The 56,215-nt window shown below is 71.4% G+C and carries 51 protein-coding genes, 1 tRNA gene, 3 pseudogenes and 1 riboswitch (1 of these 56 cut by a window edge); of the genes and pseudogenes, 16 read left to right on the plus strand and 39 right to left on the minus strand.

What is annotated here, in order from left to right; all coding sequences use genetic code 11:
* Positions 1-33: 33 nt before the first annotated feature.
* From AB0P24_RS24975 to AB0P24_RS24990, 4 genes are all read left to right on the plus strand, one after another.
* Positions 34-168, plus strand: a complete 135-nt coding sequence (locus tag AB0P24_RS24975; RefSeq protein ID WP_365797740.1) for an SDR family oxidoreductase — start codon at positions 34-36, stop codon at positions 166-168.
* A gap of 203 nt (positions 169-371) precedes the next feature.
* Positions 372-1,394 (plus strand): methyltransferase, encoded by a 1,023-nt coding sequence (locus tag AB0P24_RS24980; RefSeq protein WP_365797538.1) that lies wholly within the window; start codon positions 372-374, stop codon positions 1,392-1,394.
* A gap of 311 nt (positions 1,395-1,705) precedes the next feature.
* Positions 1,706-2,929, plus strand: coding sequence for a hypothetical protein (locus AB0P24_RS24985; RefSeq protein WP_365797540.1), 1,224 nt, complete (start codon positions 1,706-1,708; stop codon positions 2,927-2,929).
* Entirely contained in the window at positions 2,926-3,444 is a 519-nt protein-coding gene (locus AB0P24_RS24990) for a hypothetical protein (protein WP_365797542.1), read from the plus strand. The genes AB0P24_RS24985 and AB0P24_RS24990 overlap by 4 nt, the downstream gene beginning before the upstream one ends.
* A 12-nt stretch (positions 3,445-3,456) precedes the next feature.
* Here the strand turns inward: AB0P24_RS24990 and AB0P24_RS24995 are convergent, their stop codons facing one another.
* Positions 3,457-5,580 (minus strand): tetratricopeptide repeat protein, encoded by a 2,124-nt coding sequence (locus tag AB0P24_RS24995; protein WP_365797544.1) that lies wholly within the window; start codon positions 5,578-5,580, stop codon positions 3,457-3,459.
* 223 nt (positions 5,581-5,803) lie between these two features.
* Here AB0P24_RS24995 and AB0P24_RS25000 point away from each other — a divergent pair, with 223 nt between their 5' ends.
* Entirely contained in the window at positions 5,804-8,971 is a 3,168-nt protein-coding gene (locus tag AB0P24_RS25000; RefSeq protein ID WP_365797546.1) for a tetratricopeptide repeat protein, read from the plus strand.
* 98 nt (positions 8,972-9,069) lie between these two features.
* Positions 9,070-9,210: a hypothetical protein gene (locus tag AB0P24_RS25005; RefSeq protein WP_365797548.1), complete on the plus strand. Its 141-nt coding sequence runs from the start codon at positions 9,070-9,072 to the stop codon at positions 9,208-9,210.
* A 101-nt stretch (positions 9,211-9,311) separates the two neighbouring features.
* Here the strand turns inward: AB0P24_RS25005 and AB0P24_RS25010 are convergent, their stop codons facing one another.
* Positions 9,312-9,866 carry a helix-turn-helix domain-containing protein gene (locus AB0P24_RS25010; RefSeq protein WP_365797550.1) on the minus strand — a complete coding sequence of 185 codons (555 nt, stop codon included), beginning with the start codon at positions 9,864-9,866 and terminating at the stop codon, positions 9,312-9,314.
* Positions 9,863-10,303, minus strand: coding sequence for a nuclear transport factor 2 family protein (locus AB0P24_RS25015; RefSeq protein ID WP_365797552.1), 441 nt, complete (start codon positions 10,301-10,303; stop codon positions 9,863-9,865). Before AB0P24_RS25015 ends, AB0P24_RS25010 begins: the two co-directional genes overlap by 4 nt.
* Positions 10,304-11,364: 1,061 nt before the next feature.
* Here AB0P24_RS25015 and AB0P24_RS25020 point away from each other — a divergent pair.
* The 4 genes and pseudogenes from AB0P24_RS25020 to AB0P24_RS25035 form a co-directional block, all read left to right on the plus strand.
* Positions 11,365-13,347 carry an alpha-L-fucosidase gene (locus AB0P24_RS25020; protein ID WP_365797554.1) on the plus strand — a complete coding sequence of 661 codons (1,983 nt, stop codon included), beginning with the start codon at positions 11,365-11,367 and terminating at the stop codon, positions 13,345-13,347.
* Positions 13,348-13,398: 51 nt separating this feature from the next.
* Positions 13,399-14,490 carry an arabinofuranosidase catalytic domain-containing protein gene (locus AB0P24_RS25025; RefSeq protein WP_365797556.1) on the plus strand — a complete coding sequence of 364 codons (1,092 nt, stop codon included), beginning with the start codon at positions 13,399-13,401 and terminating at the stop codon, positions 14,488-14,490.
* Positions 14,491-14,581: 91 nt separating this feature from the next.
* A pseudogene (locus AB0P24_RS25030) lies at positions 14,582-15,427 on the plus strand (hypothetical protein); the annotation flags it as partial.
* A 60-nt stretch (positions 15,428-15,487) separates the two neighbouring features.
* Positions 15,488-16,552 (plus strand): annotated as a pseudogene (locus AB0P24_RS25035) (arabinofuranosidase catalytic domain-containing protein); the annotation flags it as partial.
* A gap of 139 nt (positions 16,553-16,691) precedes the next feature.
* On the opposite strand, the gene AB0P24_RS25040 reads toward AB0P24_RS25035, so the two are convergent.
* The 11 genes from AB0P24_RS25040 to AB0P24_RS25090 all read right to left on the minus strand — a co-directional run bounded on the left by AB0P24_RS25040 (position 16,692) and on the right by AB0P24_RS25090 (position 24,520).
* A complete protein-coding gene (locus AB0P24_RS25040; RefSeq protein WP_365797558.1) occupies positions 16,692-16,853 on the minus strand; it encodes a hypothetical protein in 162 nt (53 codons plus the stop codon).
* A gap of 301 nt (positions 16,854-17,154) precedes the next feature.
* Positions 17,155-17,228, minus strand: a tRNA-Pro gene (locus AB0P24_RS25045).
* A gap of 116 nt (positions 17,229-17,344) precedes the next feature.
* Entirely contained in the window at positions 17,345-17,704 is a 360-nt protein-coding gene (locus tag AB0P24_RS25050; protein WP_365797560.1) for an MmcQ/YjbR family DNA-binding protein, read from the minus strand.
* A 30-nt stretch (positions 17,705-17,734) separates the two neighbouring features.
* Entirely contained in the window at positions 17,735-18,271 is a 537-nt protein-coding gene (locus tag AB0P24_RS25055) for a GNAT family N-acetyltransferase (RefSeq protein WP_365797562.1), read from the minus strand.
* Entirely contained in the window at positions 18,268-18,849 is a 582-nt protein-coding gene (locus AB0P24_RS25060; protein ID WP_365797564.1) for a helix-turn-helix domain-containing protein, read from the minus strand. The genes AB0P24_RS25055 and AB0P24_RS25060 overlap by 4 nt, the downstream gene beginning before the upstream one ends.
* Positions 18,850-18,898: 49 nt before the next feature.
* Positions 18,899-19,801 carry a LysR family transcriptional regulator gene (locus AB0P24_RS25065; protein WP_365797566.1) on the minus strand — a complete coding sequence of 301 codons (903 nt, stop codon included), beginning with the start codon at positions 19,799-19,801 and terminating at the stop codon, positions 18,899-18,901.
* Positions 19,802-19,903: 102 nt separating this feature from the next.
* Positions 19,904-21,097, minus strand: a complete 1,194-nt coding sequence (locus AB0P24_RS25070) for a glycine C-acetyltransferase (protein ID WP_365797742.1) — start codon at positions 21,095-21,097, stop codon at positions 19,904-19,906.
* 19 nt (positions 21,098-21,116) lie between these two features.
* On the minus strand, positions 21,117-22,145 hold the full coding sequence (gene tdh, locus AB0P24_RS25075) for an L-threonine 3-dehydrogenase (protein WP_362754743.1): 1,029 nt from the start codon (positions 22,143-22,145) through the stop codon (positions 21,117-21,119).
* A gap of 178 nt (positions 22,146-22,323) precedes the next feature.
* On the minus strand, positions 22,324-22,695 hold the full coding sequence (locus AB0P24_RS25080) for a nuclear transport factor 2 family protein (protein WP_365797568.1): 372 nt from the start codon (positions 22,693-22,695) through the stop codon (positions 22,324-22,326).
* 52 nt (positions 22,696-22,747) lie between these two features.
* Positions 22,748-23,461: an SDR family oxidoreductase gene (locus tag AB0P24_RS25085; protein WP_365797570.1), complete on the minus strand. Its 714-nt coding sequence runs from the start codon at positions 23,459-23,461 to the stop codon at positions 22,748-22,750.
* 129 nt (positions 23,462-23,590) lie between these two features.
* Positions 23,591-24,520, minus strand: coding sequence for a LysR family transcriptional regulator (locus tag AB0P24_RS25090; RefSeq protein ID WP_365797572.1), 930 nt, complete (start codon positions 24,518-24,520; stop codon positions 23,591-23,593).
* A 107-nt stretch (positions 24,521-24,627) separates the two neighbouring features.
* Here AB0P24_RS25090 and AB0P24_RS25095 point away from each other — a divergent pair, with 107 nt between their 5' ends.
* On the plus strand, positions 24,628-24,930 hold the full coding sequence (locus tag AB0P24_RS25095; protein WP_365797574.1) for a muconolactone Delta-isomerase family protein: 303 nt from the start codon (positions 24,628-24,630) through the stop codon (positions 24,928-24,930).
* Entirely contained in the window at positions 24,927-26,135 is a 1,209-nt protein-coding gene (locus AB0P24_RS25100; RefSeq protein ID WP_365797576.1) for a YbfB/YjiJ family MFS transporter, read from the plus strand. The genes AB0P24_RS25095 and AB0P24_RS25100 overlap by 4 nt, the downstream gene beginning before the upstream one ends.
* A gap of 232 nt (positions 26,136-26,367) precedes the next feature.
* Here AB0P24_RS25100 and AB0P24_RS25105 read toward each other — a convergent pair whose 3' ends face one another.
* The 7 genes and pseudogenes from AB0P24_RS25105 to AB0P24_RS25135 all read right to left on the minus strand — a co-directional run bounded on the left by AB0P24_RS25105 (position 26,368) and on the right by AB0P24_RS25135 (position 33,687).
* The gene (locus AB0P24_RS25105) at positions 26,368-26,979 is read right to left on the minus strand and encodes a TetR/AcrR family transcriptional regulator (RefSeq protein WP_365797578.1); all 612 of its coding nucleotides are present in this window, start codon (positions 26,977-26,979) and stop codon (positions 26,368-26,370) included.
* Positions 26,980-27,036: 57 nt separating this feature from the next.
* A complete protein-coding gene (locus AB0P24_RS25110; protein WP_365797580.1) occupies positions 27,037-27,618 on the minus strand; it encodes a GAF domain-containing protein in 582 nt (193 codons plus the stop codon).
* A 61-nt stretch (positions 27,619-27,679) separates the two neighbouring features.
* Positions 27,680-28,279 (minus strand): ATP/GTP-binding protein, encoded by a 600-nt coding sequence (locus AB0P24_RS25115; RefSeq protein ID WP_365797582.1) that lies wholly within the window; start codon positions 28,277-28,279, stop codon positions 27,680-27,682.
* Positions 28,257-28,628 carry a DUF742 domain-containing protein gene (locus AB0P24_RS25120; RefSeq protein ID WP_365797584.1) on the minus strand — a complete coding sequence of 124 codons (372 nt, stop codon included), beginning with the start codon at positions 28,626-28,628 and terminating at the stop codon, positions 28,257-28,259. The genes AB0P24_RS25115 and AB0P24_RS25120 overlap by 23 nt, the downstream gene beginning before the upstream one ends.
* Before the next feature lie 2 nt (positions 28,629-28,630).
* Entirely contained in the window at positions 28,631-29,065 is a 435-nt protein-coding gene (locus tag AB0P24_RS25125; RefSeq protein ID WP_089107225.1) for a roadblock/LC7 domain-containing protein, read from the minus strand.
* Positions 29,066-29,793: 728 nt separating this feature from the next.
* Positions 29,794-31,599: pseudogene (locus tag AB0P24_RS25130) on the minus strand (ATP-binding protein); the annotation flags it as partial.
* 894 nt (positions 31,600-32,493) lie between these two features.
* A complete protein-coding gene (locus AB0P24_RS25135) occupies positions 32,494-33,687 on the minus strand; it encodes an MBL fold metallo-hydrolase (protein ID WP_365797587.1) in 1,194 nt (397 codons plus the stop codon).
* A 138-nt stretch (positions 33,688-33,825) separates the two neighbouring features.
* On the opposite strand from AB0P24_RS25135, the gene AB0P24_RS25140 reads away from it, so the two are divergent.
* Positions 33,826-35,004, plus strand: coding sequence for a Glu/Leu/Phe/Val dehydrogenase dimerization domain-containing protein (locus AB0P24_RS25140; protein ID WP_365797589.1), 1,179 nt, complete (start codon positions 33,826-33,828; stop codon positions 35,002-35,004).
* A 4-nt stretch (positions 35,005-35,008) separates the two neighbouring features.
* Here the strand turns inward: AB0P24_RS25140 and AB0P24_RS25145 are convergent, their stop codons facing one another.
* Complete coding sequence (locus AB0P24_RS25145) at positions 35,009-35,200, minus strand: hypothetical protein (protein WP_365797591.1); 192 nt, start codon at positions 35,198-35,200, stop codon at positions 35,009-35,011.
* Positions 35,201-35,387: 187 nt separating this feature from the next.
* Positions 35,388-35,990 carry an XRE family transcriptional regulator gene (locus tag AB0P24_RS25150; protein ID WP_365797593.1) on the minus strand — a complete coding sequence of 201 codons (603 nt, stop codon included), beginning with the start codon at positions 35,988-35,990 and terminating at the stop codon, positions 35,388-35,390.
* Here AB0P24_RS25150 and AB0P24_RS25155 point away from each other — a divergent pair.
* Together AB0P24_RS25155 and AB0P24_RS25160 are read left to right on the plus strand one after the other, a co-directional pair.
* Complete coding sequence (locus AB0P24_RS25155; protein WP_365797595.1) at positions 35,989-36,522, plus strand: N-acetyltransferase family protein; 534 nt, start codon at positions 35,989-35,991, stop codon at positions 36,520-36,522. The genes AB0P24_RS25150 and AB0P24_RS25155 overlap by 2 nt on opposite strands.
* Before the next feature lie 42 nt (positions 36,523-36,564).
* A complete protein-coding gene (locus AB0P24_RS25160) occupies positions 36,565-37,167 on the plus strand; it encodes a TetR family transcriptional regulator C-terminal domain-containing protein (protein ID WP_365797597.1) in 603 nt (200 codons plus the stop codon).
* Between the two features lie 35 nt (positions 37,168-37,202).
* Here AB0P24_RS25160 and AB0P24_RS25165 read toward each other — a convergent pair whose 3' ends face one another.
* The 3 genes from AB0P24_RS25165 to AB0P24_RS25175 all read right to left on the minus strand — a co-directional run bounded on the left by AB0P24_RS25165 (position 37,203) and on the right by AB0P24_RS25175 (position 41,766).
* Positions 37,203-37,988, minus strand: coding sequence for an SGNH/GDSL hydrolase family protein (locus AB0P24_RS25165; protein ID WP_365797744.1), 786 nt, complete (start codon positions 37,986-37,988; stop codon positions 37,203-37,205).
* 249 nt (positions 37,989-38,237) lie between these two features.
* Positions 38,238-39,221, minus strand: coding sequence for a LysM peptidoglycan-binding domain-containing M23 family metallopeptidase (locus AB0P24_RS25170; RefSeq protein ID WP_365797599.1), 984 nt, complete (start codon positions 39,219-39,221; stop codon positions 38,238-38,240).
* 4 nt (positions 39,222-39,225) lie between these two features.
* A riboswitch (cyclic di-AMP (ydaO/yuaA leader) is annotated at positions 39,226-39,386 on the minus strand.
* A gap of 307 nt (positions 39,387-39,693) precedes the next feature.
* On the minus strand, positions 39,694-41,766 hold the full coding sequence (locus AB0P24_RS25175; RefSeq protein ID WP_365797601.1) for an alpha-galactosidase: 2,073 nt from the start codon (positions 41,764-41,766) through the stop codon (positions 39,694-39,696).
* A 197-nt stretch (positions 41,767-41,963) separates the two neighbouring features.
* On the opposite strand from AB0P24_RS25175, the gene AB0P24_RS25180 reads away from it, so the two are divergent.
* On the plus strand, positions 41,964-42,761 hold the full coding sequence (locus AB0P24_RS25180; RefSeq protein ID WP_365797603.1) for a tyrosine-protein phosphatase: 798 nt from the start codon (positions 41,964-41,966) through the stop codon (positions 42,759-42,761).
* 3 nt (positions 42,762-42,764) lie between these two features.
* Here the strand turns inward: AB0P24_RS25180 and AB0P24_RS25185 are convergent, their stop codons facing one another.
* The 13 genes from AB0P24_RS25185 to hpnC all read right to left on the minus strand — a co-directional run.
* Positions 42,765-42,887: a DUF6126 family protein gene (locus tag AB0P24_RS25185; protein ID WP_181806055.1), complete on the minus strand. Its 123-nt coding sequence runs from the start codon at positions 42,885-42,887 to the stop codon at positions 42,765-42,767.
* Positions 42,884-43,510, minus strand: coding sequence for an XRE family transcriptional regulator (locus AB0P24_RS25190; protein WP_365797606.1), 627 nt, complete (start codon positions 43,508-43,510; stop codon positions 42,884-42,886). Before AB0P24_RS25190 ends, AB0P24_RS25185 begins: the two co-directional genes overlap by 4 nt.
* A 71-nt stretch (positions 43,511-43,581) precedes the next feature.
* Complete coding sequence (locus tag AB0P24_RS25195) at positions 43,582-44,967, minus strand: aspartate aminotransferase family protein (RefSeq protein ID WP_365797608.1); 1,386 nt, start codon at positions 44,965-44,967, stop codon at positions 43,582-43,584.
* A complete protein-coding gene (gene dxs / locus AB0P24_RS25200; protein WP_365797610.1) occupies positions 44,964-46,985 on the minus strand; it encodes a 1-deoxy-D-xylulose-5-phosphate synthase in 2,022 nt (673 codons plus the stop codon). The genes AB0P24_RS25195 and dxs overlap by 4 nt, the downstream gene beginning before the upstream one ends.
* Positions 46,986-47,012: 27 nt before the next feature.
* A complete protein-coding gene (gene ispG, locus AB0P24_RS25205) occupies positions 47,013-48,170 on the minus strand; it encodes a flavodoxin-dependent (E)-4-hydroxy-3-methylbut-2-enyl-diphosphate synthase (protein ID WP_365797612.1) in 1,158 nt (385 codons plus the stop codon).
* 4 nt (positions 48,171-48,174) lie between these two features.
* Positions 48,175-49,197 carry an adenosyl-hopene transferase HpnH gene (hpnH, locus tag AB0P24_RS25210; protein WP_181803030.1) on the minus strand — a complete coding sequence of 341 codons (1,023 nt, stop codon included), beginning with the start codon at positions 49,195-49,197 and terminating at the stop codon, positions 48,175-48,177.
* 5 nt (positions 49,198-49,202) lie between these two features.
* Entirely contained in the window at positions 49,203-49,844 is a 642-nt protein-coding gene (locus AB0P24_RS25215) for a 1-hydroxy-2-methyl-2-butenyl 4-diphosphate reductase (protein ID WP_365797614.1), read from the minus strand.
* Complete coding sequence (gene shc / locus AB0P24_RS25220; protein ID WP_365797616.1) at positions 49,844-51,835, minus strand: squalene--hopene cyclase; 1,992 nt, start codon at positions 51,833-51,835, stop codon at positions 49,844-49,846. Before shc ends, AB0P24_RS25215 begins: the two co-directional genes overlap by 1 nt.
* 117 nt (positions 51,836-51,952) lie before the next feature.
* Complete coding sequence (locus tag AB0P24_RS25225; protein WP_365797618.1) at positions 51,953-53,083, minus strand: polyprenyl synthetase family protein; 1,131 nt, start codon at positions 53,081-53,083, stop codon at positions 51,953-51,955.
* Positions 53,080-54,501 (minus strand): hydroxysqualene dehydroxylase HpnE, encoded by a 1,422-nt coding sequence (gene hpnE, locus AB0P24_RS25230; RefSeq protein WP_365797620.1) that lies wholly within the window; start codon positions 54,499-54,501, stop codon positions 53,080-53,082. The genes AB0P24_RS25225 and hpnE overlap by 4 nt, the downstream gene beginning before the upstream one ends.
* The gene (locus AB0P24_RS25235) at positions 54,498-54,638 is read right to left on the minus strand and encodes a DUF6380 family protein (protein ID WP_365797622.1); all 141 of its coding nucleotides are present in this window, start codon (positions 54,636-54,638) and stop codon (positions 54,498-54,500) included. Before AB0P24_RS25235 ends, hpnE begins: the two co-directional genes overlap by 4 nt.
* Positions 54,638-55,591, minus strand: coding sequence for a presqualene diphosphate synthase HpnD (hpnD, locus tag AB0P24_RS25240; RefSeq protein WP_365797624.1), 954 nt, complete (start codon positions 55,589-55,591; stop codon positions 54,638-54,640). Before hpnD ends, AB0P24_RS25235 begins: the two co-directional genes overlap by 1 nt.
* Positions 55,588-56,215, minus strand: partial view of a squalene synthase HpnC gene (gene hpnC, locus AB0P24_RS25245; protein ID WP_365797626.1) — the 3' portion only. It continues 275 nt past the right edge of the window; the window shows 628 of its 903 coding nt (coding positions 276-903); its start codon lies beyond the right edge, outside the window; the stop codon is at positions 55,588-55,590. Before hpnC ends, hpnD begins: the two co-directional genes overlap by 4 nt.

Consider the following 56,215-nt stretch of genomic DNA (forward strand, 5'->3'; position numbering starts at 1 on the left):
CAGGAGGCGCTGGACGTCGTCGTACCGCAGAGCATGGGCATCACGTCCGGACGGATCACCGAGGCGCACGAAATCGCCGACCTCACCCTCTTCCTGGCCTCGCCGGTGGCGAGCAACATCACCGGAGCCGAGATCGTCATCGACGGCGGGCAGACCAAAACGATCTAATGCCCGCACACGACGCGGAGCGGACCGCAGCACCGGTCACGCCGGGACACCACCGGACTGTGCACGAAAAGGCAACTCGGCCGGTCAGAAGGCTTTTCCCTGCCACCATTCGGTCTCGCGTCACGCCACGTCACCCTTCCACGCCCGGTCGGCGGCCAAAACATGTTTAGCATTCAACTTCCAACACCCGAGTGGAGACACACATGTCGGTCAACGACCCGATCACCCCTGAGCCGCTTCTTCAGCTCGGCCTGGGCTTCATGGCTTCCAAGACGCTGCTGAGCGCGGTGGAGCTGGGAATCTTCACCGTGCTGGCCGACGGCGGCCGCGACCGCGAGTCCCTCGCCTCCGAGGTGGGCCTGCACCCGAGATCCTCCGCGGACTTCCTCGACGCCCTGGTGTCACTCGACGTACTGACCCGCGACGAGAACGGCACCTACCGCAACACCCCCGCCGCGGACCTGTTCCTGGACCGGGCCAAGCCGTCGTACGTGGGCGGCATCCTCGAAATGGCCAACACCCGTCTCTTCGGCTTCTGGAACAACCTCACCGACGCGCTGCGGACCGGCACCCTGCAGAACGAGGTCGCGCACAGCGGCGCCCCGTTCTTCGCCACGCTCAGCCAGGACCCGGTCGCCTGGCGCACCTTCCTCAACGGCATGAACGGCGTCAGTACGCCCCTCGCCGCCGCTCTCGCCGCCGACTTCGACTGGACCGGCCGCCGCCACGTCATCGACCTGGGCGGAGCACTCGGCGCCGTGCCCGCCGCCATCCTGCGCTCCCACCCTCACATCACCGGAGGCGTCTTCGAACTTCCCCCCGTCGGCCCGGTGTTCGACGAGTTCGCCGCCGCCCACGGCCTGACCGACCGCCTCACCTTCCACGGCGGGGACTTCTTCTCCGACCCGCTGCCCCCGGCCGACGTCTACGTCATGGGGCAGATCCTCCACGACTGGAACCTGGAACAGCGCCAGTTCCTGCTCAAGAAGGCCTACGACGCGCTGCCCGAGGGCGGCACGCTCATCGTCTACGACGCGATGATCGACGACGAGCGCCGCCACAACACCTACGGCCTGATGCTGTCGCTCAACATGCTCATCGACACCGAGGGCGGATCCGAGTACACGGTCGCGGACGCCACCGAGTGGCTCCAGGCCGCCGGCTTCGCCAAGGTGGAGGCCCGTCACCTCATCGGCGGCTACACCGTCGTCCACGCCACCAAGTGAGCGTGTGGTCCGCCGTCCCCGCACCGGGCAGCGCGCTGCCGAGGGCCGAAACGGCCGCCGGGCCCCGGCCGCGGCAGCGCAACCGGGACACGTGCGCCGACCCCTCATGACCCACCCGTGATGGGGCGCGTCCCCCGCGCGTCCGGCCACCGCGTCCGGCCACCGCGTCCGGCTCCGGCTTCCGCCGCGGCGGGAGCCGGAAGGCCGTTGCAAGGTTTCCGCAAGGTCCTGGCAGGTCTTCCGTCCACCGGCAGGGGCAGAGGTCCGGCAGACGAGGGCCGAACCGGCCCGCACGGACAACGGGGGACATCATGTCGGCGTTGCGGAAGAGTACGAACGCGTCGGTCGAGGAGCGGGAATGGCTGACGCTCGTGGAACGCAAGACGGTGCTGGTCGTCGTGCACACCCTCACCTACGGAAAGCGGCTGGTGGACGTTCTGGCGCTGCTGGAGGCCGACTTCAGGGTGCAGGTGGTGTTCACGGCACCGCCGCACGTCTTCGGCGACGAGGTTCCGCGCTTCCTCCAGGGACTGGGCGGCGCGGTGCTGCCCTGGGACGAGGCGGTGCACATGACGTTCGACCTGGCCCTCGCGGCCGGGCCACGAGGCGTGGAGAGGATCTCCGCCCCGCTGATCACGCTGCCCCACGGGGCCGGTTATCTCAAGCGTCTGGTCTCGGGACCGCATCCGGGTGTGGCCGGACTGCGCAGGCAGGACCTCGTACCCGGCGGCCGCCTGCCCGCCGCCGTCGCGGTGCCCCATCGGGCCGAACTGGCCGACCTGGAACGGCACTGCCCGGAGGTGCTCCCGCTCACCCATGTGGTCGGCGATCCCGCGCACGACCGGATGGCGGCCAGCCTGCCGCTGCGCGCCGACTACCGCCGGGCCCTGGGCCTCGCGGACGGCGAACAACTGGTGGTCGTCGTCTCGACCTGGGGTGCGCGCTCGTCCTTCGGCCGGCTCGAGGCGCTGCTGCCCCGGCTCGTCACCGAGCTGCCCGCCGGGCGGTTCCGGTCCGTTCTCCTCGTACACCCCAACGTGTGGTCGGGGCACGGTTCCTGGCAGATCCGGGCCTGGCTGGCGCGCTGTGCGGCGCTGGGCATCGCGCTCGTACCGCCGGAGGCGGACTGGCGTGCCGTCCTGATCGCCGCGGACTGGATCATCGGCGACCACGGTTCCGTGACGCTGTACGGCACGCTCACCGACGCGCCGATCCTGCTGGCCAGTTCACCGGAGCGGGAGATCAACCCCGCCTCGCCCGCCGCCGCCCTCGCCGTGACCGCGCCCGCGCTCTCGCCGACCCACCCGCTCGTCGCCCAGCTCCAGTACACCGCCGCCGAGTACAGCCGGGAGGAGTACGCGGCGATCGCCTCGCGCATCACCTCGGAACCGGGCCGCTTCAACCGCAACATGCGGCGGCTCATGTACCGCCTGCTGGGCCTGGGCCAGCCCGCCCATGAACCGGAGACGGTCCCCCTGCCGGAGCCACCGCCGCTGCACACGTGGACGCGGGGGCGCAGCGAGGTTCCGGCATGATGCGCTTCGTCTCCGTCCGGCTGGGGGCGGCGCTGCCGGGTCCGCGGGCTCTGCAACGGGACGCCGGGCCGGCCCTGTTGCTCCGTGTGCGGGCGGCCGGGAGGGACTACCGCGTGCTGGCCCGGGCCGGTCTCACCGAGTCTGGCGACCCCCTGGGCGCCGACGGAACGACGGTCGCCGCCGACGAGCACTTCGCCGCGGACGCCGGCCCGCGCCTCCAGGGCCGGTGGTGGGCCTGTGCCGACGTACTGCACGACCGGCACCCGCGCCCGTTCGCCGACACGGTGCGCCGGCTGAACGACATCACGGCCGCCCATCCGGGATGCCGCCTGGCTGCGGCTCCCCTGGCCGAGGGCGGCTGGGCGGCCGCCGACGGGACGAGCCGTACCGTCGTGCGGCTGGCCCGCCGGGTGCCCCCGGGCGAGCCTCTGCTGGCGTCCTGTCTGCACGCCTGGCTGGTGGCGGGACACACGCTCCGGGACATCGAGGACATCCGCCTGGTGCACGGCACGTGAGGACGGCTGTGGCTACGTCCGCCGGAGTCGGCGGGCGTCCGCCGGGCTGGTGGTCTCGTACAGGGCGAGGGCGCGGGCGTGGAACTCCTCGGCCGAGGCGTCCTCACCCCGTTCGCGTGCGGTGTCGCCGAGCATCTCCAGGGTGCGGGCCTGCCAGTGGACCGCGCCGGAGGCAGTGAACACCGCGAGCGCCTCCTCCAGCTGCGCGGTGCCCGTGGCCTGGTCGCCGGTCCGGGCCCGGGCCCGGCCGAGGAAGGCGAGGGCCCGGGCCGCGTCGTGCGGGTCGGCCACGGCCAGCAGCCCTTCCCTGGCCCGGGCGAAGCAGGTGACGGCCCGCTCGGGGTCGCGCTCGGCGAGTGCAACCTCGCCCAGCACGATCCGGGCGAGGGCCACCCCTCGCGGGTAGCCGCACCCCTCCCAGGTCGTCACCGCGCGGTTCAGGTGCGCCACGGCCTCGGCGAGGCGCCCCGCCTCGTAGTGGCAGCCGCCGAGGCCGAGCAGCGCCTGCCCCTCGTCGCGCGCGTCCCCGGCCTCGCGCGCCGCGGACAGGGATGCCGAGTACCACTCGGCGGCCTCGTCGCTCCGGCCGGCGGCGCTCAGACCGATGGCCCCGGAGTTGAGCATCTGCCGTTCGGCCTCGCGGTGCCCGTGAGCGCGGGCGGCTTCCAGGCCGATGCGGTGGGCCTCGATCCACAGGTCGTAGTGGCGCAGCCGGAGGAACAACGGCCACATGGCGTCCACGAGTTGCCAGGCCGTGGCGTGCCAGCCGCGGTCGACGGACAGGCGCAGCACCGCCATGAGGTGCGTGCGCCGGTCGTGCAGCCAGCCGAGGGCGCCGCGGTCGTCGGTGAAGGGGGCCGGCAGCGAGGAGGGCTCCGCGTAGGTCCGGGGCAGGGTGAGCTGGAGGGGCGTGATGCGGCTCTGGGCCGCGGTCGCGGTCTGCAGATACCAGTCGGCGACCCGTCGCAGGGTGCGTTCGCGGTCCGCTTCGCTGTCCGTCGCGGTCGCGCGGTCCCGGGCGTGGATCCGGACGAGATCGTGGAAACGGAACGCGTCCGGGCCGATGTCCTCCAGCACATTGGCCTCGACGAGTTCGTCCAGTCGCTGTTCCGCCCACTCGAGGGACGCCGCACAGGCCGCGGCGGCCGTCCGGGAGTCGAAGTCGGGCAGGGGCAGCAGGCCGAGGGCCCGGTACATCCGGGCGGCCTCCGGGCCCAGCACCGCGTACGACGCGTCCAGGGCCTTGCGCACGGTCGCCTCCCCTTCGACTTCCAGTACGGCCAGCCGGCCGGCGTCCGGTGCGAGTGCGTCCGCCAGCGCGGCGACGGGCTGTCTCGGCCGGGCGGCGAACCGGGCGGAGGCGAGGCACACCGCGAGGGGCAGGCCCGCGCAGAGGTTCACGACCTGGCGGACCGCGGCCAGGTCGTCCGGGACCCGGTCCGCACCGGCACCGCGGATGAACAGCTCCACCCCGGCGGCGGGACCGAGCGCCTGCAACTGGTGGAACTCCGCTCCGTCCAGGCGCAGTCCCGTGAGCCGGCGTCGGCTGGTCACGACGACGAGGCTGCGGGGGCCGCCCGGCAACAACGGCCGGATCTGTGCCGCGGTGAAGGCGTTGTCCAGCATGACCGCGATCCGCAGGTCCGCGGTGACGGACCGCCACAGGGACGCCTGCTCCGCCAGGTCGGCGGGCACCGCCCATGAGCCGAGCGCCCGCAGGAACCGGCCGAGGATCTCACCCGGACCGGCTGGTCCGTCCGCCGCGTGTCCGCGCAGGTCGGCGTACAACTGCCCGCCCGGGAAAGCGGATTCGTGCCCGCGCAGCCATCGGGAGACCAGGGTGGTCTTGCCGATGCCAGCCGGGCCGTTCACCACGATCAGCGGCTGCCTGGCCCCGGCGTCCGTGTGCCGTGCGAGCAGCCCGTCCAGGGCGGCCAGTTCGTCGTGCCGATCGGTGAAGTGCGCGGGTACGGGGAGAAGCTGACGGGGTGTCGGCGGTGGCGGTGGCGAGGCGGTCTGGAGGTGGATACCTCCGTGGACGTCGCGGGCCTGGACCGTGGGTCCGTAGAACCGTGCCGGGCCGCCGATGACATTGCTGCTCTCACTCCCGCGGCCGTCGCTGCGCGCCGCACTCATACCGCCCGTCCCCCTTCGACCGGTTGCCCGCCGCATCGATCGAGGCGGTCCTACCCACGCCGCGCCGCGCTCGATGCGGATCACGAACGTCGGCTACGCCGCGGAGAAGCGATTCGGCCAGTCCGCCGGCATCGCCGTCCCGTTCAGCCCGGAACCGCACCTGGAAACACTCTCCGCTCCCTGTCATGCTCGTCGGTCCATGGCATGTCCATTCCCCACTGCCATGTTCATCGAACGGCCGGACCAGCGGGAGGCGCTGGTGGAGTTCCAGGTACTGGGCCCGGTGGGTCTCCGGGTGGACGGTCGGCGGGTGGAGCTGGGCTCGGACAAGGAGCGGGCCCTCATGGCCGCGCTCGCCTTGGACGTGGGCCGGCCGGTCGCGCTGGACGTGCTCATGGACCGGCTCTGGGACGGCGAGCCGCCGCCGCGCGCCCGCGAGAACGCGCACAGCTATGTCTCGCGGCTCCGAAGACGATTACGGCTGGCCGGCCCGTCGTCCGCGGGCGCACCCCGCATCGTCAGCCGAGCGCACACGTACACCTTGGAGGCCGCCCGCGAATCCGTCGACTGGCGCCGCTTCCAGGATCTCGTGGCGCGGGCCGGTGCCGTCGCGGCGGGCGGTGACGACGAGCGGGCGGCCGCCCTCCTCGACCGCGCCGAACACCTGTGGCGGGGCGAGGCGTTGGCAGGGCTGCCCGGCCTGTGGGCCGAGACCGTGCGCCGGACACTGGCGGAACGGCGGCTCAGCGCCACCGTCTCCAGGGTCGGCGCCTGCCTTCGGCTGGGCCGGTTCGCGGAGGTGAGCGCCGAGCTGTCCGCCCTCGTCGACCGGCATCCGGGCGACGAGACGCTGGCGGGTCAGCTGATACTGGCGTACTACGGCAGCGACCGGTACACCGAGGCGTTACGAGTGCACCAGGAGACCCGTCAGCTGCTGATGACGCAGTACGGCTCCCGCCCCGGCGCCGAGTTGAACCGCCTCCATCGCGGGATTCTCGATCGCGTACCGGCCGCCGATCTGGTCCGGGGCCGCCCGGCCGCACCCCGCCCGTCCGCGGCCCCGCCGCCTCCACGTCCGCACCAGCCGAGGAACCTGCCGCATCAGCCGCCCCTGGTCGGGCGTCGCGCGGAACTACAGGCGCTGAGCACAGCGGTCGACGCCGCGGCCGAGGACGGGTCGGTGATCAGCCTGGAGTGCGTCAGCACCGTCAGCGGGATGGCCGGTATCGGCAAGACCGCCGTGGCCGTGCACGGCGCGCGCCGGCTCGCCGAGCGGTACCCCGCCGCCCAGCTGTACGTGGACCTTCGCGGCCACTCCCCCGCCGGCGAACCGCTCAGTGCCGGGGCGGCCCTGGCCACGCTGCTGCGGCTGCTCGGCACGCCCGCGGAGACCATTCCCGTCGAGCTGGAGGCCCGTACCGCGCTGTGGCAGACCATGCTGGCCGAGCGCCGGGCCGTGATCGTCCTCGACGACGCGGTGAGCGCCGACCAGATCCGCCCGCTGCTGCCGAGCGGTTCGCCCTCGCTGACGATCATCACGAGCCGACGCCACCTGACCGGCCTGCCGCACGCCCGGCACATCCCGCTCGACGTGCTGCCGACCGACGACGCCATCGCCCTGTTCCGCGCGTTCGCCGGCGGGGAACGCACCCTGGACATCCAGGAGATGACCCGAATCGTCCGGATGTGCGGTCATCTTCCGCTGGCGATCGAGCTGGTGGCGAGTCGCTTCCGCGCGCATCCGGCCTGGACACTCACCACACTCGCCGACCGCCTGACCCGCACCGAGGGCCGGCTGGACGAGCTCAGGGACGCCGAGCGGGAGATGGTCCGCGCCTTCGACCTCACGTACCAGACGCTGACGGAAGAACAGCGCGCGGCGTTCCGCCGCCTCAGCATGCTTCCCGGCCCGGACCTCACGGCGGACTCGGCCGCCGCCTCGCTCGACCTGCCCCCCGCCGCCGCGGAACGCATGCTGGAGTCGCTGCTGGCCTGCCACCTGCTCCGCGAGCCGACCCCGGACCGGTACCAGTTCCACGACCTCCTGCGCGAGTACGGCCACCACAGGTCCCTCACCGACGACACCGACCAGGACCGCGCCGCCGTCCTCCGCCGCCTCGTGGACTTCCGCGTCGCCGCCGCCGAGCACGCCGACCGTCTCGCGTACCCTCGCCGCACCAGGCCCGCTCCGCCGGCGGACCACGGCCACGCCCGCCTCCCGCACTGGCCCGACGCCCCGGCCGCTCGGTCCTGGCTTGCCACCGAGCGCGCCAACCTGCTGGCCACGGAGCTCCAGGCCCGCAGCCGGGGACACCACGACGCCGCCGCCCGACTCGCCTACGCCATGGCCGGCTTCCTCGACGAGGAGTGCCACTGGCACGACGCCCGGACCGTGCTCCAGCACGCCGCCGACCACTGGACCCGGACCGGCGAACAGGCCGCGCTGTGCCGCACCCTGCTCCACCTCAGCGCCGTCGACGCCCACACCGCCCGCTACCGGGAAGCGGCCGAGAGCGGCGACCGGGCCCTGCGGATCGCCCGCGCGACCGGAGACACGGAGGCGGAGGCCGAAGTGCTGCGCACGCTCGGCACCCTGAACTGGCACCTGGGCGACCACCGGGCCGCGCTCGTCCTCTTCCAGAAGTCGTTCGCCATCACCACGCGGTCCGGAGATTCCCTGGACCGCGCGCGCCTGCACAACAACATGGCGGTCACCCTGCTGTTCCTCGGGGAACACGACCGTGCGCTCGAACACTTCGAGAAATCACTCAGCGGGTTCACGGAGGCGGGTGACCACGCGGCACTCGGAAAGACCCTCAACAACATCGGTGACTTATACATGCGTCGCGGAGATCTGGATTCCGCCCGTCATGCGTTCGAGGAATCGCTCACCTTCCTGGAGCGCTCCGGCAACCGCTACGACCGTGCCACAGTGCGCGGCAGCCTGGCCGACGTCCTCACGGAATCGGGCGACACCACTGCGGCTCTTCCCCTTTACCAGGAAACCCTGACGGAGTTCCGTGAGCTCGGTGACCGAAAGAGCCAAGCCGACACATTGATCGGTCTGGGAGAGGCACACCGAAAAGCAGGCGACACCGAGAAGGCCGTACGGCAGCTTCTGGACGCCCTTGACATCGCCCGCATGATCGGCGCGGCCCACCAGGAGATACAGGCACTGCACCGCATCGGACAGACCTATTTCGACGCCGGCCGGTTCGACGCGGCGAGGGAACATCTGGAGGCCGCGGTTTCGCTGGCCGAGCACACCCATGACGTTGACGAGAAAACGAAGGCGGAAAGTGTCTTGACGCAGGTGCGACTGGCGGCGGGGACGCCCGCCGAGGCCCAGACGCCGATGCAACGAACGTTCGACATACCCGGCAGTAATTAAATCCACAACCACTGGACTCGTTCAATTAGCCATATAAGCTGAAGATCACTACGCTCCCCTCCGTACTGTCAACCGCTCAAGTAGGGGAACACGTCCAGGTGACCAAGATCTGCCGACTGACGATCGTCGGAGCCAGTTTCGTCGCCCTCGGCATAGTTGGCGTGAACACACCAGTCGCGTCGGCGACCGAACTCGCTTCGACCGCAACGGTCACCGCGAACCGCTGCATCATGATGTGACCCTCCGAGGGTCAGTCGGCGCGCCCGGGTGGCGGCACAAGCCGCCACCCACCCCTCGAACCCAGAACTGGACGGTTCGCCACAGGCCCGACGCCGACGTCTCACTCGTCGGGCACCGCCGGGTCGGCGAGTTCAAGGATCCAGGCGGCCCAGGTCGCGTCGGCGCGCCGCTCGGGCAGACCGAGCACGGTGGACACCGTCATGATCAGTCCCGTCGCGAGGAACGTGCGCACCTGCAGCATGTCAGCGCCCGTCAACTGGACGACCGACCGCTGGAGGCCGAGGTGGCGCCCGCGCACCGCCTCCCGGACCGTCTCGTCGGCTGCCGCGGCGTAGCCCTGCAGTATGACGAGCCCGACGGTGTGCTCGCTCTGCAGAAGCCGCCGGTAGGCGGCGCCGAGTGCGATCAGCGTCGGTTCCGCGTCGGCGAACACGACCTCGACCCGGTCGAAGGCGCCATGCACGACCTCGAGGAACAGCGCGCGCTTGGAGCCGAACATCTGCACGATGCGTGGATGTGAGATGCCCACACGTGCGGCGATCGCCTCCAGACGCGTTCCCGCCAGGCCGTTCGCAGCGAACTCGGCATCGGCCGCCCGCAGGACCTCTGCCCGCCGCTCGGCCGCGGGCTTGCGGACGCGGGCGGGGTCGCTCACGCCTCGACCGCGCGACGGCCGATCTGGCCGAGCACGAACTTGTTGTCGTACAGGCACCGATAGGCGTGGATCAGGCCGTCCTCGCCCAGTTCCAGACGATCGTCCCCGTGGAACTCGACGCGCGTGTCGGTGCCGGCAAGCGTGCCGTTGAAACGCCACGCGACCAGTACGGCGCGTCGCGTCACCTCCGCGTACAGCCCCATCCGCGTGAAGGTGTAGTCGGGAAAGGTGCTCGCCATGCGCGCGACGAAAGCGCGGATGGCGTCCGGACCGTGCACGGTTTCACCCAGTGCCGGTTCGTCGTAGACGAGGTCGTCCGCACACAGCGCGGCCACCGCGTCACCGTCGTGCCCGTTCCATGCCTTCTCCCATCGCTCGCACAACGCCTCGACGGCGTCGGCGTCATGGGCGGCCACATCGGCAATGATCGTAGTCATGGTTCTAACTTACAAGTTAGTAAGAAGATGCGCCACGACGCGGCCCGCCTACGACGAGCTTCGCCCGCGAGTCCTTGAGCCGACAGCTCGCCTCCAGGTCCGTCAGCGCCGGGTTGACCGAGGTGAGCGCCGCTCCCACGCGCCAGGCGAGGAACATCGCGACCACGAGTTCGGCCCGGGCGGGGAATGCGCTGCGGCAGCAGGCTGCGCTGCAGGGTCAGCGCGGTAGCACGCTCACGGGTGTGGCGGCCGGCGTTGTCGACGGACGGGACCGCTCGGGGATCTTCCGCGCACCGAGGAGAGGGGCCGCCCGCGCGTCGGCCTCGACCGCATGTCCGTCCCGGTGGCGCACCCTCAATCAGCCGGTCCGTTCCCGCTGCCGCGCGACGCTCCTTCGGGCGGCGCCCGGAGGGCCGCCGACCAGCAGAACATCCGCCCGGCGCCCGACCATCTCGTCCGGGCGGTGCCCCGGCAACCGCCCGGCCGCCGGTGACCAGCCCTCGAGCGTGCACTGGGCTCCCGGTCTCAGCATGACACCGGCCGAGCAAGTGGCTCAAATGAAGCGCCGCCCGAACCCACACCCGGGGGGCGCAGCTGGCACACCATCAGATGTCCGATGAATCGCGGCGGCGGGTATTGACGATAGCTGTGGGATTCCTATCATCCAGAGTGTCCGACCCTCCGGGCATTGTTCGATATTACGAACAAGCGCGGAAGCCGACCCTTCTCGGCACCAGTTCCGCCGCCCCGTACGGCTTCGCAAGCGCGACAGGCACCGCTTACCACCGCACCCGCACCCGCACCCGCACCCGCACCCGCACCCGCACCCGCATCGTCCGTACCAGTCCCTGACCGCCTGGAGTTCGGCATGCCTCCCCCCGCCCGTGCCCCCGCCGAGCGGCACTCCCGCACTCGCGAGCCGAGGACGGTTGCGCCTCGCGACCGGCCTTGCCCAGCCACTTCTCCCATGTTTCATGTCCTCGGCGCCGCCCCGGCAGATGCACGCCGGACGACAGCCGTCGCGCCAAGGTTCTCCCAACTCGCCGAAGGGGTTCCCCCGCATGTCTTCTTCCGGACTCAGCCGCCGCAGCATGCTCCTTCTGACAGGCCTCACCGGGGCGGCCACCGCCGGCCTGTTACCCAGCGGGGTCGCCAAGGCCACCAGTGGTCCGAGCAATTACACCCCGAGCTGGTCCTCGGTCGACCAGCACCCGCCCGCGCCTGAGTGGTTCCAGGACGCCAAGTTCGGCATCTACTACCACTGGGGCGCCTACAGCGTCCCGGCGTACGGCAGCGAGTGGTACCCACGCCTGATGTACAAGGCGGGCGACGGCTGCAACACCCACCACAAGGCGACCTACGGCGACCCCTCCGCGTGGCCGTACCACAACTTCATCCTGGGCGCCCGGGACAAGGCAGGCAACTTCGTCCAGTTCGCCCCCAAGCTCAAGTCGGCCGGCGGCAACTTCGACCCCGACGAGTGGGCGCAGCTGTTCGCCGACGCCGGAGCCAAGTTCGCCGGACCGGTCGCCGAGCACCACGACGGGTTCTCCCAGTGGAACAGTTCCGTCAACGAGTGGAACTCCGTCAGCAAGGGGCCCAAGCTCGACATGCTGCGGCTGCACGCCGACGCGATCCGCAGGAAGGGCCTCAAACTGTGGGTCTCCCTGCACCACGCGTACAACTTCCTGGGCTACTTCGACAGCGCGCCCGCGCAGTCGGACGCCAGTCTGAAGAAGCTCTACGGCCAGCTCGACCGGGCCGCGGAGCAGCAGCTGTGGCTCGACAAGCTCAAGGAGGTCATCGACGGGTACCAGCCCGACATCCTCTACCAGGACTTCGACCTGAACAACATCGACGAGTCGAAGCGGCTGGACTTCCTCGCCCACTACTACAACCAGGCCGTCTCCTGGAACAAGGACGTCGTCGCCACCTACAAGGACGGCCTCGACAACCGTGGCGAGGTCTACGACTTCGAGCGGGGCGGGCCGGCCGACATCCAGACCCCCTACTGGCTGACGGACGACTCCGTGTCCAGTTCGAGCTGGTGCTACACGACCGGCATCGGCTACTACTCGCTCAAGGCCCTGCTGCACGCCCTGCTCGACCGCGTCAGCAAGAACGGCACCATGGTGCTGAACATCGCCCCGATGGCCGACGGCACCATCCCCACGGGCCAGAAGTCCATCCTCCAGGGCTTCGGCGACTACCTCAGGCGCTTCGGTGAATCGGTCTACGCCACGCGGGCCTGGGTGGCCTACGGCGAGGGACCCACCAAGATGGGCGGCGGTTCCTTCACCACGCCGGTGGAGGGCAAGAACACCGACATCCGGTTCACCCGCAGCAAGGACAACACCGTCCTGTACGCCACGGTCCTCGGCTGGCCCGGCAGCACCCTGAACATCACCACGCTCACGTCGAGCAGGTTCAACCTGTCCACGCTGAAATCGGTCCAGCTGCTCGACTCGACAGCCGGCGCCTACGTCAACCTGCCCAACCGCACTCAGGACGGCTCGGGGCTGCACATCTCCATGCCGTCGGCCACCGCGCCCTTCAGCGCCCCCGCCTACGTGGTCAAGCTGACCTTCTCGGGGCAGCTCCCGCCCCTGAACGCCGGTGCGCTGCCCACCGGTTGGGTGAAGATCGGCAACGTCGCCACCGGCCTGGCACTGGACAGCGGAGGCAACGTCGCCTCCGGATCGGTGCTGAAGCAGTGGACCTACAACGACGGGTCCACCAACCTGCAGTGGCAGTTGGTCGACCTCGGCAACGGCTACCACCGCATCGTGAACCGGACCAACGGCATGGTGGCCGACAGCGTCGGCGACGCGACCGCCGGCGCCTCCGCACGGCAGAACACCTGGACCGGCGGCGACAGCCAGCAATGGAAGATCGGCGACGTCGGAAACGGCCGCTACACCATCGCCAACCGGAGCACGGCAACGTACCTGGACTCGGGCGGCGACACCAGCAACGGCTCAACCGTCAAGCTCTGGTCCGCCGACAGCAGCACCAACCTGCGGTGGACCATCACCGCGGTCTGACACCGCCGCACCGCCCTCCCCGACGGAACCACGACGACAAGGAGTGAACCGATGCCCTCTTCACCCGACCTCCTGCCGCGCCCCCCGTCCGCCGCACGGCGTCCGATGGCGGCCGCTGCCGCGTGCGTGGCGGCGGTCCTGACCCTGCTGCTGGCCGCACTGACGTGGCCGGTGCCGGCGTCGGCGGCCGGTGCCGGCCCCTGCGACATCTACGCCTCGGGCGGCACCCCCTGCGTCGCGGCCCACAGCACGGTGCGCGCCCTCTACTCCGCGTACGACGGCGCCCTGTACCAGGTCAGGCGTTCCTCGGACAACGCGACCAAGGACATCGGTGTGATGACGGCGGGCGGGGCCGCCGACGCCGCGGCCCAGGACTCCTTCTGCGCCGCCACCACGTGCGTCATCACCTGGGTCTACGACCAGTCCGGGCACGGCAACAAGCTCGGCTACCAGGGCCCGGGCGGGATCGGCGGATCCGACACGGCGGCCAAGGCGACCAGCGAATCGCTCAGCGTGGCGGGCAGTAAGGCGTACTCGCTGTACATCAACCCCGGCAACAGCTACTGGCGCGACGGCCATCTGACGGGCGTGCCCACCGGCAGCACACCCGAAGGCATGTACATGGTGACCAGCGGCACGCACGTCAACAACGGCTGCTGCTTCGACTACGGCAACAGCGAGACCACCCGCAAGGCCGACGGTCCGGGAGCCATGGACGCGATCAACTTCAGCACGTCGTGCTGGTTCGGTGGCTGCTCGGGATCCGGGCCCTGGATCCAGGCGGACCTCGAATGGGGCCTGTTCCCCGGCGGAAGCAGCTCCTGGAACCCCAACCAGCGGGCCTTCACCAGCAAGTTCGTCACCGCGACGCTCAAGAACAACGGGACCACGCGGTTCGCGATGAAGGGCGCCAACGCGCAGTCCGGAAACCTGGCCACACTGTACGACGGCTCCCTGCCCAACGGATACAACCCGATGAAGAAGCAGGGGGCGATCATCCTCGGCAGCGGCGGGGACTGCTGCAACGGCAACACCAACCTCAGCGCCGGCACGTTCTACGAGGGCGCCATCGTCTCGGGCTACCCCTCCGACGCGACCGAGAACGCCGTACAGGCGAACGTCGTGGCCGCCGGATACCGCTGACACCGACCGACAGGGGGTACTGATGTCGAAATACAGGTTATGGCCTGTCATGGTCGCGACATTCCTGGCGTTCGCCATGGGAAGCACGGCCATGCACACCGCCGTGGGTGCCGAGGCGTCGCCCACGGCGGGCAAGGCCGCCGCGGCGACAGCCGGTTGCGGCAAGACCCCCGGCCTGGCCAACGGCACGCACACGATCCAGAGCAACGGCAAGACCCGCAGCTACATCCTGAAGGCCCCGGACAACTACGACCGCGATCATGCCTACCGACTGGTCTTCGGGTTCCACTGGCTCGGTGGCACCGCCACCGACGTCGACACGGGCCGCACCGTGGAGACGGGCACCTGGGCCTACTACGGACTGCAGCGACTGGCGAACAACAGCACCGTCTTCGTCGCTCCCCAAGGACTGAACAACGGCTGGGCCAACAGCGGCGGCGAGGACGTCACCCTCGTCGACAACATCATCAGTCAGATCGAGGGATCCCTTTGCATCGACACCTCCCGGCTCTTCGCCGTGGGCTTCAGCTACGGCGCCGCCATGAGCTACTCGCTGGCCTGCTCACGGGCGACGGTCTTCCGCGCGGTGGCGGTCCAGTCCGGCGGACAACTCAGCGGTTGCAGCGGCGGGAACCAGCCCATCGCCTACCTCGGGGTGCACGGCATCAGGGACAGCGTCCTCAACATCTCCGGCGGACGGACGCTGCGTGACAGGTTCGTCAGAAACAACGGCTGCACCGCCCAGACCCCGTCCGAACCGACGCAGGGCAGCCTGACGCACCGCATCACTTCGTACTCCGGCTGCTCGGCCGGACACCCCGTCGAATGGGCCGCGTTCGACGAGGGGCACATCGCCGCACCACAGGACGGAGCCGGCGGTGACAGCGGCTCCAGGACCTGGGTCCCGGCAGAGGTATGGAAGTTCTTCACCCAGTTCTAGCCGGCGACCGCACGGATCCGTCGTCATCGCTCCCCCCACAACCAGAGGAGTCCCTCCATGGCAATCCGAAAGTGGCTGCGTCCCTCCCGGCGCTCCCTCCTGTCCACAGGAGCCGCAGCAGCGCTCGGCGTCGGAATCCTCACCGGCACGGCCCCGGCCTCCCAGGCCGCCGGCTCGCTGCCGTGCGACCTCTACGCGTCCGGCGGCACCCCCTGCGTGGCCGCGCACAGCACCACCCGCGCGCTGTACGCCTCCTACAACGGCCCGCTCTACCAGGTGCGCCGCGCCTCCGACAACGCCACCCGCGACATCGGCGTCCTCAACGCGGGCGGGGTCGCCAACGCCGCCGCGCAGGACTCCTTCTGCGCCGGCACGTCCTGTGTCATCACCGTCATCTACGACCAGTCCGGCCGCAACAACCGCCTCACCCAGGCACCCCCCGGCGGCTTCTCCGGCCCGGCCGCAGGCGGCTACGACAACCTCGCCGACGCCACCGCGGCCCCCATCACGGTCGCCGGCCACAAGGCCTACGGCGTCTACGTCGCCCCCGGCACCGGATACCGCAACAACAGCACCAACGGCGTCGCCAAGGGCGACCAGGCCGAAGGCATGTACGCCGTCCTGGACGGCACGCACTACAACGGCGGCTGCTGCTTCGACTACGGCAACGCCGAGACCAACAGCCGGGACAACGGCAACGGCACCATGGAGGCCATCTACTTCGGCAACATCAAGGTCTGGGGCTACGGCAGCGGCAACGGCCCCTGGATCATGGCCGACCTCGAGAACGGCCTGTTCTCCGGCGTCAACCAGCACTACAACGCGGGTGACCCCTCCATCAGCCACCGTTACCTCACCGCCGTCGTCAAGGGCGGCCCCGACAAGTGGGCCATCCGCGGAGGCAACGCCCAGTCCGGCTCCCTGTCCACCTTCTACAACGGCGTCCGGCCCAACGTCGCCGGCTACAACCCGATGAAGAAGGAAGGCGCCATCATCCTCGGCATCGGCGGCGACAACAGCCACGGCTCCGCCGGCACCTTCTACGAAGGCGTCATGACCTCCGGCTATCCGTCGGACGCCACCGAGAACGCCGTACAGGCCAGCATCACCGCGGCCGGATACGGCAAGTGACGCCAAGGGCGCACTGACGCGGCACGAGCTGGGGCGGTGAAGGCCGTCCCCGCTCGTGCCGCGCTCGACGCCCCGAACGTCGCGGCGGCCGAAGCCGCCGAACGCGTCCTGCGATGAGGGACACCGGGTCTCAGTACCGCACGGTCGTGCCGGGCGGCCCGCCCCAGTCCCAGGACACGGTCCTCCGGTCCCCGCCGCAGCGATGCCGGTCGTCGCCGTAGTCGTCGCCGCGCGGCTCCTGGTGCGGCGTGGCGCCCTGTACGTCGAGCGTGCACGTCGTCGGCGTCGTCATGAACGCTCTCGCCCCCGGCCGCCCGTCAGCCGCCGGGAAGGACGCGGCGCAGCAGGCCGAGGTCGGCGGCTCCCCTATCGGCGTGCAGAAGTTCCGCCGTGGCGATTTACGACCGGGCACTCCCCCAAAAACCGCGCCGGCTGCGCGGCGACCGGCAGATGGTTGCAGCGGGCGTCTCCAGATGGTTCCCCGCCCGCAGCGAGCGGTCCACGTCCCAGCGGCATGCTCGATCCCGAAGATCGGAAACGCCCCACGCAAAAGGGCCCTCACAGGCTCCCGCCTGCGAAGACCCTTCGCACCGTCGGGACGACAGGATTTGAACCTGCGACCCCTTGACCCCCAGTCAAGTGCGCTACCAAGCTGCGCCACGTCCCGGTGCCGTTTGACCTGGGGTTTCCCCGGGCGAAACGTGCAAGGAAACAATACCGCACTCGGCTCGGTGATCGCGCACGCCTTTCGTACCGGACGGCCGCGGCGGCACCAGGGGGTGATCAGCTTCCGCCCGGCAGCCCCACCTGCGGGTAGGCGTCCAGAAGCCGCGGCGGGGCCGCCTGCCTCCAGGAGTCGGCCAGGATGTCGCGCAGTTCGCCGTCGTCCTCCAGGGCGGCGAGCCGGACCCGGACCCAGGCGAACTGGGCCTCGTGATCAGCGATCCAGAACTTGCCCGGCTCGGCGAGCACCAGTTCGTCGCGCTCCTCCTTGGGGCAGCGCACGGCGATGGAGGTCTCGTCCTCGGGCAGTGTGGCGAACATCTTCCCGGCCACCCGGAAGGTGGGCATACTCCAGGCGATCTTCTCGCTGGTGTCCGGCAGGGAAAGGGCGACACGGCGTACGTCTTCGGCTTCCGGCATGCCCCGAACCGTAGCCCCTGCCGCTGACAGTCACCTGGCCGGAGCACCAACGCGCTTGTAGTAGAGGGTCGTCGGCCGCAGCACGCCGGAGGGGTCCGCGGCGTAGTCGGGGATGACACCGGCGCGGGTCCATCCCGCGGAGCGGTAGAGGCGTTCGGCGGGGCTGTCCGTCTCGGTGTCCAGGTGCAGCAGCGTGATCCCGGCGGCGGCCGCGGCCTCCTCGGCGGCGGCCAGCAGCCCGCGTGCGACGCCGCGGCCGCGGGCGTCGCGGTGGACCATCAGCTTCACCAGTTCGGCGCGGTGCCGGCTGTTGGGTTTGCCGGGGAACGGGAAGTCGAGCCCGACCGTGCCGACGACCCGGCCGCCGGCGTCCAGTGCCACCCACACGGCGAGGTGCCCGGCGGCCACCGCGGCCGCCCGCCCCGCCCACCAGGTGACGGCCTCCTCCGGGTCCAGCGGCGCGAGGAACCCCAGGGACGCCCCGGCGTTCACGGTGTCGGCCAGCAGCCCGGCCAACTCCACTGCCCGATCCCGGAGTTGCGCCTCCCCCAGCCGCAGCGTCCTCATGGCCGCACCACCGCCAGAACGTACCGGGCCTCGCGCGGCCCGGCACAGCGGAACCGGGTCGGTCCCCACACCCGCAGCCGCAGGCAGTCACCGGTGTCCAGCACGTGCTCGACGCCGTCCGCGGTCACGCCGAGCCTCCCCTCCAGCATCCAGATGTGCTGCTCCAGGCCGGGCACCGGCGGCCGGTCGTAGGCGATGTCCGCGCCCGGCGCGAGCCGGCCCTCGACGAGTTCGCCGCGCAGTCCGCCGTGCGGCGGCGACACGGACCGGCGTACGAAGCCGGAGGCCCGGTCCTCCCACACCGGCTGCTCGGCGGCGCGCAGCACCGGGGCAGGTTCCGCCTCGACCTCGCTGAGCAACTGGGACATGGTCCGGCCGTAGACGCCGCAGAGGCGGTTGAGGAGGGCTGCCGTGGGGCTGGTCTCGGCCCGCTCGGCCCGGGACAGGGTGGACTTGCTGACTCCGCTGCGCTCCGCCAGCTCCCCCAGCGACCAGCCGCGCTCGGTCCGCAGCTCGACGAGCCGGGCGCCGAGGCGGGCGTCCACGGGGTCGGGGGTGACCGTCACCTCTCGTTTCATATCCGGGACGATATCCCTGATATGAAACAGTCAGGTTAACTGCCCGCGCTCACAGCCGGGCCGCCTCGCTCAGGGCCCTGAGCACCGGACTGATCAGCGGATGGCCCTCGGCTCCTTGCCGTACGGCAGCGAAGACGCGGCGGGTCGGAGCGACGCCGTCGACGGGGCGTACGACGACTCCGGTCAGGTCCATGCCGCGCAGCGCCGAGCGCGGAACGAGGGCCACGCCCGCGTCGGCCGAGGCCAGGGCCACCACGGCACGGAAGTCGTCGGAGGAGTGTTCGAGGCGGGGCTGGAAGCCGGCGCTCTCGCAGGCCAGGACGACCACGTCGTGGCAGGGGTTGCCGGGGTAGGGGCCGATCCAGGTGTCCTTGGCCAGTTCGGCGAGGGGGACCTCGGGGCTGTCGGCGAGGCGGTGGTGGAGCGGGACGACGGCGTCGAAGGGCTCGGCGTACAGGGGTACGTGGGTGAGCCGGGGGTCGTCGGCGGGCGGGGCCCCTCGGTACTCGACGGCGACCGCGACGTCGACCTGCCGGTCCAGGACCATCGGCAGGCTGGCGTCGCCCTCGGCGTCCTGGACGCGGAGGCGGATGCCGGGGGCGGTGCGGGCGAGCTGGGCCAGGGCCGGGGCGACCACCTGGGCGATGCCGGTGGCGAAGGCGGCGACGGTGACCGTGCCGGCCTCGCCGGAGCCGTACGCGGCGAGTTCGGCCTCGGCCCGCTCCAGCTGGGCGAGGACCGCGTTGGTGTGGGCGAGCAGGATCTCGCCGGCGGGGGTCAGCCGTACGCCCTTGGCGCTGCGCTCGACCAGACGGTGGCCGGTCTCCTGCTCCAGGGCCGCCAGTTGCTGGGAGACGGCCGACGGCGTGAGATACAGCGCGGCGGCAGCCGCCGTCACCGTACGGTGGTCGGCCACCGCACGGAGGATGTGGAGCCGCCGCGCCTCGATCATGAGAGGGATTATCGCAATACGTCGGGGCCGCCCGGGCCGTCGGCCCTGCTCAGCCCGCCGGACCTGCTCGGCCCGCCGGTCCCGCCGAGCCCGCGGTCCCGCTCAGCCGGCCAGCTCCGCCCGGGCCGCGACGAAGGCGTCCACCGCGCGGTCGACGTCGTCCGTGGAGTGGGCCGCGGAGAGCTGGACCCGGATCCGGGCCTGGCCCTGCGGGACCACCGGGTACGAGAAGCCGATCACGTACACGCCGCGCTCCAGCAGCGACTCGGCCATCCGGGCGGCCTCGGCCGCGTCGCCGATCATCACGGGGGCGATGGCGTGGTCGCCGGGGAGGATGTCGAAGCCCTCCTCGGTCATCCGGCGCCGGAACAGGGCGGTGTTCTCGGCGAGGCGGACCCGCAGGTCGTCCGCCGCCTCCAGCAGGTCGAGCACCTTCAGCGAGGCCGACGCGATCACCGGGGCGAGGGTGTTCGAGAAGAGGTAGGGACGGGAGCGCTGGCGGAGCAGGGCGACGATCTCGGCGCGGGCCGCCACGTAGCCGCCGGAGGCGCCGCCGAGGGCCTTGCCGAGGGTGCCGGTGACGATGTCGACGCGGTCCGCCACGCCGTGCAGCTCGGGGGTGCCGCGGCCGGACGGGCCGACGAAGCCGACGGCGTGCGAGTCGTCGACCATGACCATCGCGTCGTAGCGGTCGGCGAGGTCGCAGATCTCGCGCAGCGGCGCCACGTAGCCGTCCATGGAGAACACGCCGTCGGTGACGACCAGCCGGCGCCGGGCGCCCTGTGCCTCCTTCAACTGCTGTTCCAGGTCGGCGAGATCGCGGTTGGCGTAGCGGAGGCGGCGGGCCTTGGAGAGGCGGATGCCGTCGATGATCGAGGCGTGGTTGAGGGCGTCGGAGATCACCGCGTCCTCCTCGCCGAGGAGGGTCTCGAAGACACCGCCGTTGGCGTCGAAGCAGGAGGAGTAGAGGATCGTGTCCTCCTGGCCGAGGAACGCGGACAGGCGTGCCTCCAGTTCCTTGTGGACCTCCTGGGTGCCGCAGATGAAGCGGACGGAGGCCATGCCGTAGCCCCAGCGGTCCAGGGCCTGGTGGGCGGCGGCGATCACCTCGGGGTGGTCGGCGAGGCCCAGGTAGTTGTTGGCGCAGAAGTTGAGGACCTCGCCGGGGCGGCCGCCGGAGGTGACGTCGACGGTCGCGGACTGGGGGCTGCCGATGACGCGCTCGGGCTTGTGCAGGCCGGCGGCACGGATCTCGTCGAGGGTGGCGCGCAGGTCGTCGCGCACGGAGTCGAACATCATCAGTCCTTGGGTGTCGTCAGTGGGTCCAGTCGAGGATGACCTTGCCGCCGCGGCCGCTCGCCGCGTCGGCGAAGGCCGCCTCGAAGTCGCGGTAGCCGTAGCGGCCGGTGATCACGGGTGCGAGGTCGAGACCGCCCTCCAGCAGGACCGACATGGCGTACCAGGTCTCGAACATCTCGCGGCCGTAGATGCCCTTGATGGTGATCATCGAGGTGACGATCCGGGCCCAGTCCACGGGGAACTCCTGTGCGGGCAGGCCGAGCACGGCGATACGGCCGCCGTGTGTCATGTTGGCGATCATGTCGCGCATGGCCTCGGGCCGGCCGGACATCTCCAGGCCGATGTCGAAGCCCTCGCGCAGCCCCAGCTCCCGCTGCCCGTCGGCGATCTCGGCCTGCGACACGTTCAGGGCGAGGCTCACGCCGATCTTGCGGGCGAGTTCGAGCCGCTCCTCGCTGACGTCGGTGATCACGACATGGCGGGCGCCCGCGTGCCGGGCCACGGCGGCGGCCATGAGACCGATCGGTCCCGCCCCGGTGATCAGGACGTCCTCGCCGACCAGCGGGAAGGAGAGCGCGGTGTGCACGGCGTTGCCGAACGGGTCGAAGATCGCGGCCACGTCGAGGTCGACGGGGACCCGGTGCACCCAGACGTTGCCTGCGGGCAGCGCGACGTACTCGGCGAACGCGCCGTCCCGGCCGACGCCGAGGCCGACCGTGGCCCGGCACAGGTGGCGCCGCCCGGCCTGGCAGTTGCGGCACTTGCCGCAGACCAGGTGTCCCTCGCCGCTGACCCGGTCGCCCGCCTTGACGTCGCTGACGTCCCGGCCGGTCGCCACGACCTCGCCGACGAACTCGTGCCCGACCACGAGCGGGGTGCTGATGGCCTGCCGGGCCCAGCCGTCCCACGCCCGGATGTGCAGATCGGTGCCGCAGATGCCGGTCCGCAGGACCTTGATGAGCACGTCACCGGGTCCGACCGCGGGCTCCGGCACGTCCGTGAGCCACAGCCCGGGCTCCGCCTTCTCCTTGACCAGCGCCTTCAACGCTACGGCTCCTGTGCGTGAGGTCCCGGCCGCGGGGACGCCGAGGCGGCCCGCGGCCGGGGAGGGGGGTGGAATCTCACAGCAATCTGCCGCACCCGGGGGCGCCGGTCCATCGAGGATTTCTTAAGCGCCGCCACAGTTGCGCTTCACACCCCCCGCAACGCCCGGCAGGACACGGTCAGTCGAGGCGGGAGACCTGGTAGTGGGCGATGTACCAGTCCTCGCCCGACCGGGTGACGAGGACGGAGAGCTTCACCTCCAGCGGGGGCCGGTCCGTGAACGAGAACTCGACGGCCAGGTAGCCGAGGACGACGCCGTCGGCGTGCCGCCGGGTCTCCAGGACGCGGTACGCCGCCTTCATCCCGAGGGGCTGGGAGTCGTAGTAGGCGGCGACGCCCTGCCGTCCGACGCTGTAGGGGTGCAGTCCCTGGAAGACGGCGTCCTCGGTGAACTGGGCGGCGACGCGTTCGGGTCGGTGCGCGTCGACGGCCTCCTTCCACCGGTCGAGCACCCCGGTCAGGATCGCCGTGTCGTCCGTCGTGCTGGTCATGTCCGCTCCTCTTTCGGGTGCCCTGGTGACGTGCTCGAGTGAGCGCCTGCCGTCAGTGTCCGGCGCTCATGCCGCCGTCGACATGGAGGATCTCGCCGGTGACGAACGGCGCGGTCTCCAGGAAGAGGACCGCGTCGACGATGTCGCTCACTTCGCCCATCCGGCCGACCGGGTGCAGGGCGGCGAGGAACTCGTGGGTCTCGGCCGGGTGCATCGGGGTCTTGATGGTGCCGGGCGACACCGCGTTGACGCGGATGCCCCGGGTGGCGTACTCGATCGCCAGGGACTTCGTCGCGGACTGCAGGCCGCCCTTGGTCAGCGAGGCGAGGACCGAGGGGACCCGGGCGTCCGCGCTGTCGACCAGGCTGGTGGTGACGCTGACGATGTGTCCGCCGCCCTGGGCGAGCAGGTGCGGGAGGGCCTGCTGGGTGAGGTGGAAGAAGCCGGCGACGTTGATGCCGGTCACGGCGGCGTAGTCCGCGGCGGTGTAGTCGGTGAAGGGCTTCGCGACGAAGACGCCGGCGTTGTTGACCACGGTGTCGACACGGCCGAACCGCTCGACGGCGGCGGCCACCACCCGCTCGGCGGTCGCCGGGTCGGCGATGTCGCCCTGGACGGTCAGGACGCCGGCGTCGTCGGTGGGGGCGATGGTGCGGGAGGTGGCGACGACCGCGAAGCCGAGCTTGCGGTAGCCCTCGACGATGGCGGCGCCGATGCCCTGCGACGCACCGCTGACGATCGCGACCTTCTGCTGCTGCGTGCTCATGGTGACCTTCTCTGTAGTGGCTGACCGATGACTAGCCGACCGGTCGACTATTTGGACCGTAGGCCTCTCCGCTCCGGGGCGCCAGGATCGGTTTCCTCCCGGCTGGGAGGCTGTGCCTCCCAGTGCAGCTCAGCCCGGGAGTGCGTACGGGTCGCCGACGGGCAGCCAGGCGTCCGGGGCGTGGATCCCGAAGTCGCCGACGCCGTCGCACAGGGCGTCGACGGCGGCCAGCACACCGGCGCGGTCCTCGTCGGCCCGCCAGACCAGGGACCAGGTCCAGTACACCTTCGGTGCGACGATCTCGCGGCGGACCAGATCGGGCGGGAGCGGGGCGGTCTGGCCCTTGGGCGAGTTGAGGACGGGCCGGGTGCAGCGCCGGACGTGGTCGAAGTAGGCGGGGCCGGTGACGGCGCCGTCGGATATGCGCACCGCGCGGGCGCCGACGGCCTGGGTGAGCTCCTCGGCGTACACGTTCCAGGAGGCCCAGGAGGTGATGTCGTCGTCGATCAGGATGTCGGCGTCCCGGGCCGGCAGGTCGCTCGTGTCGGTGCCCTTCGCGACGGCGTAGAGCCGGTCGGCGCCGACCAGCCGGGCCCGCAGCCCGAGCCGCGCGAGGTCCTCGGTGCGCACCCAGCAGACGGCGAGGTCCAGGCTGCCGTCGGCGACCCGGGCGGCCTGGGTGTGCGAGGGGGCGACCCAGGCGTCCACATGGACCCGGGCCGCGGCGGCCGTCTTCGACACCAGGTCCGGAGGCAGCCAGTTCACGTAACCGAGGCGCACCGACTGCGAACCGGACAGCCGGCCGGCCCGGCGTTCGAGGTCGTCGGCCCGCTCCAGCAGGGCGCGGGTGTGCGGAAGCAGGTCGGCGCCGGCCGGGGTGAGGGAGACCGAGCGGCGGTCCCGGTCGAACAAGCGGACGCCCAGGTCCCGTTCGAGTGCCTTGATCTGCTGGGAGAGCGAGGGGCCGGCGATGAGCAGCCGCTCGGCGGCCCGGCCGAAGTTCAGCTCCTCGGCGACCGCCACGAAGTACCGCAGCTGGCGCAGTTCCACGCGCGTCATGCTACGCGCGCTGGGAGGCTGCGCCTCTCAGCAGCGAGGCCGCCGGTCGTGGCACCGGCGCCGGCGTCGGCGGACGATGGAGGCACCGACGACGAAAGGAGCACGCCGTGCGAGAGTTCCTGGTCGAGATCACCACCACCGTCCCCGAGGGCACGGGCCAGGACGAGGTCGACCGGCGGCGCGCGGCGGAGGTCGTCCGGGCGCGTGAACTGGCCGCGACCGGTCATCTGGCCCGGCTGTGGCGCCCGGTGGGCGAGTTGCGCAGCATCGGCGTCTGGCGCGCCGCCGACGAGGAGGAGCTCCACGAGAAGGTCCTCGGCACCCTGCCGCTGCGCCCCTGGATGACGCTCACCGTCACCCCGCTGGAGTCCCATCCCAACGACCCGGGCCGGGGCGACGGCACCCGATGACCCCCGCCTCCACCGCCTCCTCTCCGTGGACCCATGTCAGCAGGGCGGCCGCCGCACTCGCCGCGGGCATGGGCATCGGGCGTTTCGTCTACACCCCGATCCTCCCGCTGATGCACGCCCAGGCGGGCCTGTCCGCCGCGGCCGGGGCGAACCTGGCCACCGCCAACTACGCCGGCTACCTCGTGGGCGCGCTCGCCGGCACCCTGGCACCCGCGCTGGTCCGGTCGCGCACCGTGCTGCGTGGCTCCCTGCTCCTGCTGGCCGCCACGCTCGCCGCGATGCCCCTCACGCACAGCACGGCGGTGTGGGCCGCGCTGCGGCTGCTGGCCGGAGTGGCGAGCGCCCTGGTCTTCGTGGTCGCCGTCGCCTCCCTGCTGCACCATCTGCGGGACCACCCGGCACACCTGCCCGGGTGGGCCTTCGGCGGGGTGGGCGCCGGAATCGCGCTGTCGGGTCTGCTGGTCCTGGCCCTGCGGTCCGTGGCCGACTGGCGGGCGGCCTGGTGGGCGGCGGCCGCGCTCACCGGGGTGCTGGCCGCGGCCTCTTGGCGGCTGCGGCCCGAGGACGCGCCGGTCGCGACGGGTACCGGCGACCGGCCCGGCGCCCGCGCCCACCGCTGGTTCGGCGCGCTGTTCGTCAGCTACTTCCTGGAGGGCGTCGGCTACATCGTCGCCGGTACCTTCCTGGTCGCGGCGATCGGCCAGGGCTCCCCCGGCTGGCTCGGCAGCGGCGCATGGGTGCTGGTGGGGCTGGCCGCCGTACCCTCCTCGGCGCTGTGGGCCCGGCTCGGGCGCCGCTGGTCCCGGCCCGGTCTGCTGCTCACCGCGCTCACGATCCAGGCGGCCGGCATCGCGCTGCCGGCGCTGACCGGGAGCACGGCCGCCGCCCTTGCCTCGGCCGTACTGTTCGGCGCCACGTTCCTGGGCGTGAGCACCCTCGCCCTGGCCACGGGCGCGCACCTGCGCTTCCCGCGCTCCGTAGCCCTGCTGACCGCCGGATACTCCGTGGGCCAGATCCTCGGACCGACGGTCGTCGCCCCGCTGCTGCGCCACGGCTACCACCAGGCCCTGCTGCTGGCCGCCGTGGTGGTCCTCGCGGCCGCCGTCGCCGCCGCCGTGCTGCGGATCGGCTTCCCGCACCACATGGGCGGCGCCCACACAGTGCGCGTACGACAGCCGCAGCCGGCCGAGGCCACCCGCTCCTAGGCGCTGCGCGGGTGGGATCCGGACGGAGCCAAGCACTGCCCGGTGAGCCGGCGGTGCTCACCTCCTGGCGACGGGTAGATCGACAGGTTCTCGTAGGCGGGTTACGTGGTGACAGCCGTACCTGCGCACCGCTGCGGCGGTACCGCGGGCGAATCGGGCTGTGCGGCTCGTTCGAGTCCCCGACCGCGGGCAAGGAGCCCAAGGATTGTTGACAATTTCGATGATAATCTTGTCAGAACAGCTGTGAGGTCACTGTCATCCCCAGCAGAGCCCGGCAGTTGTGCCAGAGCGGGCTCAGCCGCCCGGCGCTGTTGTACAGCTTGGCGAACATCACCTGGCCCTCCAGCTGCGCCACCACCGCCCGCGCCGCCTCCCGGGTGTCGGTCACGCCCACCTCGCCGCGCTCACGGGCCTCGGCGATGACGGACTCCACCATGTCGACCTGAGCGTCGAAGATCTCCTGCAGCCGCCCGCGGACCGCCTCGGTCTGATTGCTCAGCTCCAGGGCGAGGTTCCCGAACAGACAGCCCGCCACGGTCCCGCAGCCCTGCTGGGCCGCCAGCTGACCGGCCTCGGTCTCCTCGAGCAGCCGCCGTAGCCGGCGCAGCGGCTCCGCGTCACCGGTCAGGGCCCGGGTCCAGTCGCGCTTCTGGGCCGCCCAGTGCTCGTCGACGACCGCGAGCGCGAGGGCCTCCTTGGACTCGAAGAAGTAGTAGAAACTGCCCTTCGGCACCCCGGCGGCCTTGCAGATCTCGGCCACACCGAGCGCCGAGTAGCCGCGCCCTTCGATCAGCGAGCGAGCGGCATCGAGGATCTTCCGCCTGGCGTCACTGGTACGTCCCATGCGGCCAGGATACGGAGATATTAGACCGGTCGGCTAGTGACGGGGCTGTTCCCGTCGTCACAGCAGCGGCAGACCGTCGGCCTCGCGGCGCTCGATACGGGCCACCAGCTCCGCCGCCGACGACTTGATGGTCTCCAGGCCGGGCCGGCCCCAGGGCCGCGGCTCCACGTCGACCACGCACACCGTGCCGAGCGTCGTTCCCGTGCTGTCGATCAGCGGGGCACCCAGATAGGAACGGATCCCGAACTCGTCGACGACCGGATTGCCCGCGAACCGCGGGTAGTCGCAGACGTCCTCCAGGACCAGCGCCTTGCGCCGGACCACCACATGGGGGCAGAAACCATGGTCGCGGGGCAGCTCACGGCCCAGGACCGGGGTGCTGCCGTCGGGCCGCACCACGGGCGGCGCCACGTCCGGCAGGTGCAGACCCGCGAAGAACTGACGGTTCAGGTCGATGAAGTTGACCATGGCGTACGGCGCCCGGGTGACCTCGGCGAGACGGTCCGCGTAGGCGTCGAGGGCGGGGTCCGGGTGTGCGCCCAGGCGCAGTTGGCCGAGGCGCCGGGTGCGCTCGGGTGCCTCCTTGTCCTCGGGCGTGAGCAGCAGCCGACCGGGCGGGCGCGACGGGTCGTACCTCATGCGCGGGCTCCGTCGCGGTGGACGTGGGTCATATACGGGCTCCGTAGGGGGTGTGCGGGATTCACATGTGGGCGCCGTGGCTCGGCGCGGAGACCGGAGCGTGGGCGATGAGATGGCGGACGAGGGTGAGCAGGGTCTGGACACCGGAACTGGAGATCCGGGCGTCGCAGCGGACCACCGGGATCTGAGGGTCGAGGTCGATGGCGGCGCGCACCTCGTCGGGGTCGTAGCGGTAGGAACCGTCGAATTCGTTGATGGCGACGATGAAGCCGAGGCCGCGCTCCTCGAAGAAGTCGACGGCCGCGAAGCAGTCCTCCAGGCGGCGGGTGTCGGCGAGGATGACCGCGCCGAGCGCGCCCTCGGACAGCTCGTCCCACATGAACCAGAACCGCTCCTGTCCGGGCGTGCCGAACAGGTAGAGCACGTGTTCCGGGTCCAGGGTGATGCGGCCGAAGTCCATGGCCACGGTCGTCTCGACCTTGTTCTCGATTCCTTCGAGACTGTCGGTCGCGGCACTGACCGTGGTGAGGAGTTCCTCCGTGGACAGCGGCGCGATCTCGCTGACCGCGCCCACGAAGGTGGTCTTGCCGACCCCGAACCCACCGGCCACCAGGATTTTCAGCGCGGTGGGAAAGGGATCAGAGCTGTCGTCGTAGTCCATCGAGCACTGCCTCCAGGAGGGACCGGTCAGTGGGGTTGTGGTGGAAAACGGGGGGCTTGGTGGTCAGCGCCCCGCAGTCGACGAGGTCGGAGAGCAGCACCTTGGTGACCACGGCGGGCAGTTTGAGGTGCGCGGCGACCTCGGCGACCGAGACGGGGGCACGGCACAGGTCGAGTGCCTGCGCGTGCTCGGGGCCGAGGTAGCCGAGGGGCGTGGACCCGGTCGCCATCACCTGCGACATGAGGTCGAGGGCGATGCTGGGCTCGGTGCGGCCGTTGCTGACCGTGAAAGGGCGCACGAGGCGTCCCGCCGCGTCGTCGAGCCAGGGCCCGTCGCCGGCTGCCGCCACCCTCAAGGCCTCATCGCCGTGGATTCGACGGCGTGCTGCCGGGGCGCGGTGACGAGGTACGGGCGGACGCTCTTGACCAGCATCGCCATCTCGTAGCCGAGGACGGCGGCGTCGGCCTCCCGGCCGGCCAGCACGGCGAGGCAGGTGCCGGAGCCGGCGGTGGTGACGAACAGCAGCGTCGAGTCGAGTTCGACGACGACCTGGCGGACGTCCCCGCCGTCGCCGAACCGGACGCCGGCGCTGCGGCCGAGCGAGTACAGGCCGGAGGCGAGCGCCGCCATGTGGTCGGCGCTGTCCGGGTCCAGGCCGTGGACGGACTTCACCAGCCCGTCGCAGGACAGGAGCACCGCGCTGGTGGTGTGCGGTACGCGCTGCACTAGGCCGCTCATCAGCCAGTCGAGGTCGGATACCTGGGCGGTCGGCGCATCGCTCGCCATGGTGGATCGACTCCTTGGGGTACGAAGGTCTGCGGGAGCTGTGGGGGTGGGGACGGGGACGGTGCTGGTCATCCGGCCGGTGCGCTCCCGTCGGGCCCGGCGGTGAATTCGGAGGTGTGCACCGGGCGCAGGGCCTGGGAGTAGGACTCGGGCCGGGACGCGGACTGGGCGTCAGAGGGTTCCCGCTGTGTCCGGCTCAGGTGGGTGGGGGCGGGGATGGGGGCCAGGTGGTCCATGGCCGGGTGGCCTGTGGTCATGTGGTCGGAGGTCGTGTGATCCGAGGCGATGTGGTCTGAGGCCGTGTGGTCTGAGGCCGTGTGGTCTGAGGCAATGGGGGCGGAGGCTGCGTGGTGTGAGGCCATGTGGTCTGAGGCCATGTGGTCTGGAGACAGAGGGTCCAGCTCCATGGCGTCGGGCGTCATGCGGTCCCGGGTCGACTGGTCCGAGGCCGTGCGATCGGAAGCTGTGCGGTCCGGAGTCAGGTGGCCGGCCTCCCTGAGTGCCGCATCCGCGTGTGCCGCGTCCATGTGCGGAGCCTCCACGTACGGAGCCTCCACGTACGGAGCCTCCATGTGCGTGGCATGGGAGGTGTTGGTCGGCCGGTCGCCGGATCCGTCGCCGGCGGCCACGTCCCCGAACCCCATGTCGGTGAAATGGTCGTGGAGGGATGCGCCAGGTGTCCCGCCCACAGGCTCGGCGGCGGTCGGCTCCGTCTGGGTGGCTTCCAGGTGCTGCTGGGCCTCGGCGAGGCCGATGCCGCGCTGGAAGGCGGCCATCAGACCGGGGTCGTGTCCGGCCGGGGACTCGTTGTCCTGGCGTGGTGCCGGGCCGCCGCGGAGCTGCGGAACGATGTGCTCCTGGGCGCGGCGGCGCGGCAGTTGGGGTTTGCCCATGGTGCCGCGCACAGCGCCGACGCGCGGTACGGGCACGCTGCCCTCGTGCCCGGCGACCGTGGGACGGTCCTCGGGCCGGATGCCGGGCAACGCCTCGGCGGGGTTGGGGCGCATCTCCTGGGCGCCGCGCACCGGCAGCGGCGCGGGCGCGTCCCCGGGCTGCGCGTGCCGGCGCCGACCGCCGGCGCCGGCCGTGGCGGGACCTTGCTGCTGCCCGGGCCGTCGGCCGTCGGGCGGACCGCCCGTGGCGGCCCGGTTGCCAGCCCCCGCGTCCGGTCCGGGGGCGCCGCCGCGGACGCCTTCCGGCGCCCCGGTGCCGCCGGAGGGGAGTACTCCCCGAGCTCCGGGCAAACCACCCGGCGCCCCCGGCGCACCGCCCCAGTTCGCCGTGTCGCGTGGCTGCGGTACGGCACCGGGAGCCCCGGGTGCGCCCGGTGCCGTGCCCAGCAGATCCTGCGGGACGACGAGAACGGCCTGGACGCCGCCGTAGATGTTGGTCTGCAGGCGGACGTTGATGCCGTGTCTGCGGGCGAGCTGGGAGACGACGAAGAGGCCGATGCGGCCGTCGGCCAGCAGGCTGGCGACGTTGACCTGGTCGGGGTCGGCGAGCAGGGCGTTCATCTTGGACTGCTCGCCGACCGGCATGCCGAGTCCGCGGTCCTCGACCTCGACCGCGAGGCCGGAGGTGACGAGGTTGGCACGCAGCAGCACCTGGGTGTGCGGGGCGGAGAACACCGTGGCGTTCTCGACGAGTTCGGCGAGGAGGTGGATGACGTCGGCGACGGCGTGCCCGCGCAGTTCCCCGTCGATCGGCGGGACGAGTCTGACCCGGGAGTACTGCTCGACCTCGGCGATGGCGGAGCGCAGCACCTCGGTCATGGAGACGGGGTTGCTCCACTGCCGCCGGGAGACGGCGCCGCCGAGGACGGCGAGGTTCTCGGCGTGCCGCCGGATCCGGGTGGCGAGGTGGTCGACGTGGAAGAGGCCCTTGAGGAGGTCCGGGTCCTCGATCTCGTTCTCCAGTTCGTCGAGGATCGAGATTTCCCGGTGCACGAGGGACTGGAGGCGCCGCGCCAGGTTGACGAAGACCTCCAGCTTCTGTTCGCTGCCCGCCTGGCTGGAGAGCTGGGCCGCCTGCACGACGGCGGTGACGGCGCCGTCGTACAGGCGGGACAGGTCGGCGGCGAGCAGCTCGAAGTCGTCCGCGTCCTCGGGCGGTCCGCCGCGCGGCTTGCGCGGGGGCGGGGTCTCGCCGCGGCGCAGCGCGTCGACGAGGGCCGGCAGATCGGCCTCGCCGCGGGCGGCGTTGCGCCGCAGGATGCCGACGCGGTCACTGACCGAGCGGGCGGCGCGGCCCGCGGCCACGGCGGCGATCACGATGCCCGCGGCCGTCACCGAGACCGCTCCGGTGAGCACGGCCAGCAGGGTGAGGCTGGGCCGGGCGCCGCTGGAGCGGATGGTGAACAGGACGGCCGCGCAGCCGCTGAGCGCCACCGCGACGGGCGGCAGGACCGCCAGACGCATGAGCTGAGGCCGTATGTGGGTCTCGGGCAGCGCGGGAACGGGTCGGGCGACCGGCCGTCCGTGCCGACCGCCCTCACGGCGGTCGGCACGGGCGGCCGGTGCACGGAGGTGAGACATCTGCGTCCTCGTACTGGTCCGTCGGGCCTGGTTTCTCGCGCGGGTCGCCCGAGTCGGGCATGCGCCATCGCGGTGCCGGCCGAGGGGACCGCAAGAGAATTCGGCCCCGCGCCGCCCGACGGACACTCACAGTAGTCGCCACGGCATCATGAGTGGTGGGCAGTTGACAAAGTCCCCCGGAGATGGTCCCGCTCTGGTATGAGCCGTCGCACGAAGGATCGATAACCCCCTCGGCAACCCGCCCTCGATCAGTCACCGACCGATCCGACCTGCTCAGAAACGGTCGGACACAAAAGGCGCCGAAGACATGAACCGGGGTCCCCATCACCCCGGTCCCACTCCCCACCGCTCGGTCCGCACGCCCTCGGTCGGCTCGCCAGGAGAGCTGACAGGGCCTTCCGTGCCCCGCACCCCCCAGGGCATCACTCACAGTGACTTCTCTGGCCTCGGCTGTTCGTCGCCGGCGCGCAGCACCCGGAAGGGCCGGGAGCGGCAGGGGCGGCGGCGAGGAAGCCGCTGAATTCGAACGTGAACCGCGGGGCGGCGGGCGCGCGGGGGTGCGGGCGAGGGCACTGCCGAGTCATTCGCCGTACGGCGGGTAGCGCCGGTCCGTCAGGCAGGAGGAGCCGCATCAGGCCGCGGACCAGGCGAGCGGCCTCGACGGCCGAGCCCAGCGTGCCGGGACCGGGCGCACGGCCTCGGTGCAGAAGCGCCGGAAAAGCTCAACTCCCGGCAAAAAAAGCGGAACTTGACATATGTGCATAACGAACGACGATGCCCCTGCCCAGGCCGTGCAGGGGCATGCGCGCCGCTTTCACGCCATCGCCACGTCGGTGACGGCGTCACAGGCCTTTCGTACGCGGTCCTCGCCTCGACGGGTCACCGGCCCGCCGGTCACCGTTCGCCCGCGAGGTCGAGGTCGAGGTCCCCCTGCCCCGGCGCGCCCTCCGGCCGCTTCTCGCGGTGCCACGGCCGGGCGATCGGCGCCGAGACCGTACGCCACCATGGGTCCGCGGGCAGTTTCCCGGACGGCTCGAACGGCTCACCGGGACGCGGCAGCGCGACCGTCTGGCCCGCCTCGTCGCCCGCGTCCTTGGTCCACTCCCCCGGCTCGGCCCAGGCGTGCGGCGCGAGGTTGAAGGTGCCCCAGTGGATCGGCAGCAGCACACCGTGCGGCTGTCCGCCCTGGAGGTCGAGGTGGGCGCGCACGCCCTCCTGAGGCGTCATGTGTATGTCGGGCCAGTACTCGCTGTACGCGCCGATCTGGATCATCGTCACGTCGAAGGGCCCGTGGTCGGCGCCGATGTCCCTGAAGCCGTCGAAGTACCCGGTGTCACCGCTGTGGTAGATCCGGTGCTCCTCGCCGGTGACGGCCCATGACGCCCAGAGGGTGTGCTGGGTGTTGCGCAGCCCGCGGCCGCAGAAGTGGCGGGCGGGGGTGGCCGTCAGAGTGAGTCCGTCGATCTTGGTCTCCTCGTGCCAGTCCAGCTCGCGCAGCCGGCCGGCGGGCACGCCCCACTGTTCGAGGTGGGCGCCGACGCCGAGCGGCACGGCGAACACGGTGTCCGTGCCGGCCAGCGCCGTGATGGTGGGCAGGTCGAGGTGGTCGTAGTGGTCGTGCGAGATGACCACGACGTCGACCGGGCCGAGCGCGGCGAGCGGCAGGGGCACCGGGTGCAGCCGCTTGGGGCCGACGAACGGGAACGGAGAGCACCGCTCGCCCCAGACGGGGTCGAACAGGACCCGGTGTCCGTCGATCTCGGCGAGGACGCTGGAGTGGCCCATCCACGTCACCCGCAGGCCGGTGGCGGCGGGCCGGGAGAGGTCGGCGACGGTGGTGGGATGCACCGGGACGGTGCCCCGGGGAGCTCTGCGGGCGCGCTGCTCCTTCTCGAAGTAGGTCTTCGCGAACTCCAGCATCGAGCCCGAGGGCCGCATCCGGGTGGTGCCGCCGGGGTTCTGGAAGACACCGTCCTTGAAGTGCGGGGAGCCCTGGATGCGGGCCAGGCGTTCGCCGCCGGGGTCCGCGCCGAAGGCAGCGGGCCGCAGCACGCGGAGCCCGGAGCTCAGGGAACGCAAACCGGTCACGGTACCTCCAGAGGTGTCGCCGAGGTCCCCATTATGGTCGGCCCATTGGACAGTCGGCGTTGACACCGCACCATCCGCCTCCCAATACTGACCCACTGTTCAGTAACACCTTCTGCGCGAAGCTCCCGAGGAACCCCCGTGACCGCTCCCCTGATGTCCCTCGTCTGGGCCGACCACGTCACCGGCCGCCAGGGCTTCCTGGTCGTCGACCGGCTGGTGCGGGGCGTGGCCAGCGGCGGTCTGCGGATGCGGCCGGGCTGCACCCTGGAGGAGGTGACCGGGCTCGCGCGCGGAATGACGATGAAGGAGGCCCTGCACTACAACCCCGAGGGCCGCTACATCCCGCTGGGCGGCGCCAAGGGCGGCATCGACTGCGATCCGCAGGACCCCGGGGCGTACGCCCTGCTGGTCCGCTATCTGCGCGCCATGCGGCCGTACGTGGAGAGTTTCTGGACCACCGGCGAGGACCTGGGGCTCACCCAGGACCTGGTGGACCGGGCGGCCGCCGAGGCGGGACTGGTCTCCTCGATCCAGGCCGTGTATCCGCTGCTGGACGACGAGGCGGCGGCCCGCCGGCGGCTCGCGGACGCCTTCGCCGTCGAGGTCGACGGGATCGGCCTGGACGAGCTGGCCGGCGGCTGCGGGGTCGCCGAGTCGGCGCTGACGGCCCTGGACCGGGCCGGGGTGCCGTACCAGGGGACGCGGGTCGCCGTGCAGGGCCTCGGCACCATGGGCGGGGCCACGGCGCGGTTCCTCGCCCGCGCGGGGCTGACCGTCGTGGCGGTCGCCGACATCAAGGGGACGATCGCCAACCCGGCGGGACTGGACGTCGAGGCGCTGCTGTGTGCGCGGGACGCGTACGGCACCGTCGACCGCGCGGTGCTGCGCCCCGGTGACATGGAACTGCCCGGTGACGCCTGGCTGTCCACCGACGCCCAGGTGCTGGTGCCGGCGGCGGTGTCGTACGTCGTCGACGCCGCCAACGAGCACCTGGTCACCGCCCGCTGGATCGTGGAGGCGGCCAACATGCCGGTGCTGCCCGAGGCGGAGGAGCGGCTCACCGCGCGCGGGGTGACCGTGCTGCCGGACGTGGTCGTGAACTCGGGTACCAACGCCTGGTGGTGGTGGACCCTCTTCGGCGACATCGGCCCCGACCCGGACGAGGCGTTCGCCCACACCCGCCGGTCGATGCGGGCCCTGGTGGAGTTGACGCTGAACCGCGCGGAGTCCGACGGCACGAGCCCACGCGCCGCGGCCCACGCCCTGGTGACCGACCGGCTGCCGGTGATCGCGGAGCGGTTCGGCTGGTACCGGTGACGGATCAGCGGCGCCCGAGAGCGGCGGCGAGAAGCAACACGCCCAGGGCCGTGAGGCTGGCGCCCTGCCGGCCGATGGCCTCCAGGAGGAGTGCGGCGACGGCCGTGCCGAGGGCGCCGATCGTGAAGTACCCCACCATGTGGACACTGCTGAGGCTGCCCGAGCGGGCGGGGTCGAGCGCGATGACGCGGCTCATGGTGGCGTGGTAGCCATGGGGGTGTGCGGCCGTTGCCGGAGGAGGAGGGTGGCGGCGGTGAGCGCGCCGAGCAGCGCGAGGGCGGCACGTCCAGGTCGGTGGCGACCGCGGCGAGCGCGGGCTGCACGGCGTAGTTGTCACCTGTCGCGGCCGGCAGGAGCGTGCCGCCGCGGGGCGGCGGGCCGGCTCACGGCTGGGTGTCGCGGGTGAGGACGACGGCGTAACGGCACTCGGAGCCGGTGGTGTTGGCGAAGACGCGCTCGGCCGGCGCGCCGAGTTCGATGGTGTCGCCGGCCTCGAGTTCGTGGACCGTGTCGCCGTCGTGGAAGGTGAGGCGGCCGTCGAGGACCCAGACGAGCTGCCGTACGAAGGCGAAGGCCGCGGCCGGGTAGGGCACCCGGGCTCCGGCGGGCAGCCGGATCTCGGCGATCTCCGCCGGGAAGCGCGGGCCCGTGATCTGGCGGCGCCGGTAGCCGGTGCCGGGATCGCGCCATTCGGCGGCGTCGGCGCCGCGCCGCACGCCCGGCACGTCCGCCTCGGACTCCCGCGCGCCCTCGGCGAGGGCCAGCAGCGAGGCGACGCTGAGCTGGAAGGCGGCGGACAGCTTGCCGAGCACGACCGCGGTGGGGCTGCTCTCGCCGCGTTCGATCCGGCTGATCATCGCCGAGGAGACACCTGAGGCGTCCGCGAGCTGCGCCAGCGTCCAGCGGCGGCGCTCCCGCTCGATGCGGACACGCGCGGCGATCTGCCGCACCAGGGGGTCCGCCAAGGGTTCTACTATGTTGGACATGAATCCAATATACGAGAGAAGCCTGGTGACGGTACGCCGGGCCCGTCCCGGCGACGAGGAGGCCGTCCGGGCGATCCGCAATCACGCGATCGGGCACTCGACGGCCCTGTGGACCGAGACCCCGCAGTCCCCCGCCGAGGGCGCAGCCTGGTTCGCCGCCCACCTGGAGCGCGGGTCGGCACTCGTGGCCGAGACGGCCGAGACGGCCGAAGCGCCGGGCGAGGTGGCCGGGTTCGCGGTCTACGGCCCGTGGCGCGCGCTGGACGGCTACCGGCACACGGTGGAGGACTCCGTCTACGTCCGCGAGGGCAGGTACGGGCTCGGCATCGGCTCCGCACTGCTGGGCCCCCTCATCGCCTCGGCGCGCGCGGCCGGCCACCATGTGATGATCGCCGGCATCGAGGCGCAGAACGCCGCGTCGATCCGGCTGCACGACCGGTTCGGCTTCGAGCACGTGGGCACGGTCCGGGAGGCGGGCACCAAGTTCGGGCGCCGGCTGGACCTCACGCTCATGCGGCTGCCGCTGGCCTGAGACGGCAACGCGGGCGGCGGGTGGACCGATTAGGGTGACCGCGTGGCGAGAGTGCGGTTGAGCGTGGCCGAGCGGCGGGAGGAACTGCTGCGGGCCGCCATCGGGCAGATCGAGGCGCGGGGCGTGTCGGCGGTGCGGATCGCCGATGTGGCCTCGGCCCTCGGGGTGAGCAACGCACTGGTGCTGTACCACTTCTCGACGAAGGAGAAGCTGGTCGCCGCCGCCTTCACCTACGCCGCCGAGGACGACCTGGCGCATCTGCGCAAACTGCTGGGCCGCCGTACGTCGGCGTTGCGCCGGCTGCGGGCGGCGGTGCGCTGGTACGCGCCGACGGGGCAGGCGAAGGGCTGGCGGCTGTGGATCGAGGGCTGGGCGGCGGCGCTGCGGGAACCGGCGCTGCGGGACGTCACCAAAGGCCTCGATCGGCAGTGGAAGGCGGCGATCGCCGAGGTCATCGCCGAAGGGGTGGCGGCCGGTGAGTTCCGGTGCCCCGACCCCGCGGCGGCGGCGCTGCGGCTGACCGCGCTGCTCGACGGGCTCGCCGTCCAGTTGACGTCGTACCCGGGTTCCGTGCCCCGCGCCCGGGCGCAGGAGTGGGCGGACGAGGCGCTGGCGCGCGAACTGGGCCTGCCCGGGCAGCAGTAAGGGGCGGCCCGCGATGAGGCCACCCCTTGCACGCCTCAGGCCACGGAAGCGATCCGCATCTTGATGTCGTCCGGGGAGAGCGCCCCCTTGGCCGTCACGTGATCGCCGGAGGACTCGCCGCGCAGCCGGCGACCGATCCAGGGGACCAGGTACTCGCGGGCCCAGTGCACGTCGTCGCGGCGGACCTCCAGGGTGCCGCGGGGCGGCAGCGGCGGCCACGGCTGGTCCGGGTCGGCCGGTACCTCGACGCCGAGCACCTGGCCGGCGCGCAGCGCGACGCGCGTGTGCCCCTCGGGCGAGAGGTGCAGGCGGTCGCCGTCCCAGGCCCGGCGGTCCTGCACGGTCTTCAGGGACCACAGGTCCAGGACCGGGCAGCCGTAGCGGTCGGCGATGGCCCGGACGTGCCCGTTGTACGTGGCGATCTTGCCGCGCAGATGCTTGAGGACGGGCACGCCCCGGGTGTCGAATCCGGTGGTCACCAATACGGTGCCGATGGCCTCGGTCAGCTGGGCCACGGCCCGCTCGAACCGCTCGGCCACCTCGTCGGGGTCGGTGCCGGGGCGGATGATGTCGTTGCCGCCCGCACAGAAGGAGACCAGGTCCGGGGCGAGTGCCAGGGCCTGCGGCACCTGGTCCGCCACGATCTGGTCGAGCAGCTTCCCGCGTACGGCGAGGTTGGTGTACTCGAAGTCGCCCTCGGGGCGCCGGTCCGACAGCAGTACCGCGAACCGGTCGGCCCAGCCGACGAACGCCCCGTCGGGGCCGGGGTCGCCGACGCCCTCGGTGAAGCTGTCCCCCACCGCCACGTACGACCCGATCACTGATGCCTTGTCACTCTTCGAATCGTCTGCCACGTCGGACCATGATTCACCTTCGGTTGTGACCTACGCGACCGTAATAAGGGGTTGACGTTCGGTGAGATAAGACACTTTTAAATACTTTGCCAAGCCTGGAATAAGGCTCTGACCAGCAGCGTTGACGTGTCGATCGCCAGAGCCGGAAGTCAGGTCCCAGACAGGTCTCCGGTGTGTGCCGCAGCAGGCTGCGCGTCAGACCGGCGGGGCGCCGGGTCAGCCGACGGCGAGACCCTTCGAGCGGAGGTAGGCGACCGGGTCCACGTCCGAGCCGTAGTCGGGGGTGGTGCGGATCTCGAAGTGGAGGTGCGGTCCGGTGACGTTGCCGGTCGCGCCGGAGAGGCCGATCTGCCGGCCCGCGGTCACGGTCTGGCCGACCGAGACGGAGAGGGCGGAGAGGTGGCCGTACTGCGCGTAGTAGCCGTCGGCGAGCCGGATGACGACCTGGTTGCCGTAGGCGCCGCCCCAGCCCGCCGTGACGACCGTGCCCGTGCCGACGGCCTTGACCGGGGTGCCGGTGGGGACGACGAAGTCGACGCCCGTGTGGTGGCCGCTGGACCACATGCCGCCGGCGACGTGGTAGCCGGTGCCGAGGGTGGCACCGGTGACCGGGAGAGTGAAGCCGGCGGCGGTCGCCGCCGAACCGCCCGAGGAGGAAGCCGAGGACGGGGAGGAGGAAAGCGAGGACGGGGAGGAGGAAGGCGAGGGCGAGGAGGAAGGCGCGGAGGGCGAAGGCGAGAACGACGACTGCGAGTTCGACCGCCCCTCGGAGCGGAAGCCGAACTCCTCGGTGTCCGTCGTCGCGGCGTGCCGGCCGCCGAGCGTGAGCCTGAGGCCGGGGTGGATCAGCGAGGGGTTGTCACCGACGGCCTGCCGGTTGTCGGCGTAGAGCCGGGGCCAGCCACCGCGGAGGTGCTGCTCGCGGGCGATCTTCGAAAGACAGTCACCGGGCACCACCGTGTAGACGCGGTGCACGGAATTCTGCGCGGCCGTCTTCCGCACCGCGGTCTTCTCGACCGTCGAAAGCGACTGTGTGGCCTTTTCGGAAACGGACTCGGAAACGGACTGCGGGGTGGCCGCGTGGGCGCCCGTGGCCCCCATGAGCGGCAGGGCCAGCGCGGCGCCACCGGTTCCGGCGACGGCCATCGAACGGGTGAGACGCTGGGTCTTGGGGCGGCGGTGCTTACCCTTCGCGGGCATGGCGCATTCCTCTCCGGCGCCTGCGAGGTGAGCTGTCGGGTTCGGGCTGGAGCTGCCCGGCCACGCACCATGGCGTGACTGCACCCCGAGCCGTCCCGGGAACCGGAACAGGCTGTCTTACCTGGTGGGTCCCCCGCTCCTGCCGGGCACGGGTGAGTGTGTGTGGGGACTCCGGGCGGCGGCAGGATTCGGCGTTCCGCCCGGATGTGTGGCGAACGTAAGCGAGTACGACACACACGGACAAGCACCTGGTTCCGCCTGTCCGAGTTCCGCTTGATCCGTTACCGGAAATCCCGGTGACCCTCCGTGAATTCCAGCTCTTTCGTTTTTCCCATCACCGCGAAAAACACCGGAATTACGTGAACATGACGCGCGACGGACGGTCACGAATATGACGCTCCTCACGCACGTCACACCACGTCCCCTTATTCCGGACCGAGTTGCGACAAAGGATCTAATTCGGGCATACGTATCAGATCCGGCGAAGCCGGATGACTGCCGCATCCAGGTCGCCCTTCAGTCCGGTGCGCAGCCCGTGGTGCAGCAGGACGGCACCCCGGTGCACTTCGCCCGTTTCACGGCATTCGTACGACGCCGTCGGGTCCAGGCCCCGCAGCCGCAGCGCCGGCGCCGGCTCGCCGTAGCTCTGGGCCTGGAGCCAGGCGAGGACGACGGTCTCATCGCCGAGCGTGTACTGCACCGCGCTGAGCCCGCCGGTCGGCGGCCGCAGCCGGAACTGGTCGCCACGCTGCACCAGCGGCCGGATCTCCTTGTAGAGCTCCACCCAGCGGCCGGCCTCGGCGAGCTCCTCCTCGGTCCACCGCGAGAGGTCGCCGCCGACGCCGAGCGCCCCGGCCATCGAGCTGACGAAGCGGAAGCGCAGACTGCTGACGCGGCCGTTGAGCTGGTGGTTCGGGCTGTCGGTGACCCAGGCGGACATCACCCGGGCGGGGTGGATCTGACTGAAGCCGTGCTGGATGGCGAGGCGGTCCAGCGGGTCGGTGTTGTCGGAGGTCCACACCTCGTCGGTACGGCTCATGATGCCGAGGTCGATCCGCCCGCCACCGCCGGAGCAGGACTCGATGGCGACATCCGGGTGGGCCGCGCGGAGCCGGTCGAGCAGGGCGTACAGCCCGCGGACATGGTCGACCCACAGGCGCTGCGGGTAGGGCTCGCCGGGCCAGCCCGCGTCGGTGAAGCAGCGGTTGAAGTCCCACTTGACGTAGTCGATCGGGGCGCTGGACAGCAGGGTGTCGAGTTGCTCCCAGAGGTACTGCTGGACGTCCTCGCGGGCGAGGTTGAGAACGAGCTGGTTGCGCAGTTCCGTCCGCTTCCGCCCCTGCTGGTACTGCACCCAGTCGGGGTGGGCGCGGTACAGGTCGCTGTCCGGGTTCACCATCTCGGGCTCCACCCAGATGCCGAACTGCATGCCGAGGGCGTGCACGTAGTCGGCGAGGGGCTTGAGGCCCTTGGGGAAGCGGTCGGGGTTGGGTGTCCAGTCGCCGAGTCCGGCGCGGTCGCTGGTACGGGCGCCGAACCAGCCGTCGTCCACCACGAACAGCTCGACACCGATCGCGGCCGCCCGGCGGGCGAGTGTGGCCTGCTGGTCCTCCGAGATGTCGAAGGTGGTGGCCTCCCAGGAGTTGAACAGCACCGGCCGGTCCCGGTCGGCGTCCGGGATGACGTAGGCCCGCTGGTAGGCGTGCCAGGCACGGCTCGCCCCGCCGAAGCCGCCGTCGGTCCACAGGCCCGCGAAGACCGGGCTGGTGTACGACTCCCCCTCGGCCAGCATCAGCAGGCCCGAGTCGTCGTAGCCGGCGCCGCCGGTGATCTGCACGCGCGCGTCGGGGAGCTGGGCGACCGCGATGCGCCAGGAGCCGGACCAGCCGAGGGCGCACCCCCAGACCTCGCCGCGCTCCTCGGTGGCGTCGGTGTCGAGAGCGACCCAGGGCAGGTGCTGGTGGCCGGTGTGGCCGCGGCGGCTGCCGATGACCTTCTCACCGTAGGTGAGCGGGCCCCTGGCGAGCCGGGACTCGGCGGCCCAGCGGCCGTGCAGTTGGGAGAGCCGCCAGCCCTCGCGGTCGGGCAGGGTCCAGGTGGCGGGGTCGGCGCGCAGCAGCTCCACGCGCGCGTGCCCCTCGTTGCCGACGGTCACCCAGCGTTCGACGACGTCACCGCGCATCCGGTAGTGCAGCGTGATGACGATGCCGTCGTCCGTGAAGCGCAACCGGAGTTCGTCGTCCTCGACCTCGTACGACGCGAAGGTCCACTCGGTGCCGCGCCGCTCCTCGGTGCGCACGGACAGGGCGGGGCGCACGAACCGGGGCCCGCCCTCGACCGGGTACTCCTCGCGGCCGTCGAGCGGCGACTCGAAGGGCCAGTAGCCGGGCAGCACCCGGGTGCTGAGCTCCTCGGCGTCGGCGAGCTGGATTCTGGCGCCCCAGTGCAGGTGGAGCAGCTCGTCGGCCTCCGTCAGATGCAGCGCGTAGCTGCTGCCCGGGCCCGACAGGAGCCACGTACGACCGTTTTCGGCGATGTCCACCATCGAGAAACCTCACACAGGGGCCAACAGATCCGCTCAAGCACCAACATCATCAATGGCCACGGGCTCCGGAATCAAGGGCTTCGGGTCCTCAAGGCGCCGCCTGTGGACAACTCACTGCCCGCGGAAACCGATGTCGTATCGTCGAGCCAGTGCCCGTCGACGAGCCGCGCCGACGGGGCCGACCGGGAGGAGCCCCCGTGACGCAGCAGGTCCCGTCCACCGAGCCCGAGCTGACCGGGGTGCGCAACTTCCGTGACGTGGGTGGCCTGCCGACCGTGGACGGGCGGCGGGTGCGTCCGGGTGTGCTGTTCCGCAGCGGTCATCTGGCGCACGCGACGGAGCAGGACGCGGAGTTCCTCGCCTCGCTCGGCCTGCACACGGTCTTCGACTTCCGCAACGCCGCCGACCAGAAGCTGGAGGGCCCGGACGTCGAGCTGCCCGGCGTGCGGAACGTGAACCTGCCGCTGACCGACCCCGCGCACGGCGCCGACTTCTGGATGATGGTCCGTGAGGGCGACCTCGACCAGCTGCACGGGCTCCTGGGCGACGGCAAGGCCGCGGCCCGGATGGTCAGCTCCTACCGCGCGATCGTCAAGGAGCGCACCGGCGAGCACTCGCACGTGCTGCACGCGCTCGCCGAGGACAGCGTCCCGGCGCTGATGCACTGCGCGGCCGGCAAGGACCGGGCCGGTGTCTCCATAGCCGTGACGCTGCTCGCGGTGGGCGTGGAGCGGGACGCGATCGTCGCCGACTACCTGGAGTCCAACGCCAAGCACCGCCGATACAAGGTGCGGCGCAGCGGCGGCGGGGACAGCGCGTACAGCCCCGAGGTGATGGACCTGCTGAGCCCGCTGTTCGACGCCCGCCTGGAGTACCTGACGGCGGCCTTCGAGAGCATCGAGGAGACCTGGGGCGACGTCGACACCTACCTGGAGCAGGGCCTCAGGCTGGCCCCACAGACCCGGGAGCGGCTGCGCGAGCGCCTGGTCGGCTGAGGCTCAGCTCTTCGCGCCGAGGGAGAACAGCAGGAACAGGAACGCGGCCAGCACGTGCCCGGCGGCGATGTAGATGATCAGCCGGACCCACAGGGCCCGCGGGAACTTCTCCTCCATGTTGGTCATGGCAGCTCTCCAATGATCGGTCCCAGGCACAGGGCGGCCGTGGGACTCTGCAACAGGGTGTGGACGAACAGGAGCTCGACCCCGTCCTGGTCCTGGGCGGCGAGGCGGTGCGGGGTCAGCGAGTCGAAGTGCGCGCTGTCGCCGGCCTCGAGCACGTGGGTGGTGTCGCCGAGCCGCAGCCGGAGCCGTCCGCGCAGGACGTACAGCCACTCCTCGCCGGGATGCACCCGCACGATGTCGCCCTGGGAACCGTGGGGCACATGGACGCGCAGCGCCTGCATGCCCCGGCCCGGGGCACCGGTCTGCCAGTACGTCCAGCCGCCCGCCCGGGTCGGATCCATGTCAACGGCGCGTACGATCGCGTCCCGGTCGGCGACGGTCTCGCCGAGCAGGTCCGAGACCGTCGTACCGTAGATACGCGCGAGGGCGAGCAGCATCGGCAGCGAGGGCTGCCGGTGCCCGGTCTCCAGCCGGGACAGGTGCGCGGGCGACAGTCCGGCGTCCCGGGCGGCGGCCTCCAGGGTGAGGCCGGCACGGCGGCGCAGGGCGCGCAGCTGCGGGGCGACGGCGGGCAGGTCCTCGACCGGCTGCCCGCCCGCCCGCTCGTTCGCGGAGGAGCTCATGCCTCCATTGAGCCGCGACTTTGTCTCCATGGCAATTTCCTTGCCTCAGAGACAAAATCCAGGGAGCCGCTCTAGCGGTTGGCCACCGCCTGCTTGATGAGCGTCTTGCCGAAGTCCCACATCAGCCCGCCGCCGCTGTGCGCGTCGTCCATCACATCGGTGAAGGCGTCCACGAAACGGTCGACGTCGGCCTCGTCGACGATCAGCGGCGGGATGAGCTTGATCACCTCCAGGTGATCGCCGGAGACCTGGGTGAGGATCCGGTGCCGTTGCAGCAGCGGTACGACGACCATCTGGGCGAACAGGCCCTTGCGGGCGGCCTGGAGCATGGTCCAGCGGCTGCGCAGCTTCAGGGAGCTGGGCCGGCCGAACTCGATGCCGATCATCAGGCCCCGGCCGCGCACGTCGGCGAGCAGTTCGTACTTGTCGGTCAGCGCGGCGAGCCGGGACTTCAGCTGCTCCCCCACGGCCCGGGAGTTGGCGACGATCTGGTCGTTCTCCATCACCGAGAGGACGGCGAGCCCGGCCGCCATGGCCTGGGCGTTGGCACCGAAGCTCGCCGAGTGGACCAGGACCCGGTCCATGGAGGAGTAGACCTTCTTGAAGATCCAGTCCTTGCCGAGAGTGGCGCCGACCGGGACGTACCCGCCGGACAGTGCCTTCGCCACACACACCAGGTCCGGTTGGACGCCCTCCTCGTGCTGGTAGGCGTAGAAGTCGCCGGTGCGGCCGAGGCCGGTCTGCACCTCGTCGGCGATGAGCAGAGCCTTGTGCCGGTGCAGCAGTTCCTGCGCGGCGCGCAGATAGCCGGGCGGTGCCTCGTGCACGCCCTTGCCCTGGATCGGCTCGACGATCAGGGCGGCGACATCGCCCTTCCTCAGCTCGCGGGCGAGCGCGTCGAGGTCACCGAGGGGTACGGCGGTGTCGGGAAGCAGCGGGGCGAAGCCGTCCCGGAAGCCGGCCTCGCCGTTGACCGACAGGGAGCCGGTGGTCAGGCCGTGGAAGGCGTGGTCGCAGTAGAGGACGCGAGGCCTGCCGGTGGCGAAGCGGGCGAACTTCAGAGCCGTCTCGACCGACTCGGTGCCGCTGTTGCCGAAGAACACCCGGTCCAGGTGCGGGCTGTGCGCGAGGAGGCGCTCGGCGAGCAGTCCGGGCAGCGGCTGGCAGTCGAAGCGGGTGAGGTCGGCCAGCTGGGCGTCCAGCACGTCGTGCAGCGCCTTGCGGACGACGGGGTGGTGACGGCCCAGCCCCATCACCCCGAACCCGGCGAGCATGTCCAGGTAGTCGTTGCCGTCCGCGTCCCAGAAGTGGGCACCCTCGGCCCGCTCGTAGACCTTGTCGAAGCCGATGGTGTGCAGCATGCGCGGCAGCTGGTGGTTCAGGTACTTCCCGTGCAGCTCGTACCGCTCCCCGCCACGCTCCGCGAGCAGCGCCCCGAGGTCGAACTCCGTACTCATTGCCTCTCCTTGTCAGCACCCTCGGCATCAGCGCCCCGAAGGGGCGCGGGGCGCATCGATGTGCGGCTGCCGCCGCGGGGCGCGACCAGCGCGGACGCCGCCGCACCCGCCGAACGACCCCCCGCGGCACCCCCGTAGGCACTGCCGTCCCCCCGCACCGCGAGGCTGGACCCGATCCGCCCCGCGATCTCCACCGGCGTCAACCCGATGTCGGCCAGCACCTCCCCCCGCTTCGCATGCGCCAGGAACTGCTCCGGAATCCCGAACCTCCGCACCGGCACGTCCACTTCCGCGTCGCCGAGCGCGAGCGCGACCGCCGCGCCGACACCGGCCGCCCTGCTGTTGTCCTCGACGACGGCCACCAGCTCGTGCCGGGCCGCCAGGGCCGGCAGCGCGGGATCGACGGGTTTGACCCAGCGCGGGTCCACCACCGTGCAGCTGATGCCCCGGGCGGCCAGCAGCTCCGCGGCCTGGAGGCACACCGGCGCCATCACGCCGACCGCGACCAGCAGCACCCGCGGGTCCGCCCCACGGTGCAGGACGTCGATCCCGCCGACCCGGTCGACCGCCGGGATCTCCGGGCCCACCGACTCCTTCGGGAACCGCACCAGCGTCGGCGCGTCGTCCACGGCGACGGCCTCGCGCAGCTGGAGCCGCAGCTGTTCGGCGTCGCGCGGGGCGGCGATCCTGAGGCCGGGGACGACCTGGAGGACCGACATGTCCCACATGCCGTTGTGTGACGCGCCGTCGACCCCGGTCACACCCGCCCGGTCCAGGACGAACGTCACCCCGCAGCGGTGCAGCGCCACGTCCATCAGCAACTGGTCGAACGCGCGGTTCAGGAACGTGGCGTAGACGGCGACGACCGGGTGCAGCCCGCCGGTCGCCAGGCCGGCCGCCGAGACGGCCGCGTGCTGCTCGGCGATGCCGACGTCCCAGACCCGGTCCGGGAAGCGCTCGGCGAACTTGCCGAGGCCGACCGGGTGCAGCATGGCCGCGGTGATCGCCACGACGTCGTCCCGCTCCTCGCCGATCCGGACGATCTCGTCGCCGAACACCGAGGTCCAGGAGGGCCCGTTGGACGGCGCGAGCGGCTCACAGGTGAGCGGGTCCATGACGCCGACAGTGTGGAAGTGGTCCTCCTCGTGGGCGAGGGCGGGCTCGTAGCCGCGGCCCTTCTCCGTGAGGCAGTGCACCAGCACCGGCCCGTGGAAGCGTTTCGCGCGCCGCAGGGCCGACTCGACCGCTCTGATGTCGTGGCCGTCGATCGGGCCGACGTACTTGAGGCCCAGGTCCTCGAACATGCCCTGCGGGGCGAACGCGTCCTTGAAACCCTTCTTGGCGCCGTGCAGGGACTCGTAGATGGTGCTGCCGACGACCGGCGTGCGCAGCAGGACGCCCTTGCCCCAGGCCAGCATCCTCTCGTAGCCGTCGGTGGTGCGCAGCGTGGCGAGGTGGTTGGCGAGGCCGCCGATGGTGGGGGCGTAGGACCGCTCGTTGTCGTTGACGACGATGATCAGCGGCCGGTCCTTCGCCGCCGCGATGTTGTTGAGCGCCTCCCAGGCCATCCCGCCGGTCAGCGCGCCGTCGCCGATCACCGCGACGACATGGCCCTTCTCCCCCTGCACCTGGCGGGCCTTGGCGAGGCCGTCGGCCCAGCCGAGCGCGGTGGAGGCATGGCTGTTCTCGATGACGTCGTGCTCGGACTCCTCGCGCGAGGGGTATCCGGACAGGCCGCCCTTGCCGCGCAGCTTGGAGAAGTCCTGACGGCCGGTCAGCAGCTTGTGGACGTAGCTCTGGTGGCCGGTGTCCCACAGGATGCGGTCGGCCGGGGACTCGAAGACCCGGTGCAGTGCGACGGTCAGCTCCACGACGCCCAGGTTGGGCCCGAGGTGACCGCCGGTCCTGGCGACCGCGTGCACCAGGAACTCGCGTATTTCTTCGGATAGTTCACCGAGTTCCGCCTCGGACAGCGCCTTCAGGTCGCGTGGTCCCCGGATGGTCTCCAGAATCGTCACGCTCGGCCCCCTCTCGGTCCGTGCTGTTCAGCTCACCGTGACGGCGGGTGCTCCGGACCCGGCGCCGTCCTGCTCCATCTGCTCGGCGATCTTCATCGCTTCCTCGATGAGGGTCTCCACGATCTTGGACTCGGGCACGGTCTTGACGACCTCGCCCTTGACGAAGATCTGTCCCTTGCCGTTGCCGGAGGCGACCCCCAGGTCGGCCTCCCGCGCCTCGCCGGGGCCGTTGACCACACATCCCATGACGGCGACCCGCAGCGGCACCTCCATGCCCTCCAGGCCCGCCGTCACCTCGTCCGCCAGCTTGTAGACGTCGACCTGGGCGCGCCCGCAGGACGGGCAGGAGACGATCTCCAGGCGCCGCTGCCTCAGGTTGAGCGACTCCAGGATCTGGATGCCGACCTTGACCTCCTCGGCCGGCGGGGCGGACAGCGAGACGCGGATCGTGTCGCCGACGCCCTGGGACAGCAGTGCTCCGAAGGCGACCGCCGACTTGATCGTGCCCTGGAACGCCGGGCCGGCCTCCGTGACGCCGAGGTGCAGCGGGTAGTCGCACCGGGCGGCGAGCTGCCGGTACGCCTCGATCATCACGACCGGGTCGTTGTGCTTGACGGAGATCTTGATGTCCCGGAAGTCGTGCTCCTCGAAGAGCGAGGCCTCCCACAGAGCGCTCTCCACGAGCGCCTCGGGCGTCGCCTTCCCGTACTTCTGGAGCAGCCGGCGGTCGAGCGAGCCGGCGTTGACCCCGATGCGGATCGGCGTGCCGTGGTCCTTGGCGGCCCGCGCGATCTGCTTCACCTGGTCGTCGAACTGCTTGATGTTGCCGGGGTTCACGCGGACCGCCGCGCAGCCGGCCTCGATGGCCGCGAAGACGTACTTGGGCTGGAAGTGGATGTCGGCGATCACCGGGATCTGGGACTTCCGCGCGATCGTCGCCAGTGCGTCCGCGTCCTCCTGCGTGGGGCAGGCGACGCGGACGATCTGGCAGCCGGACGCGGTGAGTTCGGCGATCTGCTGGAGGGTGGCGCCGACGTCCGAGGTGCGGGTGGTGGTCATCGACTGCACCGACACCGGAGCGCCGCCGCCGACGGCGACCGGCCCGACGTGGATCTGCCGGGAGACCCGCCGTTCGGCGATCGGCCGGGCCGGGACCTCGGGGAGGCCCAGGGGGATCGCGGTCATGCCGTCACTCCCGGTTCCCGGAGACCGTCTCGCGCATCGCGCGCAGGGACTCCTTGAGCGAACCCATGGTGGCGAGGACGGCGGTGGGCTCGTAGCCGCAGTGCGCCATGCAGTTGGCGCAGCGCGGGTCCTTGCCGCGGCCGTACTTGTCCCAGTCGGTCTTCTCGATGAGCTCGCGGTACGTCGGCACGTATCCGTCGCTCATCAGGTAGCAGGGGCGCTGCCAGCCGAAGAGCGAGTAGTTCGGGATCGCCCAGGCCGTGCACGGGAAGTCGACCTTGCCCTCCAGGAAGTCCAGGAAGAGCGGGGAGTGGTTGAGCCGCCACTTCTTCCGGTTGCCGCCCGCGAAGGCCTTCTTGAAGAGTTCGCGGGTCTGCTCCACGCCGAGGAAGTGCTCCTGGTCGGGGGCCTTCTCGTAGGCGTAGGCGGGCGAGATCATCATCTCGTCGACCTTGAGGTCGTCGTTGAGGAAGTTGAGCACCTCGATGATGGTCTGCGGGGTGTCCGTGTTGAAGAAGGTCGAGTTGGTGGTCACCCGGAAGCCGCGGCGTTTGGCCTCCTTGATGGCCTCCACCGCCTCGTCGAACACCCCTTCCTTCGCAACGGACTCGTCGTGCCGCTCGCGCAGCCCGTCGATGTGCACCGCGAAGGCGAAGTAGGGCGAGGGCGTGAACTTGTCCATCTTCTTGCGCAGCAGCATCGCGTTGGTGCACAGGAAGACGTACTTCCGCTTAGCCACCAGCTGCCGCACGATCTCGTCGATCTGAGGATGCATCAGGGGCTCGCCGCCCGCGATGGACACCATCGGAGCACCGGACTCCAGCACCGCCCCGACCGCCTGGGCGACCGGCATCCGCTGCTTCAGCACCCCCGCCGGATGCTGGATCTTGCCGCAGCCCTCACATTTCAGGTTGCACGCGAAGAGGGGTTCAAGCTCCACGATCAGCGGGAACTTGTCCCGCTTGCGGAGCTTCTGTTCGGCCAAGTAAGTAGCGACCTTGATCGACTGACGCAGCGGCATGGCCATCTGGCTCACCTCCGGGGGAGCAGCAAAGAACGGTGCCATTCGAAGAAAGCTGGAAGAACGGATCGGAGAACGCGGAAAGCAGATATCCCACCGCGTACCGTGCCGATCCGGACGAGTTCGTGTTCAGGGGCGTCCACGACCACCCGTACGGCCGCGACCGGGCGCTCGCCCGCGCGCACGGCGCTCAGGAGCGTGGCCGCCGATTCCATGTCGACCGCGATCGCGCCGGTCGCGAGCAGGTCTGATCGCTCGTGGCCGCGGACGACATGATCGGAGCCGGTGAGGGGGCCGGTGTGGACGGTGCGGCCGGGCAGGGTCCGGACGAGTTCCTTCACCAGGAGTTCGGTGCCCACGCACGGGACGCTGCCGCGGGGGTCCCGGGTCTCCTCGGCGACGACCAGGTCGCCGGGGTGCATGCCGGGGGCGAGTCCCGCGCAGAAGCCCGTCGCCAGGACCGCGGCGGCGGCGAGCGCGGGGTCGGCCAGGACCCGGGTGACGGACCGTTCCGCCGCTTTGGGTCCCATGCCGGTGCGCAGCACGGTGACCGGCCCGCCCGAGCCGCCCCTTTCGCCGGCGCGCAGGGCGAGGTGCTCGATGCCGAGCGCGCAGGCGATCAGCAACGGGGGCGGCGCGGGCGTGGTGTTCATCAGTCCCCCTCGGCCTCGGGGGTGGGCTCGCCGTGGACGTAGCGGCCGAGCGCGGTGAGCGGGAAGACCTGCCGGTAGAGGTGGTAGTTGATGGAGAAGTCCCAGGGGAAGCCGGTGCCGGTGAAGTACGGCTCGTCCCAGGAGCCGTCCTCGGCCTGCGTCTCGGCGAGCCACCTGACGCCCCGCTCGACGGCCTTGGAGTCCTTCTCCCCCGCCGCGAGCAGCGCCATCAGCGCCCACGCCGTCTGGGAGGCGGTGGAGGCGCCGCGTCCGCTCCAGTCGTCCGCGTACTTGTAGGAGCGCAGGTCCTCACCCCAGCCGCCGTCCTCGTTCTGGACCTGCTCCAGCCAGTTCACCGCGCGCCGGATCGCCGGATGCGAGGCCGGCAGGCCGGCCGCCGTGAGCGCGGGTACCACGGATCCGGTGCCGTACACGTAGTTGACGCCCCAGCGCCCGAACCACGAGCCGTTGGGCTCCTGTTCGGCGAGCAGCCACTCGACGCCGCGCCGGGTGCGCGGGTCGCGGGACATGCCCTCGAAGGCGAGCATCTCCACGACGTGCGCGGTGACGTCGGCCGACGGCGGGTCGATGACCTCGCCGAAGTCGCAGAACGGCAGCCGGTTGGGGAACGGGCTGGTGTTGTCGACGTCGAAGGCCCCCCATGCCCCGTTCTTCGACTGCATGCCGAGGTTCCAGCGCACCCCGCGCCCGATGGCCTTCTCCATCCGCTCGGGGTCGTGGTGCCGGACCCGGCGCAGGGCGAGGACGACCTCGGCGGTGTCGTCGATGTCGGGGTAGTTGTCGTTGTGGAACTCGAACGCCCAGCCGCCCGGCGGGAGTCCGGGCCGCTTCACGGCCCAGTCGCCGGGCCGCACGACCTGTTCGGCAAGCATCCAGTCGGCGGCCTTGACGAGCTGCGGGTGGTCGGCGGGCAGCCCGGCGTCGGCGAGGGCGATGGTCGCCAGGCAGGTGTCCCACACCGGCGACTGGCAGGCCTCGATCATCCTGGAGCCGTCCTCGCGCCACACGGCGTAACGATCCAGCGACTCGAGTCCCGCGCGCATCACGGGGTGTTCGAGGTCGTAGCCGAGCAGGTACAGGGCGATCACCGAGTACACGGCCGGGGGCTGGATGCCGCCCCACGCGCCGTCGTTCTCCTGGCGCTCGACGATCCAGCGGGCGGCGGAGTTCAGCGCGGAGCCGCGCAGCCGGCGCAGCGCGACCTTGCGGTAGCCGCGGACAACCTTGTCGAGCCGCTGGAAGACGCCCTCCCAACTCGCCACCGGGGCGAGCGGCTGGGGCGGGTTCGGGTTGGCCGCGTCGGTGTGGAGTTCGTCCAGCGGGAAGGGGGCGGGGCGCACCGGGCGCTTGGCCGAGACCACGGTGAGCGGCACGATGGTCTGCCGGGCCCACTGGCCGAAGTTGTAGATGCTGAGCGGGAACCACTTGGGGAAGTACAGGAGCTCCGGCGGGAGTTCGGGCAAATCCTCCCATTTCCACCAGCCGAACAGGGCCAGCCAGATCCGGGTGAAGACCCGGGCGGCGGCGATCCCGCCGCGCTCGCGGACCCAGGCCGACGCCTTCGCCATGTGGGGCGCGTCCGGCGCGTCCCCGGCCAGCCGCAGCGCGACGTACGCCTCGATGGTGGTGGAGAGCTCGCCCGGGCCGCCGTAGAAGGTGGCCCAGGTGCCGTCCTCGCGCTGCTCGCCCCGGATGAAGAGCGCGGCGGCCGCGGTCGTCGACTCGTCGCGGATGCCCAGGAACTGACGGAGCAGCAGGTCCTCGGCGTCCATGGTGACGTTGGTCTCCAGGTCGCCCTTCCACCAGCCCTGCGCGTCCTGCCGCGCGAGCAGATGGTCGGTGGCGCGCCGCACGGCGCGTTCGGCGGCTTCTTGCACCCCGGCCGCCACAGGGGTGGTGAGCTTGGTGCTGGCCGAGTCGGCCCGGGGCGGCGGGGTGGCCCCGGTGCTTCCGTCGGTCGTCGCTGTCATGGCTTCCCCTTCGTGCAGTCGTGCGAAGTCGTTCTGCTGTGGGTCCGCCGTCGGCCGGTGCTGGCTGCGCGCTCGCACCGGCCGGCGACTACGCGAGGGTTGTTCGACCGATAATGATCATCTCTTTCGTACGACGACGAAGTCCGCCAGCGCCGTGAACCGGGCCCGCACCTGGGCGGGCATGTCGACGGCGTGGAGGGCTTCGATGGCGATGGTGTGCTGACGGCGCGCCTCTTCGGCGGTCCACTCGCGGCCGCCGGCCTCCTCGATGAGGGCGGCGCGGGCCGCGAACTCCTCCTCGGAGAAGTTCTCGAAGTCGCTGCTCTTGGCGTCGGCCGCGAGGATCTCGCCGAGCCGCTCGGAGGCGGGCCCGCCCGCGGCGAGGGCGGCGACGACCGGCAGGGACTTCTTGCGCTGGCGCAGGTCGCTCCAGGTCTGCTTGCCGGTGGACTCCGGGTCGCCCCAGATGCCGAGCAGGTCGTCGACTGCCTGGAAGGCGAGGCCGAGGTGGTAGCCGTACTTCTCCAGGGTGTCGGCGGTGCGGTCGTCGGCGCCGCCCAGCACCGCGCCGATGGAGCTGGAGGCGGCGAGCAGCGCGCCGGTCTTGTTGCCCTCCATCTCCAGGCACTCCTCGACGCTGACCCGGTCGCGGTGCTCGTAGGAGATGTCCTGGGCCTGGCCGTCGATCAGGGCGCGGGTGGCGGTGGTGAGCCGGCGGGTGGCCCGGCCGGCCTCGACGGTGCCGAGTTCCAGGAGGACCTCGTTGGCGAGGGCGAACAGGGCGTCGCCGACCAGGATGGCCTGGGCGGGGCCGTGCACCTTCCAGACGGTGTCGCGGTGCCGGCGCTGTTCGTCGCCGTCCATCAGGTCGTCGTGCAGCAGGGAGAAGTTGTGGACGAGTTCGACGGCGACGGCGCCGGGGATGCCGACCTCGGGGGCGGCACCGGTGACCTCGGCGGAGAGCACGGCGAGCGCGGGCCGTACGGCCTTGCCGCCGTCGCCGTCGGCGGGGTTGCCCTCGGCGTCGATCCAGCCGAAGTGGTAGGCGGCAACGGTGTCCATGGGAGGTGCCAGGCGGTCGACGGCCGCCCGCAGTACCGGTGTAGCAAGGGTCCGGCCGCGCTCCAGGAGCGCGGTCACGTCCACCGCGTCGGCAGCCGTCTCGGCCGGGGGCACAGTGGGCACAGTTTCTCCTCTTGTTGCGGTACCGGGGGTGCGGGGGCCTGCCGCCTGCTGATCGAGCGTCACGCCGCCTCCTCGAACTCGAAGAGGTGGCGGGGGCGGGGCCGGCCCAGAGTGCTCAACGCGGCATCGGCCGCGCTGACACCGCTGCGGACCGCACTCTCCATGGTCGCGGGCCACCCGGTGGCGGTCCACGCTCCGGCCAGGTAGAGGCCGGGTGCCTTGGTACGGGCGCCGGGCCGCAGCCGCCCGACGCCGGGGGTGGGGGCGAACGTCGCGGTGCGCTCCCGGGTCACGAAGAAGTCCCGCACCCCGGCGCCGCGCGCACCGGGCAACAGCCGTTCCAGCTCGGGCAGATAGCGCTCGCGCAGGTCGGCCACGGGGGTGTCGATCTCGTCCTGGGCGGCCGACTGGGACAGCGCGAGGTACTGGCCCGAGCGCAGCCCCGAGGCGTGGGTGCGGTCGAACACCCACTGCACCGGGGAGCCGAGGGCCGCGAAGAACGGCTTGGTGAGCACCGTACGGTCGTAGACCACATGGACGTTGAGGATCGGTGCGGTGCCGATCGCCAGCAGGTTCTGCGGGGCGTCGAGGGCACCGGCCGGCAGCAGGTCGTACGCCTCGCGCTGGGCGACGGCGAGCACGACGGCGTCTGCGGTGAGTGTCTCGCCGGGAACCTGAACGCTCCAGGTTCCGTTCTCCTTGGTGGAGACGGAGGTGACGCGTGTACGGACCTCGGTACGCACGCCCGCGGAGTCGAGCGCCTTGCGGGCCAGCCGGTCGTGCAGTTCGCCCAGCGGCACATGGGCCCAGCCGATGTCGGCCGCTCCCGGGTCGGACAGCAGACCGGTCTTGAACACCATCGCGGCGAGCCCCAGCGAGGCGTCGCCCGCGACCGCGTTGAGGGTGGCGACCCCGACCAGGTCCCACAGGGCCTCGACGGCACGCGCGGACTGGCCGTGGGCGGCCAGCCAGCTGCCGAAGTCCTGTGTGTCCAGGTTCGGATCGGCGAGGTCGAGCCCCTTGAGCGCGAGCGCGGCCCGCCCGACCCTGGCCCGCTCGGCGAGCGAGAGGTGCGGATAGGCGGCCAGGCTGCGCCCCAGGTGCAGGGGGACGGGCAGCGGGTCGCGCCGCAGCCTGCCCAGGCGCCCCCCCTCCGGCTTGGCGAGGTCGAGCACGGGCACGTCGAGGCGGTCCTGCAGCGGTGCCAGCGCCGCGCCCTCGATGCGGTCGAGGAACCAGCGGTAGGCGGTGCAGCAACGCAGGTAGACGTGCTGGCCGTTGTCCACGGTCAGGTCGCCGCGCTGGAAGGAGAAGGCGAGCCCGCCGAGCCTCGGCCTGCCTTCGAGAAGGGTGACACGGACGCCCGCGTCGGCGAGCGCGAGTGCGGCCGTGATGCCGGCGAGGCCGCCGCCGATCACGACGGCGGTGCGCCCGGACGGGAGGTCGTCGTGCGTCCGTTCGGATCGCGTGCCGTCGCTCATCGTGTCGCCTTTCCTACCTGGCCGCCGTGCCGGTGGAACGGGGCAGGTCGGGCCGTCGCAGTCAGGGACGCCGTGTCGCGCCGGAGGGTTGCCTGCCGTTTTCCTCCGGTGGCGTCGCCTTGGCCCACTGTGTCCATCAGGCGCGCCTCCTGACGGCCAGACGAGAGGTGTGGCGCCGGGTGTCGAGCCCGGACAGACCGCGCACCGCGACGTACGCCTTCTCACGTCCGGGCAGCGAGACCCGGCCGCGCAGCACCGCCTCCGGTTCGCGCTCGATGCGGTCGAGCAGGCGGCGGTAGATACCGGCCATGGCGGCGACACAGGCGCCGCTGCGCCGGTCCAGCATGGGCAGCAGCCGGTACCCCTCGGCGAAAAGGGCACGGGCGCGCCGTACTTCGAAGTGCACGAGGCCCGCGAAGTCGGAGCCCGGCGGCGGGGTCGGCCCGTGGAACCCGGCCGAGCAGCCGAACTTGGCGAGGTCGTCGGAGGGCAGATAGGTACGGCCGTTGCCGGCGTCCTCGCGGACGTCCCTGAGGATGTTGGTGAGCTGGAGCGCGAGCCCGAGCGTGTCGGCGTACTCCGGCGCGCGCTCGGCGCCGCGCGCCCCCGGTTCCGTGCCGAACACACCGAGCGAGAGCCGGCCGATGGCTCCGGCCACGCAACGGCAGTAGACCTTGAGGTCGTCCCAGGTCTCGTAGGTCTCGCCGCGGACGTCCATCAGGACGCCGTCGATCAGCTCGTCCAGGCCGCCCAGCGGGATCGGGAAGACCTGGGCGGCGTGCGCGAGGGCGACCGCGACCGGGTCGGTGTCGTCCTCGGCGACCGCGCCGTCCTGGACCCTGGCGAGCAGCGCCCGGGTGTCCTCCAGGCGGGCCGCCTTCACCTCGTCGGCCAGCTCGCCGTCGCCGATGTCGTCGACGCGCCGGGAGAAGGCGTAGAGCGCCGACATGGCACGCCGCTTGGGCGCCGGCAGCAGCCTGATGCCGTAGGCGAAGTTCCGTGCCTGCTGTCCGGTGACCGTCTCACAGTAGCTGTAGGCGGCGAGTACCGGCGCGGACACGTGTGTGGGAGAGTCCACGGTCCGGATCACCCCTCTCCTCGCAGAGTCACGCCCACCTCACGCAGCAACCGGCCCTTGCCGGGCTTGGGCGGGCCGGGAAGTACGTCGTATTCGGCGGCGGCGATCGCGTGGACCGCCGCCCTTCCCCCCGCCACGAACCCCGCGAGCAGCAGCTTCAACCTGCCGTGGACGCTACCCACAAGGGGGGCGCCTTCATTCAGGAGATCGCGGGCGCGTTGTGCTTCGTATGCAACCAGTGCACGCACCGATGCGCCCGCGGTTTTCCTGGCGAGATCCGCCTCCTGGACGTGAAAGCGCTTCATGTCCTCGGCGGGCAGATAGATCCGGTCGCGGCCCAGGTCCTCGGCCACGTCCTGGAGGTGTTCGACGATCTGGAGTGCGGTGCAGATCGAGTCGGAGAGCCGGATCCGGTCGGCGGTCGAGGTGCCGGTGACGGCGAGGACCAGGCGGCCGACCGGGTTGGCGGACAGCTCGCAGTAGGCGAGGAGGTCGTCGTAGGTCTCGTACCGCTTGACGAACTGGTCCTGGCGGTTGGCGGCGATCAGGCCGAGGAACGGCTCGGGGGTGAGGGAGTGGCGGCGGACCACGGGCTGAAGGCGGCGCAGCAGGGGGTGGTGCGGAACGGCGTCGAAG

The organism is Streptomyces sp. NPDC086519 (assembly GCF_040686075.1).
Lineage (GTDB): Bacteria > Actinomycetota > Actinomycetes > Streptomycetales > Streptomycetaceae > Streptomyces > Streptomyces shenzhenensis.

Coding starts and splice junctions, on each gene's coding strand:
- AB0P24_RS24975 (WP_365797740.1), top strand. CDS start 34: ATGGGCATCACGTCCGGACGGATCACCGAGGCGCACGAAATCGCCGAC.
- AB0P24_RS24980 (WP_365797538.1), top strand. CDS start 372: ATGTCGGTCAACGACCCGATCACCCCTGAGCCGCTTCTTCAGCTCGGC.
- AB0P24_RS24985 (WP_365797540.1), top strand. CDS start 1,706: ATGTCGGCGTTGCGGAAGAGTACGAACGCGTCGGTCGAGGAGCGGGAA.
- AB0P24_RS24990 (WP_365797542.1), top strand. CDS start 2,926: ATGATGCGCTTCGTCTCCGTCCGGCTGGGGGCGGCGCTGCCGGGTCCG.
- AB0P24_RS24995 (WP_365797544.1), bottom strand. CDS start 5,580: ATGAGTGCGGCGCGCAGCGACGGCCGCGGGAGTGAGAGCAGCAATGTC.
- AB0P24_RS25000 (WP_365797546.1), top strand. CDS start 5,804: ATGTTCATCGAACGGCCGGACCAGCGGGAGGCGCTGGTGGAGTTCCAG.
- AB0P24_RS25015 (WP_365797552.1), bottom strand. CDS start 10,303: ATGACTACGATCATTGCCGATGTGGCCGCCCATGACGCCGACGCCGTC.
- AB0P24_RS25020 (WP_365797554.1), top strand. CDS start 11,365: ATGTCTTCTTCCGGACTCAGCCGCCGCAGCATGCTCCTTCTGACAGGC.
- AB0P24_RS25025 (WP_365797556.1), top strand. CDS start 13,399: ATGCCCTCTTCACCCGACCTCCTGCCGCGCCCCCCGTCCGCCGCACGG.
- AB0P24_RS25040 (WP_365797558.1), bottom strand. CDS start 16,853: ATGACGACGCCGACGACGTGCACGCTCGACGTACAGGGCGCCACGCCG.
- AB0P24_RS25050 (WP_365797560.1), bottom strand. CDS start 17,704: ATGCCGGAAGCCGAAGACGTACGCCGTGTCGCCCTTTCCCTGCCGGAC.
- AB0P24_RS25055 (WP_365797562.1), bottom strand. CDS start 18,271: ATGAGGACGCTGCGGCTGGGGGAGGCGCAACTCCGGGATCGGGCAGTG.
- AB0P24_RS25060 (WP_365797564.1), bottom strand. CDS start 18,849: ATGAAACGAGAGGTGACGGTCACCCCCGACCCCGTGGACGCCCGCCTC.
- AB0P24_RS25065 (WP_365797566.1), bottom strand. CDS start 19,801: ATGATCGAGGCGCGGCGGCTCCACATCCTCCGTGCGGTGGCCGACCAC.
- AB0P24_RS25070 (WP_365797742.1), bottom strand. CDS start 21,097: ATGTTCGACTCCGTGCGCGACGACCTGCGCGCCACCCTCGACGAGATC.
- AB0P24_RS25080 (WP_365797568.1), bottom strand. CDS start 22,695: ATGACCAGCACGACGGACGACACGGCGATCCTGACCGGGGTGCTCGAC.
- AB0P24_RS25085 (WP_365797570.1), bottom strand. CDS start 23,461: ATGAGCACGCAGCAGCAGAAGGTCGCGATCGTCAGCGGTGCGTCGCAG.
- AB0P24_RS25090 (WP_365797572.1), bottom strand. CDS start 24,520: ATGACGCGCGTGGAACTGCGCCAGCTGCGGTACTTCGTGGCGGTCGCC.
- AB0P24_RS25100 (WP_365797576.1), top strand. CDS start 24,927: ATGACCCCCGCCTCCACCGCCTCCTCTCCGTGGACCCATGTCAGCAGG.
- AB0P24_RS25105 (WP_365797578.1), bottom strand. CDS start 26,979: ATGGGACGTACCAGTGACGCCAGGCGGAAGATCCTCGATGCCGCTCGC.
- AB0P24_RS25110 (WP_365797580.1), bottom strand. CDS start 27,618: ATGAGGTACGACCCGTCGCGCCCGCCCGGTCGGCTGCTGCTCACGCCC.
- AB0P24_RS25115 (WP_365797582.1), bottom strand. CDS start 28,279: ATGGACTACGACGACAGCTCTGATCCCTTTCCCACCGCGCTGAAAATC.
- AB0P24_RS25125 (WP_089107225.1), bottom strand. CDS start 29,065: ATGGCGAGCGATGCGCCGACCGCCCAGGTATCCGACCTCGACTGGCTG.
- AB0P24_RS25145 (WP_365797591.1), bottom strand. CDS start 35,200: ATGAGCCGCGTCATCGCGCTCGACCCCGCCCGCTCGGGCAGCCTCAGC.
- AB0P24_RS25155 (WP_365797595.1), top strand. CDS start 35,989: ATGAATCCAATATACGAGAGAAGCCTGGTGACGGTACGCCGGGCCCGT.
- AB0P24_RS25150 (WP_365797593.1), bottom strand. CDS start 35,990: ATGTCCAACATAGTAGAACCCTTGGCGGACCCCCTGGTGCGGCAGATC.
- AB0P24_RS25170 (WP_365797599.1), bottom strand. CDS start 39,221: ATGCCCGCGAAGGGTAAGCACCGCCGCCCCAAGACCCAGCGTCTCACC.
- AB0P24_RS25175 (WP_365797601.1), bottom strand. CDS start 41,766: ATGGTGGACATCGCCGAAAACGGTCGTACGTGGCTCCTGTCGGGCCCG.
- AB0P24_RS25185 (WP_181806055.1), bottom strand. CDS start 42,887: ATGACCAACATGGAGGAGAAGTTCCCGCGGGCCCTGTGGGTCCGGCTG.
- AB0P24_RS25190 (WP_365797606.1), bottom strand. CDS start 43,510: ATGAGCTCCTCCGCGAACGAGCGGGCGGGCGGGCAGCCGGTCGAGGAC.
- AB0P24_RS25195 (WP_365797608.1), bottom strand. CDS start 44,967: ATGAGTACGGAGTTCGACCTCGGGGCGCTGCTCGCGGAGCGTGGCGGG.
- ispG (WP_365797612.1), bottom strand. CDS start 48,170: ATGACCGCGATCCCCCTGGGCCTCCCCGAGGTCCCGGCCCGGCCGATC.
- hpnH (WP_181803030.1), bottom strand. CDS start 49,197: ATGGCCATGCCGCTGCGTCAGTCGATCAAGGTCGCTACTTACTTGGCC.
- AB0P24_RS25215 (WP_365797614.1), bottom strand. CDS start 49,844: ATGAACACCACGCCCGCGCCGCCCCCGTTGCTGATCGCCTGCGCGCTC.
- shc (WP_365797616.1), bottom strand. CDS start 51,835: ATGACAGCGACGACCGACGGAAGCACCGGGGCCACCCCGCCGCCCCGG.
- hpnE (WP_365797620.1), bottom strand. CDS start 54,501: ATGAGCGACGGCACGCGATCCGAACGGACGCACGACGACCTCCCGTCC.
- AB0P24_RS25235 (WP_365797622.1), bottom strand. CDS start 54,638: ATGGACACAGTGGGCCAAGGCGACGCCACCGGAGGAAAACGGCAGGCA.